Source organism: Paenibacillus ottowii (assembly GCF_006874425.1).
GTDB classification, from domain to species: domain Bacteria; phylum Bacillota; class Bacilli; order Paenibacillales; family Paenibacillaceae; genus Paenibacillus; species Paenibacillus ottowii.
Window position 1 is genome coordinate 1 of the sequence record NZ_VIJZ01000008.1, and the last position, 57671, is coordinate 57671.

The 57671-nt window shown below is 46.6% G+C and carries 51 protein-coding genes, 1 tRNA gene and 1 other annotated feature (1 of these 53 running past the window's edge); of the genes, 3 read left to right on the forward strand and 49 right to left on the reverse strand.

Features of this window, described 5'->3' with window-relative positions; all coding sequences use genetic code 11:
• The coding region (locus tag FKV70_RS18075; protein ID WP_142613735.1) for an IS3 family transposase at positions 1–510 on the forward strand (510 nt) is incomplete at its 5' end.
• Between the two features lie 374 nt (positions 511–884).
• On the opposite strand, the gene FKV70_RS18085 is transcribed toward FKV70_RS18075, so the two are convergent.
• The 12 genes from FKV70_RS18085 to lspA all read right to left on the reverse strand — a co-directional run bounded on the left by FKV70_RS18085 (position 885) and on the right by lspA (position 13837).
• On the reverse strand, positions 885–1832 hold the full coding sequence (locus FKV70_RS18085) for an NAD(P)-dependent oxidoreductase (protein ID WP_142613736.1): 948 nt from the start codon (positions 1830–1832) through the stop codon (positions 885–887).
• 761 nt (positions 1833–2593) lie between these two features.
• Positions 2594–2667: transfer RNA gene (locus tag FKV70_RS18090), tRNA-Ile, on the reverse strand.
• A gap of 118 nt (positions 2668–2785) precedes the next feature.
• Positions 2786–2950 carry a hypothetical protein gene (locus tag FKV70_RS26180; protein WP_167669737.1) on the reverse strand — a complete coding sequence of 55 codons (165 nt, stop codon included), beginning with the start codon at positions 2948–2950 and terminating at the stop codon, positions 2786–2788.
• A gap of 146 nt (positions 2951–3096) precedes the next feature.
• Complete coding sequence (pyrE, locus tag FKV70_RS18095) at positions 3097–3738, reverse strand: orotate phosphoribosyltransferase (RefSeq protein ID WP_064796071.1); 642 nt, start codon at positions 3736–3738, stop codon at positions 3097–3099.
• A complete protein-coding gene (gene pyrF, locus FKV70_RS18100; protein WP_142613737.1) occupies positions 3735–4529 on the reverse strand; it encodes an orotidine-5'-phosphate decarboxylase in 795 nt (264 codons plus the stop codon). Before pyrF ends, pyrE begins: the two co-directional genes overlap by 4 nt.
• 64 nt (positions 4530–4593) lie before the next feature.
• Complete coding sequence (gene carB, locus FKV70_RS18105) at positions 4594–7809, reverse strand: carbamoyl-phosphate synthase large subunit (protein WP_142613738.1); 3216 nt, start codon at positions 7807–7809, stop codon at positions 4594–4596.
• 1 nt (position 7810) lies between these two features.
• A complete protein-coding gene (gene carA, locus FKV70_RS18110; protein WP_063210159.1) occupies positions 7811–8947 on the reverse strand; it encodes a glutamine-hydrolyzing carbamoyl-phosphate synthase small subunit in 1137 nt (378 codons plus the stop codon).
• Between the two features lie 60 nt (positions 8948–9007).
• A complete protein-coding gene (locus FKV70_RS18115; protein WP_142613739.1) occupies positions 9008–10330 on the reverse strand; it encodes a dihydroorotase in 1323 nt (440 codons plus the stop codon).
• A gap of 59 nt (positions 10331–10389) precedes the next feature.
• Positions 10390–11304 (reverse strand): aspartate carbamoyltransferase catalytic subunit, encoded by a 915-nt coding sequence (locus FKV70_RS18120; RefSeq protein WP_063210157.1) that lies wholly within the window; start codon positions 11302–11304, stop codon positions 10390–10392.
• A gap of 2 nt (positions 11305–11306) precedes the next feature.
• Entirely contained in the window at positions 11307–11867 is a 561-nt protein-coding gene (gene pyrR / locus FKV70_RS18125; RefSeq protein WP_142613740.1) for a bifunctional pyr operon transcriptional regulator/uracil phosphoribosyltransferase PyrR, read from the reverse strand.
• Positions 11868–12372: 505 nt separating this feature from the next.
• On the reverse strand, positions 12373–13344 hold the full coding sequence (locus FKV70_RS18130) for an RluA family pseudouridine synthase (RefSeq protein ID WP_142613741.1): 972 nt from the start codon (positions 13342–13344) through the stop codon (positions 12373–12375).
• Position 13345: 1 nt separating this feature from the next.
• On the reverse strand, positions 13346–13837 hold the full coding sequence (lspA, locus tag FKV70_RS18135) for a signal peptidase II (protein ID WP_063210154.1): 492 nt from the start codon (positions 13835–13837) through the stop codon (positions 13346–13348).
• Between the two features lie 235 nt (positions 13838–14072).
• Between lspA and FKV70_RS18140 the strand changes: the two genes are divergently transcribed.
• Complete coding sequence (locus tag FKV70_RS18140) at positions 14073–14807, forward strand: TraR/DksA C4-type zinc finger protein (protein WP_142613742.1); 735 nt, start codon at positions 14073–14075, stop codon at positions 14805–14807.
• A gap of 18 nt (positions 14808–14825) precedes the next feature.
• On the opposite strand, the gene FKV70_RS18145 is transcribed toward FKV70_RS18140, so the two are convergent.
• From FKV70_RS18145 to FKV70_RS18325, 37 genes are all read right to left on the reverse strand, one after another.
• Entirely contained in the window at positions 14826–15218 is a 393-nt protein-coding gene (locus tag FKV70_RS18145) for a DUF5665 domain-containing protein (RefSeq protein WP_244310783.1), read from the reverse strand.
• Positions 15219–15357: 139 nt separating this feature from the next.
• Positions 15358–18447 carry an isoleucine--tRNA ligase gene (gene ileS / locus FKV70_RS18150; RefSeq protein ID WP_142613743.1) on the reverse strand — a complete coding sequence of 1030 codons (3090 nt, stop codon included), beginning with the start codon at positions 18445–18447 and terminating at the stop codon, positions 15358–15360.
• A 78-nt stretch (positions 18448–18525) separates the two neighbouring features.
• Positions 18526–18805, reverse strand: a binding site (T-box leader).
• A 169-nt stretch (positions 18806–18974) separates the two neighbouring features.
• Positions 18975–19484 carry a DivIVA domain-containing protein gene (locus FKV70_RS18155; protein ID WP_013311075.1) on the reverse strand — a complete coding sequence of 170 codons (510 nt, stop codon included), beginning with the start codon at positions 19482–19484 and terminating at the stop codon, positions 18975–18977.
• Between the two features lie 172 nt (positions 19485–19656).
• Positions 19657–20439 (reverse strand): YlmH family RNA-binding protein, encoded by a 783-nt coding sequence (locus FKV70_RS18160; protein ID WP_142613744.1) that lies wholly within the window; start codon positions 20437–20439, stop codon positions 19657–19659.
• 8 nt (positions 20440–20447) lie between these two features.
• Positions 20448–20705, reverse strand: coding sequence for a YggT family protein (locus FKV70_RS18165; protein WP_063210150.1), 258 nt, complete (start codon positions 20703–20705; stop codon positions 20448–20450).
• A 7-nt stretch (positions 20706–20712) separates the two neighbouring features.
• The gene (locus tag FKV70_RS18170) at positions 20713–21165 is read right to left on the reverse strand and encodes a cell division protein SepF (RefSeq protein WP_063210149.1); all 453 of its coding nucleotides are present in this window, start codon (positions 21163–21165) and stop codon (positions 20713–20715) included.
• A complete protein-coding gene (locus FKV70_RS18175) occupies positions 21156–21857 on the reverse strand; it encodes a YggS family pyridoxal phosphate-dependent enzyme (RefSeq protein ID WP_142613745.1) in 702 nt (233 codons plus the stop codon). The genes FKV70_RS18170 and FKV70_RS18175 overlap by 10 nt, the downstream gene beginning before the upstream one ends.
• A gap of 8 nt (positions 21858–21865) precedes the next feature.
• Complete coding sequence (gene pgeF, locus FKV70_RS18180) at positions 21866–22750, reverse strand: peptidoglycan editing factor PgeF (RefSeq protein WP_142613746.1); 885 nt, start codon at positions 22748–22750, stop codon at positions 21866–21868.
• A gap of 82 nt (positions 22751–22832) precedes the next feature.
• A complete protein-coding gene (locus FKV70_RS18185) occupies positions 22833–23171 on the reverse strand; it encodes a YlmC/YmxH family sporulation protein (RefSeq protein WP_142613747.1) in 339 nt (112 codons plus the stop codon).
• A 124-nt stretch (positions 23172–23295) separates the two neighbouring features.
• A complete protein-coding gene (sigG, locus tag FKV70_RS18190; RefSeq protein ID WP_142613748.1) occupies positions 23296–24078 on the reverse strand; it encodes an RNA polymerase sporulation sigma factor SigG in 783 nt (260 codons plus the stop codon).
• 96 nt (positions 24079–24174) lie between these two features.
• Positions 24175–24915 carry an RNA polymerase sporulation sigma factor SigE gene (sigE, locus tag FKV70_RS18195; RefSeq protein ID WP_044785336.1) on the reverse strand — a complete coding sequence of 247 codons (741 nt, stop codon included), beginning with the start codon at positions 24913–24915 and terminating at the stop codon, positions 24175–24177.
• A gap of 110 nt (positions 24916–25025) precedes the next feature.
• A complete protein-coding gene (spoIIGA, locus tag FKV70_RS18200; protein WP_142613749.1) occupies positions 25026–26012 on the reverse strand; it encodes a sigma-E processing peptidase SpoIIGA in 987 nt (328 codons plus the stop codon).
• Between the two features lie 192 nt (positions 26013–26204).
• A complete protein-coding gene (ftsZ, locus tag FKV70_RS18205; RefSeq protein WP_019688024.1) occupies positions 26205–27329 on the reverse strand; it encodes a cell division protein FtsZ in 1125 nt (374 codons plus the stop codon).
• Between the two features lie 67 nt (positions 27330–27396).
• Entirely contained in the window at positions 27397–28668 is a 1272-nt protein-coding gene (ftsA, locus tag FKV70_RS18210) for a cell division protein FtsA (RefSeq protein ID WP_142613750.1), read from the reverse strand.
• A gap of 199 nt (positions 28669–28867) precedes the next feature.
• Positions 28868–29632, reverse strand: coding sequence for a cell division protein FtsQ/DivIB (locus FKV70_RS18215; RefSeq protein ID WP_063210144.1), 765 nt, complete (start codon positions 29630–29632; stop codon positions 28868–28870).
• A gap of 56 nt (positions 29633–29688) precedes the next feature.
• On the reverse strand, positions 29689–30999 hold the full coding sequence (murA, locus tag FKV70_RS18220; protein ID WP_208738423.1) for a UDP-N-acetylglucosamine 1-carboxyvinyltransferase: 1311 nt from the start codon (positions 30997–30999) through the stop codon (positions 29689–29691).
• A complete protein-coding gene (murB, locus tag FKV70_RS18225) occupies positions 30989–31894 on the reverse strand; it encodes a UDP-N-acetylmuramate dehydrogenase (RefSeq protein ID WP_142613752.1) in 906 nt (301 codons plus the stop codon). Before murB ends, murA begins: the two co-directional genes overlap by 11 nt.
• 146 nt (positions 31895–32040) lie before the next feature.
• On the reverse strand, positions 32041–33150 hold the full coding sequence (murG, locus tag FKV70_RS18230; protein ID WP_063210142.1) for an undecaprenyldiphospho-muramoylpentapeptide beta-N-acetylglucosaminyltransferase: 1110 nt from the start codon (positions 33148–33150) through the stop codon (positions 32041–32043).
• Positions 33151–33156: 6 nt separating this feature from the next.
• Positions 33157–34254, reverse strand: a complete 1098-nt coding sequence (gene spoVE, locus FKV70_RS18235) for a stage V sporulation protein E (protein WP_013372090.1) — start codon at positions 34252–34254, stop codon at positions 33157–33159.
• A 49-nt stretch (positions 34255–34303) separates the two neighbouring features.
• Entirely contained in the window at positions 34304–35725 is a 1422-nt protein-coding gene (gene murD / locus FKV70_RS18240) for a UDP-N-acetylmuramoyl-L-alanine--D-glutamate ligase (RefSeq protein WP_142613753.1), read from the reverse strand.
• Positions 35726–35729: 4 nt separating this feature from the next.
• Positions 35730–36698: a phospho-N-acetylmuramoyl-pentapeptide-transferase gene (mraY, locus tag FKV70_RS18245; RefSeq protein ID WP_063210139.1), complete on the reverse strand. Its 969-nt coding sequence runs from the start codon at positions 36696–36698 to the stop codon at positions 35730–35732.
• 22 nt (positions 36699–36720) lie between these two features.
• Positions 36721–38124 carry a UDP-N-acetylmuramoyl-tripeptide--D-alanyl-D-alanine ligase gene (locus FKV70_RS18250; RefSeq protein ID WP_142613923.1) on the reverse strand — a complete coding sequence of 468 codons (1404 nt, stop codon included), beginning with the start codon at positions 38122–38124 and terminating at the stop codon, positions 36721–36723.
• Entirely contained in the window at positions 38124–39611 is a 1488-nt protein-coding gene (locus tag FKV70_RS18255; protein WP_063210137.1) for a UDP-N-acetylmuramoyl-L-alanyl-D-glutamate--2,6-diaminopimelate ligase, read from the reverse strand. The genes FKV70_RS18250 and FKV70_RS18255 overlap by 1 nt, the downstream gene beginning before the upstream one ends.
• 55 nt (positions 39612–39666) lie before the next feature.
• Positions 39667–41583 (reverse strand): stage V sporulation protein D, encoded by a 1917-nt coding sequence (locus tag FKV70_RS18260; protein WP_063210136.1) that lies wholly within the window; start codon positions 41581–41583, stop codon positions 39667–39669.
• Between the two features lie 81 nt (positions 41584–41664).
• Entirely contained in the window at positions 41665–44019 is a 2355-nt protein-coding gene (locus tag FKV70_RS18265) for a penicillin-binding transpeptidase domain-containing protein (RefSeq protein ID WP_142613754.1), read from the reverse strand.
• A 60-nt stretch (positions 44020–44079) separates the two neighbouring features.
• Positions 44080–44460, reverse strand: coding sequence for a hypothetical protein (locus FKV70_RS18270; RefSeq protein WP_142613755.1), 381 nt, complete (start codon positions 44458–44460; stop codon positions 44080–44082).
• Between the two features lie 24 nt (positions 44461–44484).
• A complete protein-coding gene (gene rsmH / locus FKV70_RS18275; RefSeq protein WP_064796053.1) occupies positions 44485–45435 on the reverse strand; it encodes a 16S rRNA (cytosine(1402)-N(4))-methyltransferase RsmH in 951 nt (316 codons plus the stop codon).
• Positions 45436–45452: 17 nt separating this feature from the next.
• Positions 45453–45890: a division/cell wall cluster transcriptional repressor MraZ gene (mraZ, locus tag FKV70_RS18280; protein WP_025677696.1), complete on the reverse strand. Its 438-nt coding sequence runs from the start codon at positions 45888–45890 to the stop codon at positions 45453–45455.
• A 327-nt stretch (positions 45891–46217) separates the two neighbouring features.
• On the reverse strand, positions 46218–47483 hold the full coding sequence (locus tag FKV70_RS18285) for an adenosylhomocysteinase (RefSeq protein ID WP_063210132.1): 1266 nt from the start codon (positions 47481–47483) through the stop codon (positions 46218–46220).
• 43 nt (positions 47484–47526) lie between these two features.
• Entirely contained in the window at positions 47527–49158 is a 1632-nt protein-coding gene (bshC, locus tag FKV70_RS18290; protein ID WP_142613756.1) for a bacillithiol biosynthesis cysteine-adding enzyme BshC, read from the reverse strand.
• 121 nt (positions 49159–49279) lie between these two features.
• A complete protein-coding gene (locus FKV70_RS18295) occupies positions 49280–50218 on the reverse strand; it encodes an ABC transporter ATP-binding protein (RefSeq protein ID WP_208738424.1) in 939 nt (312 codons plus the stop codon).
• Positions 50219–50229: 11 nt separating this feature from the next.
• Positions 50230–51180 (reverse strand): ABC transporter permease, encoded by a 951-nt coding sequence (locus tag FKV70_RS18300; protein WP_063210129.1) that lies wholly within the window; start codon positions 51178–51180, stop codon positions 50230–50232.
• Positions 51181–51184: 4 nt separating this feature from the next.
• On the reverse strand, positions 51185–52117 hold the full coding sequence (locus tag FKV70_RS18305; RefSeq protein ID WP_063210128.1) for an ABC transporter permease: 933 nt from the start codon (positions 52115–52117) through the stop codon (positions 51185–51187).
• Positions 52118–52313: 196 nt separating this feature from the next.
• On the reverse strand, positions 52314–54014 hold the full coding sequence (locus FKV70_RS18310) for a peptide ABC transporter substrate-binding protein (RefSeq protein ID WP_063210127.1): 1701 nt from the start codon (positions 54012–54014) through the stop codon (positions 52314–52316).
• 153 nt (positions 54015–54167) lie between these two features.
• Complete coding sequence (locus FKV70_RS18315; protein ID WP_063210126.1) at positions 54168–54557, reverse strand: DUF3397 domain-containing protein; 390 nt, start codon at positions 54555–54557, stop codon at positions 54168–54170.
• Positions 54558–54561: 4 nt separating this feature from the next.
• Complete coding sequence (locus tag FKV70_RS18320) at positions 54562–55542, reverse strand: ketopantoate reductase family protein (protein ID WP_142613757.1); 981 nt, start codon at positions 55540–55542, stop codon at positions 54562–54564.
• Positions 55543–55644: 102 nt separating this feature from the next.
• Positions 55645–56295, reverse strand: a complete 651-nt coding sequence (locus FKV70_RS18325; RefSeq protein WP_063210124.1) for an RsfA family transcriptional regulator — start codon at positions 56293–56295, stop codon at positions 55645–55647.
• Between the two features lie 295 nt (positions 56296–56590).
• Here FKV70_RS18325 and FKV70_RS18330 point away from each other — a divergent pair, with 295 nt between their 5' ends.
• Positions 56591–57671, forward strand: the 5' portion of a protein-coding gene (locus tag FKV70_RS18330) for a coiled-coil domain-containing protein (RefSeq protein ID WP_142613758.1). 2 nt of this gene lie beyond the right edge of the window; 1081 of the gene's 1083 nt are visible here — the first part of the coding sequence; the start codon lies at positions 56591–56593; only part of the stop codon is in view: it crosses the right edge, with 1 base visible at position 57671.

Consider the following 57671-nt stretch of genomic DNA (forward strand, 5'->3'; position numbering starts at 1 on the left):
CTGAAACGGAATTTCACTGCGGAAAAGCCTAATCAGACATGGGTAACTGACATTACCCAGTATCGTGTTGGAGAGCGCTGGGTATATCTATCGGCAATTAAGGATCTGTTTAATAACGAGATCGTGGCTTACGAAATCGGCGAACGCAACGACAATGAACTCGTGCTCCGCACATTCAGCAAAGCGTTTGCTAAGCAGAAAGACGTGACCGGACTGATCGTTCACAGCGATCAGGGATTCCAGTACACGTCTCACGCTTACCAAGACATGCTACCCATGGTTGGCGCCCAAATCAGCATGTCTCGTCGAGGAAATTGTTATGACAATGCCTCGATGGAGAGTTTCTTCTCGCATCTCAAAACGGAAGGGCTCTACCCTTATCATATCCGAACAGTTACCGAAGCACAAAGCAAAATCGAGAAATATATTCGTTTTTATAACCGAAAACGGCCGCAACGAAAACTAAAAAAACTGACGCCGATAGAGTACCGACGCCAGTTTGCCGCCTAGGGGCTTTTTTCAATGTCTACAAAATGGGGTCTTGACCATCTATTGGGCAGTGCTTTCTTTATTGGACTATAATCCTACTAGGGTGTGTAGGCAAACTGTGAAGCCGTCCTCTGGGTTGCCCGTATCGGTGCTTCATGGCATTATTTACCCAATTATGATGGCCCTTGGTCTTCAGCCTACAGCTTTTTCTGGCGTTCGTGGTTGATGTACTGGGGAATCCGCTCCGCTTTGAGTTGTACTAGGACAGGCAGATGATTCGGTGATGGATTCCGAACAAGCGAGACCGAAGAAAAAAGCGGGCGTATGACTAGGATACGTATAAAGAACGGCCAATTGATCGACTACTTTTTTAATAAAATGAAAAATTATCAGAACTATAACACCTGATTAAGCTTGCTTTCGGGTTCTTCACCGTTTTTTATATGTTTTATATTATTGACAAAAAAATCATATCTTTTTTTATGCAACTTGACGCCATCTGGCATGCCAGCAGTATGGGGAGTAAGTATGACATTACTCAGATTCCTTAGTTCGCTGTCAATTGAAAGCGGTTCAGATTCAAACACATCCAAGCATGCTCCTGAAATTTCTTTATCTTTTAAAGCAGCTATTAAGTCATTTTCATTGACAATCCCACCGCGAGCCGTATTGATAAAAAGTGCGGCATTCTTCATCTTTTTGAATACTGCTTTATCAATCAGTTGTTTGGTTTGCGGATTCAGTGACGTATGTACAGTGACTATATCTGATACCCTTACAAGATTATCGAAATCAGTCATTTTTACAAAGCTGTCAGGTTGTACAACGGCATGTCTAGCATTAACCAGCACATTCATATCAAAAACCCTGCAAAACTCAGCTACTTTTTTACCGACAGCACCAAAGCCGATAATCCCTATCGTTTTACCTTTTAATTCACTTCCTGTATAGTCCAACTGTTTTTCATCTATTCTGGTTTTCATGAATCTATCAAGGTAGGGTATGTTTTTATAATAAGACAACATCAGCGCCATTACATGCTCGGCCACTGCCTGCGCATTCACTCCTGCAGCATTAGCTACCCAAATACCTAGTTGCGTGCAGGCATCAATATCTACATTATCATACCCTGCACCCGTCTGTACCAGTTTCAATTTTTTTGCCATGGAAAGTAAGTCGCGATCCACTTTGATATGTTCAGGTATGATAACCTGGCAGTCTCCAATATGATGCAGCATTTCTTTTCCCGGCGGCACAATTACAATGTCCCAGTCATTAGGAAAATATTTTTTAATATTTGATTTGGAAATTTGTGTAAAATAGCCTACTATAAGAATTTTCATTGTCAAGCCACCTCCAATTTCTTTGTTTTTACAATAATATGTTTATTGATATTTGTAAAATTGAAAGTTTATATAAATTCTACATAGACTTATCCACTTCCATAAACGTCGTTATCCAGGATCATCCACAATATTGAACTAGTTAGATTGATTAGAGCCTATACGCAAACCTATTTGAGCCACATCCTTATCGAAATCAACGCCAAAAAGCCTTGAACACGCTCGCTATCTTGTCATAGCGGCTTGCCAAGCGCTAATACTGTTTCACTTGATTAAAAAAGCCCTTACGATTAAATGCTTCTATTTTTACGTATCCTTGTCGTAAACTCGCTTCTTTCGCCGGTTGCGTTTGCTTGGAATGACGGCGGTTGCGTTTTGTTCCTTTATTAAGGCCATAATCACATCGGTATCATACGCCTGATCCGCCAAAATCTCTCGATTCTGTAAATCCAGCTTCGAAAGATACTGGGGGCAAAAGCATCTGAACGACTTCCCATTCACGGTCTGTTAATTTGTATCTTCGTCCCATATCTCTTATTTTACCAGAATGTTCTCTTGATCTACAGTTTGCGTACACACCCTAGCTATCGCGATGTATTCATGAGATGCCTAAAAATTAGTTACCACACTCTTTAATTTTCCTTTTACTAGGATAAACAATCTACCTCTCCAAAACAACCTCTCCAAAACAAATCCTATCACTAAAGCAGCGAATAATGAACAACAAAAAAACCCTTGCTAAGCAAGGGTTTTTAAGGAAATGGGCCCTGAGGGACTCGAACCCCCGACCAATCGGTTATGAGCCGACCGCTCTAACCAACTGAGCTAAGGGCCCTCAAAAAAATATGTATATTCACGCTACATATTTGTAACAGCAACGTTAATTAATATACAACATTTTCTTGTGTTTCGTCAATAGTTTTTTGAAATTTTCTTTTTTTTTTTTTATGAACCTACAGAATAAATCGGACACCATAGCGACCTTTGCGCGAGCGGTACACCTCCACTGCGCGGGGGTCATTGTAGCCATACATCCAGCCATCATGTTCTAGCCTTTTTGCCAGACATCCTGCTTGGAATTTAGTCGTGTACAGTCTGCCATAGTAAACCCAATACATCCGAACTCCCCTTTTCACATGATAGTAGGTGTTAGTGTATCCGGATCGAATTCGATTTACACAGCTTGATTTATAACAATCTATACTGAATGCAAAGTGACTGTACTGCACGATCTATTAGCTCTGCTATCTCTATATGCTCAGCCTTATTTGCCAAAGGAAGCCGGGTCTTGGCGCCAGGAACGCAGCAGCTCCATTTCTTCCTCCTGAATGGTTCCTTCACGCAAGGCGACCTCCATCAAAGCGGTGTAATTGGACAAGGTTTGCAGCTTCACTCCTGCTTCTTCAAAAGCTTGAGTGGCTTTGTCCAACTGGTAGCTGAAAATAGCCAGTACAGCTAACGGCTGGGCGCCTGCTTGCTCTACAGCCTGGGCTGCTTTAATGGAGCTACCCCCGGTAGAGATGAGGTCCTCGATGACCATAACCTTTTGCCCGGCGCTGATGCGACCCTCGATTTGGTTCTCTTTCCCATGTCCTTTAGCTTTGTCTCTGACATAAGCCATTGGCAGATTTAGCTTTTGGGCCACCCAGGCAGCATGAGGAATCCCTGCTGTGGCTGTGCCGGCAATAACCTCTGTTTCGGGGTATTGTTCACGGATGATAGCCGCAAAAGAGTCTGCGATCAGTTCACGCACCTCCGGGTAGGACATGGTCAGGCGGTTGTCACAGTAGATAGGGGATTTAATGCCTGATGTCCATGTAAAAGGCTGCTGTGGACGCAGTGCCACTGCTTGAATGCGCAACAGATGGGATGCAATTTGCTCTGGTATATTGTTTAATGTAGTCATACTTGTAACATCTCCTCAATAATATGTTTTGCTGCGGCGCGTGGGTCTGGTGCCGCCGTGATCGGCCGTCCAACGACAATATGGCTGCTGCCTTGGACAATGGCTTGTCCGGGTGTGAGCACACGAGATTGATCACCTGTAGCGCTGCCTGCCGGGCGTATGCCCGGGGTTATGGTTTTAAAGTCAGATCCGCATACAGCACGAATCGCAGGCACTTCTAATGGGGATGCTACCACACCGTCCAGTCCAGCTTCACGTGTCAATTGTGCATAACGGACGACTGTATCCTGCACCGTGCCAGGAATGCCCAGCTCCGTATTCATGGTCGTCTGATCTGTGCTGGTCAACTGTGTGACTGCAATAATTAGCGGCATGGCAAGCGAGCTGTCTGCGGAAATCGCTGCTTCGGCTCCGGCTCTGGCTGCAGACATCATACTGCGTCCTCCAGCAGCGTGTACATTAAACATATCCACGCCTAGGCGAGTAATACTCTCTGCTCCTCCCCGTACCGTGTTGGGGATATCATGCATTTTCAAATCCAGAAATACGGAATAACCTCTTGATTTTAATTGTTTTACAAAAGCTGGTCCTGCGCTATAAAACAGCTGCATCCCCACTTTTATATAACAAGGAATTCCCTCAAGCTGCCGAATGAACTGCTCAGCCTGTTGTGCATCCGGGTAATCCAACGCAACCATCAGCCGTCCTGCCATCTGCTGAAATGCTTCGTTCACCGTTCTACATCCCCTTTTCACATCATTTCGGGTATATGTGCCCGTGATAAAGGACATCCGCCAGCAAAAGCTGATGAATGTCCTTCCCATTACTACTTATTTGCCGTCTATTTATAACTCGTTAGTTGCTGAGAACTGGCATCGACTCGGATGTAAAGTTAATCGTCTCCAGCATTTTTAACAAAGCGCGTACTGTATCCAGCGAGGTCATGCAGACAACGCCGTTCTCAACCGCTTCGCGTCGAATGCGGAACCCGTCACGCTCTGGCGTTTTGCCTTTGGTCAGCGTATTGAAGACAAAGTTGGCTTCACCTGTGCGGATCATATCCAGAATATTCGGAGTACCCTCACTTAGCTTGTTAACAGTGTTCACTGGAATGTGGGCCTGTTTCAATGCAGCTGCCGTTCCACCTGTAGCAATAATTTTGTAGCCCAGTCTATAAAAGCCCTGCATCAGCTCAACCGCTTCTTCTTTATCCTTATCTGCTACCGTGATGATGATCGCTCCGGTGGATGGAATTTTCATGCCTGCGCCTACGAGGCCTTTGTATAATGCTTTGGCGTACTGGATATCGCGTCCCATAACTTCACCTGTAGATTTCATTTCAGGCCCCAGTGTCGGCTCTACACGACGCAGCTTGGCAAAGGAGAATACAGGAACCTTAACCGAGACATAATTACTCTCAGGCCAAAGCCCGTCTGTATAGCCTGCATCTTTGAGCTTGCCGCCCAAAATGGCTTGTGTCGCCAGGTTTGCCATCGGAATATTCGTAACTTTGCTAAGGAAAGGAACCGTCCGTGAGGAACGAGGGTTAACCTCGATGACATACACCTCATCCTGATGAATGACGAACTGAATGTTTACCAGACCAATCGTTTTCAATTCCTTGGCAATGCTGATCGTAATGTCGACGACTTTTTGCTTTAGCTCGTCAGACAAGTGTTGCGGCGGATATACCGCGATCGAGTCTCCTGAGTGAACCCCTGCCCGTTCCACATGCTCCATGATCCCTGGTACCAGAACAGTTTCACCGTCACAGATGGCATCGACCTCAACTTCTTTGCCCAGCATATAACGGTCGATGAGCACGGGATGTTCCGGATTGATTTTAACCGCTTCTTCCATGTACCGCAGCAATTCCGTATCTGAGTACACAATTTCCATAGCGCGACCGCCCAGGACATAGGATGGACGTACCAGAACCGGATACCCCAATGCTTGGGCAGTTCCTACCGCTTCATCTACCGAAGTGACCGTGTTTCCTTTAGGCTGTGCGATAGCAAGGCGAGACAGCAGCTGTTCAAACTTTTTCCGATCTTCTGCTTCATCGATACTTTCCAGACTCGTACCCAAAATATTCACGCCCGCCGCACTAAGTGGGGCTGCGAGGTTAATCGCCGTTTGACCGCCGAACTGGACGATGACACCGATCGGTTTTTCCTGCTCGATGACGTTCATTACATCTTCGAAGAAAAGTGGCTCAAAGTAGAGACGGTCCGACGTGTTAAAGTCCGTAGATACGGTCTCCGGGTTGTTATTAATAATTACCGCTTCGTAACCCGCTTTTTGAATAGCCCATACCGCATGTACGGTGGAGTAGTCAAATTCAATCCCTTGACCGATCCGAATAGGTCCAGAGCCGAGTACAATGACTTTCTCTTTGTTAGATGGAATGACTTCGTTTTCCACCTCATAAGAGGAGTAATAGTACGGAGTTGTAGCTTCAAACTCGGCTGCGCACGTATCTACCATTTTGTAGACAGGACGCAGGTTTTGATTTAGACGGAATTCACGAACCTCGGGTTCGGTTGTCATACTCTTGCGTTGACCCATACTGCGAATCTCGGCAATGGAGCGGTCGGTAAATCCTTTTCGTTTGGCCTGATAGAGTGTTTCATAAGTCAACTCAGACTCTTTTGCGATAGTGGATTCAAATTTGACAATTCCCTCTATCTTGTCTAGGAACCACCAATCAATTTTAGTTATATCCTGAATATCTTGTTGCTTCCAGCCGCGACGGAATGCCTCGGCTACCAGGAACAAGCGTTCATCATCTGCTTTACTCAGACGATCCTTAAGCACCTCATCAGATAGTTGATCGGCACCCTTGAGATGCAGGCGATGCACACCAATTTCCAGAGAACGAACCGCTTTATGGATTGACTCTTCAAATGTACGTCCGATGGCCATGACTTCACCGGTTGCTTTCATTTGTGTGCCCAGCTTGCGGTTGGCAGAAATGAACTTGTCAAATGGCCAGCGTGGTATTTTACTCACGATGTAATCCAATGTCGGCTCAAAGCAAGCATACGTTTGTCCCGTTACCGGATTCACAATTTCATCCAGTGTATAGCCTAATGCAATTTTGGCCGCCATTTTGGCAATCGGATATCCTGTCGCCTTGGAAGCCAATGCCGAGGAACGACTCACCCGTGGGTTGACCTCAATCACGTAGTATTGATAGCTGTGCGGATCCAGCGCAAACTGTACATTACAGCCGCCTTCGATATTGAGGGCGCGAATAATTTTCAGAGAAGCGGAGCGCAGCATTTGATACTCACGATCTGACAGCGTCTGGCTCGGCGCTACGACGATACTATCGCCAGTGTGCACGCCGACCGGATCGAAGTTTTCCATGTTGCAGACAACGATGCAGTTGTCATTGCCGTCACGCATAACTTCATATTCGACTTCCTTCATACCCGCAATACTTTTTTCCACCAAGCATTGCCCGATTGGACTGTAACGCAAGCCAGAGCTCACTGTTTCACGCAATTCTTCTTCTGTGGCGCAGATCCCACCGCCTGTTCCCCCAAGTGTATAAGCCGGGCGAACAATAATGGGATAACCAATTTCGTTAGCAAATTCCAGTGACTCTTCCAGTGTTGTTACAATTACGCTTTCCGGTACAGGCTGTTCCAACTCACGCATCAAGTCACGGAACAAGTCCCGATCTTCAGCTTTTTCAATTGAATTCAGTTGAGTGCCCAGCAGCTTCACGTTTTCGCGTTCCAACACCCCAGCGCGAGCCAGTTCTACTGCCATATTCAAACCTGTCTGTCCTCCCAGCGTAGGAAGGAGACCATCCGGACGCTCCTGGCGAATAATCTGTGTTACAAAATCAAGTGTAATCGGCTCGATGTATACTTTATCTGCCATATTGGTGTCTGTCATGATGGTTGCCGGGTTACTGTTGATCAGTACTACCTCGACGCCTTCTTCTTTGAGCGCTTGACAAGCTTGTGTACCAGCGTAATCGAATTCTGCTGCCTGACCGATGACGATAGGACCGGAACCGATCACGAGTATTTTTTTAAGTTCTGTATTTTTCGGCATATTAGCGCTCTCCTCTCACTGCGGCGGCGATAGCAGCCTGACGCGGTTGCTTGGGTTGATTTCTTTTGTGCTCACGGATCATTTCCAGGAAGCGGTCAAACAGGTAGCCATTATCATAAGGACCAGGCGCAGCCTCTGGATGGTATTGCACCGAAAACGCCGGATACTTAGTATGTTTAAGGCCCTCAATCGTTTTATCGTTGTTGTTAATATGCGTCACTTCAAGCTCCGTTCCTTGGATTGATTCCTCATTCACTGTGTAACCATGATTTTGTGAAGTGATGAAGCAACGTCCGCTCTCCAGTTCTTTCACCGGGTGGTTACCACCGCGATGTCCGAATTTCAGTTTTTCCGTATCTGCTCCCGAAGCTAAGGCGAACAGCTGGTGTCCCAAGCAAATTCCGAAAATCGGGTATTCTCCTAGCAGTTCAGCCACTGTACGAACGGCATGTGGTACGTCTTTCGGATCTCCAGGACCGTTGGACAGCTGAATACCGTCCGGATCCAAGCGACGAATTTCCTCAGCGGTGGTATCATGTGGAACGACGACCACATCACAGTCCCGTTTGTTCAGTTCGCGCAGGATACCACTTTTAGCACCATAGTCAATCAATACGATCCGTTCTCCGTTACCAGGGCTGCTGTACGGATGAGGAGTAGAAGTCAAAGGAACCTGATTACGCAGTTCTTCGATGGTCAAGTCGGACATCATTTCTTTTAGTTCTTCCAACGGCTGGGAACCAGTCGTCAAAATGCCCTTCATCGTGCCATGATGGCGAATAATCCGGGTGAGCATGCGGGTGTCGATGTCGCTAATGCCAATGATGCCATATTCCTTCAGCAAATCGCCCACGCTGTATTGAGCACGCCAGTTACTTGGCGCTGGCTCGTAATGTCGAACAGCAAAGCCGTGGACATAAGGCCGTACCGATTCAAAATCATCACGAGTTATTCCGTAATTTCCAATCAGCGGGTAAGTCATGGTTACGATTTGTCCGCAATAAGAGGGATCCGTCAGCACCTCTTGATAGCCTGTAATCCCTGTGTTGAAAACGACCTCGCCTGTTTTTTCACCTTCCGCACCAAATGATGTGCCTGTAAACAGCGTGCCGTCCTGAAGTAACAATCTTGCCTGCATCCCGTCTCACTCCTCTATATTGTTTCCTGCTATTAGGTTCTATTTTTTAGTAGTTGTGTATTATTGCGCTTCGTCGGCAGACCATACCAGTTTGCCGTCTACCCAAGTTTTCACAGGCCAGCCTTTGAGCTTCCAGCCTGTAAAAGGAGTGTTACGTCCTTTGCTGGCAAACGTTTGTGGATCAACTGCCTGCTCCTGCTCCAGGTCAATCATGGTCAGGTCAGCGGGTGCTCCCTCTTTCAGGCGTCCCGTATCAAGTCGGAAGACACGCGCTGGATCAGTCGTCATACGGCGTACTAGAAAGTCCAGCGTCCATTTTCCGGTAGCTACGAATTTGGTGTACAGCAGCGGAAAGGCTGTCTCAAATCCGACGATTCCAAATGGCGCCAGCTCCATCCCTTTTGCTTTCTCTTCCTCGCTGTGTGCTGCATGGTCAGTTACGATGATATCAATCGTACCGTCCTGCAGCCCCTCAATGCATGCCTGAACATCACGGGGGGAGCGAAGCGGTGGATTCATTTTCCAGTTGGCATCCAGTCCAGGAATATCTTCATCGGAGAGTACCAAGTGATGCGGGCATACCTCAGCAGTGACCTTGATGCCAAAGGATTTGGCATGGCGGATCAATCGCACCGATTGCTCTGTACTTACATGGCATACATGATAATGTGCCCCGGTTGCCTCGGATAGCAGGATGTCACGTCCAACATGGATGGCTTCAGATTCGTTGGGTATGCCTTTAAGCCCGTGACGCTTGGCAAATTCACCGTCTGTCACTGCTGCTCCTACAACCAGCGTGTTATCTTCACAGTGCGCAATGACCGGCATATCCAGCGCTTTGGCACGTGACATGGCATCCTTCATCATTTGTGCGCTTTGCACTCCGACTCCGTCATCAGTAAAGCCGATGGCACCTGCTGCCTTGAGCGCTTCAAAATCCGTCAGCTCACGTCCCAGCTCGTTTTTCGTGATGGCCGCGTAAGGAAGCACCTTGGCGAGCCCTGCTTCCTGCCCCTTTTTCAGCACCAGCTGAACTGTGTCCACATTGTCCGTCACCGGACGTGTGTTTGGCATGCAGGCAATCGTGGTAAATCCACCTTTTACCGCGGCGCGGCTGCCTGTTTCAATTGTTTCTTTATATTCAAAGCCAGGTTCTCTCAGATGCACATGCATGTCGATTAGACCGGGGATGACCAGCTTTCCCTGGGCGTCGATTTTTTCGACTTCGAGCTCTTGCCCGGATGCCCCTTCTTCCATAATGAGGCTAATCCCGGCTTCCGCATTTGCGATAGCCACAATTTTTCCGTCAGCGATGAGAATGGATTTTAATTCCGTCTCGCCCTGCTCGTTCAATACGTTTGCATTCATAATTAATTGTTTCATCTGAAATATTCCTCCGCTCAGGTTTTTTGCAACTTTTCCTACGATTCTACTGACAGCTTCTACAGCTTCATTGCCCGTTCCATAACCGCCATACGGATCGGAACCCCGTTGGCCATTTGCGGGAAAATTCGCGATTGCTCGCTTTCCACCACTGCACTGTCGATCTCCACATTCCGATTCACTGGAGCCGGGTGCATGATAATTGTTCCGGACTTAAGGCTCGCTGCTCTTTCTTCTGTCAAACCGTACTGCTCTCGATACTCATCCGCTGAGCGCAACATTCCTTCTGCATGCCTTTCCAGCTGTACCCGCAGCATCATAACTACGTCTGCTTGCAAAGCTTCTTGCATCGGTACATAAGGAGCGTACGTTGCAAGATCAGGTGCTTGCATATTATCCGGTGCACAGAAGCTGACCTTGGCTCCGAATTTTTGCAAAGCCCACAGATTCGAGCGAGCTACACGGCTGTGAAGAATGTCTCCTATGATGGATACTCTCAAGCCTTTCAGCTCACCAAAAGTTTTGCGCATGGTGTAAAGGTCCAGCAGAGCCTGCGTTGGATGCTCATTGTTGCCGTCCCCCGCATTAACCAGCGGAATACTGACCTTCTCAGCAAGCTCTTGCAGCACTCCGGCTGGCTTTAACCGGATGACTCCAGCATCTATGCCCATGGATTCGAGCGTACGCACCGTATCGTAGATGGACTCCCCTTTTTCCACACTGGAAGCCGCAGCGGAAAAGTTCAAAACCTGAGCGCCTAGGCGCTTCTCCGCCATTTCAAAAGAAAAGCGTGTGCGTGTACTATTTTCAAAAAACATGTTGGCCGCGAAGCGTGACTGTAGAACTGGAATCAGTTTTTGCGGCTGTGATTCCCAGTAATGAGCACGATCCAGAATCGACTCAATTTCATTTCGACTAAGTTCTTTTAATCCGAGCAGGCTACGTTCTCTAAGTTGACTGGCTGTTGTGATCATACCTATTCCCCCCGGTTCTGAATGATCGTCACTTCGTCCTTACCGTCCGTCTCCTGAAGTGCTACTACGATTTCCTCAGATTTGGAGGTCGGGATGTTCTTGCCGATGTAATCTGGACGAATCGGAAGCTCACGGTGTCCGCGATCTGCTAGCACAGCCAGCTGAATCATTTGCGGTCGTCCGCAGTCCATCAATGCATCCATTGCCGCGCGAATGGTGCGGCCTGTGTACAGCACATCGTCAAAGAGAATGACTTTCTTATCATGAATCGATACGTCGGCAGGATTCATCAAAAGCTCTTTTCCATTTCCTTTCGCCTCGGCAACGCTGCTTCGGTCATCCCGGTAGGCTGTGACATCCAGCTCTCCCCATGGAATCGGTGCGCCTTCAATCTCAGCAATTTTTTCAGCCAAGCGCTGCGCCAAATGAACTCCGCGTGTGCGAATGCCTACTAGCACACAATCGTCGATACCCTTGTTTTTCTCCAAAATTTCATGTGCAATCCGCGTTAATGCCCGACGAATCGCAATTTCATCCATCAGTACATGTGTTTCATAACTCATGCTTCCAGCCTCCTCAGGTGATGTTCCCTTCAGACCTGGTCCCGTGTTCGGATACAAAAAAAGACTCCTTGCCCAAGTTTGGCAAGGAGTCTCGTATGAACAGTCTTCCACTGTTCTCCGATCTGTCGGACACACTGAAGACATACCGCCGCAGCGGATGCACTGATCAGTGATCCATTCACGTTACCTTGCCAGCCTCACGGGACTGATTTAAAGGTGCTATTCAGGATTTCCTTTGTCCTGCTTCTTATAGTGCGAGATGGCTAACCATCTCTTGGACAAAGTTCATCGCAACTACAAGAAGTATGACAGATTGAAAATCTCGTGTCAACACCCGTTCAACCGGAACCACCGGAAGCACTTTAATAAATATACATCATATCTGTATAATTATCCATAGTTGTTTTTACCCATTCCTTGTCTCACAATAAAAAAACCGCCATTTAGGCGGTCTAAATTAATGATTTATTCAAGTTTTTGAATAGAAAAGCAGTTCATCATTGTTTTAGCGACTACGCAAGGACGTTAATACGTCCTCCATATCAGGAGGGATCGGTCTGCTAAATTCCAAGTATTCTCCCGTGGTTGGATGATTAAAGCCCAGTACCGCTGCATGCAGGGCTTGGCCCTCCATACGAACTCCTTTACTGCGTCCATACATAGGATCGCCAACCAATGGGTGCCCAATGAATTTCATGTGAACACGAATTTGATGTGTGCGCCCTGTCTCCAATTGAAGTTCAAGCAAGGTATAATCCCCCAACCGTTCAATAACGAGAAAATGGGTAACTGCATGCTTACTGTTGCGTTCCGTCACCGTAAACATTTTACGATCACCTGCATCACGACCGATTGGAGCATCTACGGTTCCCTGGTCGTGGCTCAAATGACCGTGGACCAATGCTATATATTTCCGAGTCACACTATGATCCTTAAGCTGTGCTGCAAGTGATGCGTGGGCCTGATCATTTTTAGCAGCCATCAGCAGTCCTGATGTATCCTTATCAATACGGTGAACAATACCGGGGCGTAATTCCCCGTTAATGCCGGAAAGATCTTGACAGTGGTACATCAGTGCGTTAACCAGTGTTCCTGAGGAGTGCCCTGGTGCAGGATGCACGACTAGACCACGTTGCTTGTTAATGACAATAACATCCGAATCTTCGTACACGACATCTAGCGGAATATTTTCCGGCTTAATATCTACACTTTCTGGCTCAGGTACCGATAGTACAATATGATCTCCTTCAGCCAGCTTGTAGTTCGCTTTGACCGCTGCACCGTTTACCAGCACGCGACCATTCCCAATCCACAGCTGGATCTGGGAACGAGACACATCCTTCATTTCTTCGGCGATGTATTTGTCTATCCGTGTTTTGACATCTCCCGAATCTGCCGTCCATTCCAGAGATTCACCCTCCAGTTCGTCCTCATAAGACAGATCGGTGGATTCGCTGTTTTCATTCACTTCGTTCATGCTATGACTTCCCTTCAACGCTATCATTGCCATTCCCTTTTTCCCGACGTGATTCCAGCAATGTATCTAAAATAATCAGTGCAACACCGATGACAATCGCCGAGTCTGCCACATTAAAAATCGGGAATGTGTAGCTTCCAAAATTGAACTGCGCAAAATCAACCACTTCTCCCGAGATAGCCCGATCTAGAAAATTACCGACCGCTCCCCCAAGCACCAAACTTAGCGCCACAGGCAGCAGCTTCTGCCCAGCTTTGACTGTTTTTCTCAGGTACCATACGATACCGATCACGACTACAATTGTAATCACGATAAAAAGCCAGCGTTGTCCTTCCAAAATCCCAAAAGCGGCTCCACGATTACGATGGGAAGTGATTAAAAAGAAATTACCGATGACCGGTATTTGCTCATACAATTCCATCCGCGTAGCTACCAAATATTTGACTCCCTGATCAATCAAAAAAATAATTAACGCAATACCAAAATAAATCACAGTCCTTCGTCACTCCGATCCGCTTATATCCGTTGTCGAACCCATTTATTGTAGCATAAGCCTTCTCAGATCGTCCACGAGTCCCGCCGGCTATCCAGCACAGTCCATACATGGAATGAACTCGATCACATTTGATTAGAATTTCCTATGTAAAAGAGGTCTTCCCGGTGCACACTACAAGGAGCATACCTGACACAACGCAATGCATGTAAATCTTGAACAAGGAGAGGATTCCATGTCCCCATTGACGGAGCAACAGTTGCAGGGCTTGCGTAACGAACTGCTCGAACGCAAAAAGGAAATTGAGCATCGTTTGCAAAACAACGACCATTACGGACTCGGCGATTCTCAACGCGATCAAACTGGTGAGCTTTCTCCCATTGATAACCATCCAGGCGATCTGGCTACCGAAACCTATGAGCGAGCCAAAGATATTTCCTTACTGGAGCATGACGAGTTTCAATTGGAACGGATCAAATCAGCCTTGATGGCTATGGACAAGGGAACCTATGGGATCTGCGCTGCCAGCGGTAAACCCATTCCCTATGAACGCCTGCTGGCTGTTCCCTACACCATTTACTGCAAAGAATACAATCCGGAAACCGAAGTATCCAACAATCGTCCGGTAGAAGAGGAATTTCTCGCTCCTGCGTTCGGTAGAACAAGCCTGGATGAGCGTGAAGAACAAAACGGCTTTGACGGTGAAGATGCTTGGCAGATCGTTGAAAACTGGGGTACCTCTAACTCCCCAGCCATGGCGGAAAGTGGAGAAGTCCACAGCTATGATGATATGGAAATTGAAGCCGGCGATGATAATATGGGCTTCGTAGAGCCATATGAAAGCTTTGTCGCTACTGACATTTATGGCAGAAATGTCTCCATTGTCCGCAGTTCTATTTATCAACGATATTTAGAAGACGGTGAGGGTGAAGGTCTGCTGGAGCCAGATATGCACGAGGACGAATCGTAAGCTTAACAGTGAAACGTCCTAGTAGGTGGTAAGCTCTAATTGTCGCTGTACGATGCGTACAATATCAGCGATATAATCACCGATAATCGGCAAATTCAGGGCTCCGAGCACCTGCAGCACATATATAATGGTAGCGGCAAAAAAGGTAAAACCCAGCGCGATGCCGACTCCCCTGGAAATTCCTGATATTAGATTTAGCCAAAGTAATCGCCAAGGCTTATTCAGCAGCAAAGCGTAATCTGCAATACGTGTACGTTCCATCTGCTCTGACACAGTCCGTACCAGCTTTTCCACACGATTTAATTTCTCTGCCTGGTCACCTGCTATTCCCTTATCTGAGGCTACGACAGCTTTTTCTCTTCTCATCCCTTTGAGATACCTTCCCTGTCTGCGCCTTGACCGTGCTGTCATATGCACAATCCCCCTTTTCCCATGGCTGCCCCGAACGCAGCAAACGAGCCGAAGCACGTAACGGAGGAAACCCGTTTCCGATGCTTAGGCTCGTTTTATATGCTGCCTGTTATTGTATTATGGGACAGGGGGCTTGTAATTATTCCCCAATATGAACGCCGATGGTTTTGCCGTTCACTTCTACATGTTCTGCCGGTTCGGCTTGACCAAACGTCACAGTGGTCACCAATACGTTCTCACGCAACACAGAGTCAAAGCTTTCAATCGCCTGGCGCAGCTCGTTGTCTACATCCAACGTCAATGCCACATACTTTTCAATCGGCAGATCCAGCTTTTTACGGTAGTCTTGTACCGCGCGAACCACTTCACGTACCCAGCCCTCTTGCTCAAGCTCAGGCGTAATGTCTGTGTTCAACGCTACCGTTAAGCCATAGCCAGAAGCAGATGCGAAACCTTCCTTCGCTTTTTTCTCCACCAGCAATTCCTCGGCTGTAACTTGCAGCTCTTCCCCTTCTGGAGAAGTCACATTCAGCACTCCTTTTTCTACAACAGAACGTGTGTCCTCCGCAGACATTCCTTTGAAAAGGTTTTGTAGGAATCCAACATTTTTGCCGTATTTCTTACCTGCTACCTTCAAATTCAGCTTCAGTGTAAAATCTACAAACCCGCTATCGTCCGTCTCCACATGGATATGCTTCACATTGATCTCATCTTTGATGATTTCCTCATAGCCACTCAGGTCAAAATCCTGATCCATAGACAGGATCAACTCAGACAACGGTTGACGCGTTTTCAAACCTGTTTCGTTACGGACATTGCGTGCTAATTCAACGACGCGACGTGCTGTTTCCATATCTCGTTCCAGTTCCAGATCAATTAAGGATTCATTGGCAGACGGATAGTCATCCAGATGAACACTTTCCCCCTTGCTCAGGTTGAGATAAATATCCTCAGCAAGCAGCGGTGTGAACGGTGCAAGCAGCTTCGCCGTCGTTAACAGCACCTCGGTCAGTGTACGATATGCATCCAGCTTATCTTCTGTAAGCCCATTGCCCCAGAAACGATCGCGTGAACGACGGATATACCAGTTACTCAGCTCATCCACAAACGACTCAATCGCTTTGGATGAGTTCAGGAAGTCATTGGAAGATAATGCTTTGTCCACGACCAAAATCAGGCTGTTCAGACGGGACAAAATCCAGCGATCCAACTTGTGTGCCGACGGCTTGAATGGGTGCTGTGCCGGATCATATCCGTCAATATCCGCATACAAGGTCAGAAATGCGTGTGTATTGACAAGCGTATCTACCAGCTTCGATTTGGCTTCGCCTACGATGCCTTTGGAAAAGCGTTTGCTATTCCATGGTGCGCTGTCGGAGAGCAACGCCCAACGGAAAGCGTCTGTACCGTACTCGTCAATCACTTCCCACGGATCGATCACATTTCCCTTCGATTTGGACATTTTCTGCCCCTGCTCATCCAGTACATGGCCTGTTGCCATGACAGCTTTGTAAGGAGCCTTGCCAGTCAGCATCGTCGAAACTGCAAGCAAGCTATAGAACCAGCCACGAGTCTGGTCAATGCCTTCACAGATCATATCTGCTGGAAATTGCTGCTTAAACGTTTCATTATTCTCAAAAGGATAATGATGCTGTGCAAACGGCATAGAGCCGCTATCGAACCATACGTCGATAACTTCCGGTGTGCGAGTCATTTCGTATTTACCGCATTGGCTACGAACCTTGATATCATCTACATATGGTTTGTGTAGCTCGATATCCGCCGGTACGTCCCCAATCGCACGTTCTCTCAATTCAGCAATACTGTGAGGTGCGAACTGTTCTCCAGTTTCCTCACAAACCCAGATGTTGAGCGGTGTACCCCAATAGCGATCACGACTGATGTTCCAGTCCACTAGTTCCTCCAAAAACTTGCCAAAGCGTCCTTCGCGTACATGACCTGGGTACCATTCAACTTGGCTGTTGTTAGCAATCAGTTGATCCTTGATCGCAGTTGTTTTGATAAACCAGCTGTCCATCGCATAGTACAATAATGGAGTATCGCAGCGCCAGCAGAACGGATAACTGTGCTCATATTTTTCCTTGCTGTACAACAAACCTTTTTCGGACAGCATTTTCACAATATCTACATCGCAATCTTTCACAAAACGACCTGCAAAATCAGTGATTTCAGCTACATAGTTACCTTCAAGGTCCACTACGTTGATAAACCCAACGCCATTTTCACGGCATACGCGATAGTCATCCTCACCATGTGCCGGAGCCATATGAACGATACCTGTACCGCTGGAGTCTGTTACGAACTTCGCGCCCAGAATTTGGTTACCCTTTTCCACCTGAAAATAAGTAAATGGCGGGGTATACGTTTGGCCAACCAGTTCTGAGCCGGACAACGTACCAATCACTTCATGATCGCCTTTAATTACGTCCTCAACCAAATTTTTGGCAACGATGTACACACCATCTTCCTGCTTAACACGTGCGTATTCCAGCTCAGGGTTAACCGCGAGCGCCACGTGACTCGGCAAGGTCCAAGGTGTTGTCGTCCAGGCAAGTACATATTCACCACTGCTATGCAGCTTGAATTTGGCCGTGGCACTCAGATCCTTTACATCTTTATAGCCCTGTGCAACTTCATGAGAGCTTAGCGTTGTCTGACAATCCGGGCAATACGGACTCACACGATGACCACGATATAGCAGATCTTTTTCATGAATCGTCGCCAAAATGTTCCATACGCTCTCGATATAGTTATTGTCCAGGGTAATGTATGGATGATCGAGGTCTGTCCAGTATCCGATCGCTTCAGTTAAATCGCGCCACTGCTGCTCGTACTCGAACACGCTCGCCTTACATTTTTTAATAAACTTCTCAACGCCATATTCTTCAATTTCAGGTTTGTGGGAGATCCCCAGTTGCTTTTGCACACCCAATTCTACTGGCAGGCCATGCGTATCCCAACCTGCCTTACGTACGACACGGTATCCCTTCATGGTCTGATAGCGGCCAACAAAGTCCTTAATTACACGACCCAACACATGACCGATGTGCGGTTTGCCGTTAGCAGTTGGTGGACCCTCATAAAACACAAAATTGGGTTTTCCTTCACGATGGGTGATGGATTTACGGAATGTGTCTTCCTGCTTCCATTTGCTCAGGATGCGCAGGTCACGGGACCGTGCTTTTTCTTTGACATCCACTCTGTTCATAACGTCATACTTCCTCTCTGCTCATCATTGATTGTTCTAGCGTACCAAAAAAAGCAACAAAAAAAGCCCCATCCCTGTAAAAGGGACGAGACTGTGCTCGCGTTACCACCCTGATTCCGTAAACAGACCATTCTTAAGAAGACGATCTGGTCACGACTCTCTGAGCCCCACTCAACTTCAGCAGGGCGCCATTATAACGCATGGCAGACGGTGATTGCTTACACACGCCATAAAATCAAGCGCTTCAGCCCACTTCTCCGGGAGGATCTTCAGTCATGTTCTGAACGTTGGCTTGCACCGGAAGGCCAACTCTCTGAGGGACAAATCATGACGTACTCGTTCCCATCAACGAATTAAACATGTTAAATTCATCGAAATATTAAACCAGCAACTTCGTTGCCTTGAATAACAACCATCAGCCGATAGACGGATGATCGTTGAATCCAGTATAGTATTTACAGTTATAGCCTGTTTAAAGATAAAAGTCAACCCTAACAAGACCTAAAAAAGCTTGTCAGAAATCAAAATTAGTAAATTTCTTTCATTTCACGCTCGCGCTCCAGCACTTCGCGTTCCCGGTTTTCAAGTGCTTCCCAACCGTCTTGGCTTAACAAATCGAGCTGTGCTTCCACCAATGTACGAAACCGTGCTCGGTAAATTGAAGCCTGCTTCTTCAGCTCTTCTACCTCCAACGCGATTTTGCGGGATTTGGACAATGCTTCGTTCACAATACGATCCGCATTTTTTTCCGCTTCCTTCACGATCAGTTGAGATTCTTTCTTGGCGTTGTTGCGAACTTCATCAGCTGCTTCCTGCGCGACAATAATTGTCTTGCTCAGCGTATCCTCAATCGTCGCGAAATGATCGAGCTTCTCCTGTACGTTCAACAACTGGGTGCTCAATTCTTTATTTTCTCGAATAACGCCCTCGTAATCCTTGATCACCTGATCCAAAAATTCATTAACCTGATCCTCATCATAACCGCGAAGCCGGCGGGCAAATTCCTTATTATGTATATCCAATGGCGTTAATGGCATGCCGTCCACCTCCTATAAGATTGACAAAAAATTCATTTTCCGCGTCACGACGCTCATTATCATCTATCGGTCATCATAACCCGTTTTGTGAATACTGTACAGAGCAAAATCGTTCCAGTTCTGCGCTATAGCTTATTTCTTTCGACAGAATGCTCATAAATCCTGCCTACAGCTATACAAACTTACCAATTTTGACACGGAATCTACCCCTTTTTGTCATTCCGTCTGTTTCGAGCACCTTGAAACGCCCAAATCCTTGCATGGAAATAACGTCCCCCACTTTAAGTGAAGTAGATGGATTCTCCTTCACCTTCCAGTTTACCCGACATCGTCCTGCTCGAATCGGTGCTAATATTTTACTACGACTCAATTTGTATACATCGCTAGCAATCCCGTCCAAGCGCAAAGAGGCCACTGTCAGATCCATCGCCTCTAATGCAACTTCCTTCGTTCGGAGACTTGCTACTGGCAACAGTTCCGTCCATACATGAACACGATGCACCTGCTGCAAATGCATGGTCAAAAAGTCTCCGATCTCGGATGCTACCAATACATGACAGCCATCATCCAGGACGTGAATGTCCCCTATTTTTCCACGCTTGATTCCAAGCCCCAATATGGCACCTAGATAATCACCATGCTCAAGGGTATTGAGTTTATGATCATCAGAAGTAATGGAAAGGACCTTAATTCCCATTTCTTCATCATCCAAATACGAATAATCGGGCGCAATCAGCGCCCGCTTTCGTTCTGAAGCTGTGTATCCGCCATCTACCCTGATCGTGACCTTGTCTTCCTTCGAAGCAAGCGTCTCCAATATGTACTGTTGTCGCGGATCCAAAAAATCAGTCAGCTTCTGCTCATGATAAGCTCCCGCATGACTGATCCATTCGGAAGCGCGATCCACATAATCCCGTTCATCCGGGTGAAAATGCTCATAAATCTCAGTTCGCATAAACCCTCCTAGACGAAATTGCCAATTAAAGAAATCAAACCATACGATGCAAAACGCAGCGCAATCAGCGCTATAATAGGTGAAATATCAATCATCCCGAAGATGGGCGGTATAAACCTGCGGAAAGGAGACAAATACGGTTCCACAAATTTAGCAAGTAAATCACCGATCACACTCTCTCTGGCATTAGGAAGCCATGACAGCAGAACATATGCAATGATCATGTACGAATAAATCTGAAATAGCCAGTAAATTACCTCGATCAAGAAAAGCTCACCTCATTCTGTTAAGTTCTTGTTCAGTGTCAGCCAGTATTTCTGTAATGGAGCCTTGAATTTCAACCGTATCCGGTGTGCACAGAAAAATATTGTTACCGACCTTGGAAATGCCGCCACTCAGTGCATACACAGTACCACTCAAAAAATCAATGATACGTAGAGCCTGATCCTTGCGAATTCGTTGCAGGTTAACCACGACGGTGCGATGTGAACGGATATGATCGGCGATTTCCTGTGCTTCATCGTAAGAACGCGGCTCATACAGAACAACCTTCACATTTTTCTGTGAATGGATACTCACAACATTCGTGCCCCTCTGGTTCTTACGTTTATCAAAGCTTGGGGTTTCAATTTCTTGATCTTCCGGCGTATTCATAATCTCTCGCTCTATAACTTCCTCTTCTTCCTGAAGCCCCAGAAAGTTCATGAACTTATTCATTACGCCCACTGAAAATCCTCCTCTCCTCCGACCAGTACGGAACCAAGCCGCAACCAGGTCGCTCCTTCTTCAACCGCCACTTCAAAATCATTGGACATCCCCATAGACAAGTGAACGATAGGTTCTCTAGTCAAGGCTTGTCCATTTAACTGATCACGCAATTCGCGCAACCCTCGAAACACAGGTCGAGTATGTTCTGGGTTCTCCTCATGAGGAGCCATCGTCATCAAGCCGATGACGTCCACATGTTTCAACTCGCGAATTTGTTCCAAGAAGGGGGCAACCGCCTCGGGAGATAAGCCATATTTTGAGACTTCTCCGGAAATATTGACCTGCACAAAAGCCTGAACTCGCAGTCCCAGTGCTGCTGCCTTCTTGTCCAATTCCTGAGCGAGCGATAAGCGATCAAGCGAATGTATAAATTTAAATTTTCCAATTACATCTTTAACCTTATTCGTTTGGAGATGACCAATAAAATGCCACGTTCCCCGGTCACCCAACTTGCTCCATTTATCCGCAGCATCCTGCCAGCGATTTTCGCCCACATGCTCCAAGTCGTTATCCAATACCGATGCCATTGCCGCCGCCGAAACATATTTCGTGACAGCGATCACATTTACTTCATCACGCGAACGTCCGCTGCGGGCACATGCCGCTTCAATACGGGCGTTGACTTCTTTAATTCGTTCCTCCAAAGACACGGGAGGACTCACCTCTCTTCCAGACCAATCCAGCTCGCCATTCTTCCTGTAACGCCGCCTTCCTTGCGATACGAAAAAAACAAATCGCTGCGGCTACTTGTACACAAGGTAGTACATTCGATATGGCTCGGCAATATTCCTGCTTTCATCATAATGTGTCGATTGCATTGTTTCAAGTCGAGTAGTGTTTTTCCGCTCATTAAGGGGAAATAAACAGAACCTTCCCATTTATCATTACCCGGGCAATCATGCTCTAAAACCCGAATTTGGTTCATCACATGCTCATCTACCTCATAGGATTCAGGACCAATGGAAGGACCAATAGCTGCTAGTATATCGGACGGTTGAGATCCATATTCGGTTTGCATGGTCTGCACCATTTTCAACGCAATTTCCGCAACCGTTCCCTTCCAGCCTGCATGCGCCAGCCCAATCACACGATGCACGGGATCACAAAAATATAATGGTACACAGTCAGCATAAAAGGACGTCAGCAAAATGCCCTGTATATTCGTCAAAAGTCCATCTGTGCCCTGAAAGGCCGATGCACGATCTAGAAAGCCACGCCCGCGATCAGCAGCCTGGACAATAGCAACATGATTGCCATGAACCTGCTCACCACATGTCCACGCTTCGGCAGCAAAGCCAAGCTGCTCAGCAACCAATCGGCGGTTGCGAATGACTTTCTCAGGGTCATCCCCTACATGAAACGCACAGTTCAAACTGTCGTATGGCGCTTCGCTGACACCGCCATGACGCCCTGTAAAACCCGCTGTTAATCCCTGAACCTGCTGCTTCCAGGATTGAATATATAACAACTCCGGCACGGGACGTCCGCCATCTTGCATGGGCGTAGTCCCTGTAGCCCCAGTATTCACTATAAACGGTTCCATTTCGCTCTCACCTCTACTGCCCAGTGTACCAAAAAGCCGCCGCTGTGTCTTCACAACATACTAAATTAAGAGTACCTGCTGTTCAAAAGCTCCGTCGGTCATTCCGTTCCTGACGTTCGATATACGATTTTTCCTCCCTTTCATCTGGTGGCTCATGCAATCCCTCCAGTCGTACAAGTACAACATCCGAGCCAATTTTCACAATGTTGCGCCACGGAATAACCAATTCGCTTCCCCCTCCAAACCAGCCCATGAATCGGCTGCTCCCCGGAACTACAATCGCTTCAATTTTCCCTTGTCGTACGTCAATCTCCAAATCACTGATTTGTGCCAGACGTCGTCCATCTACAATGTTAATGACATCCTTGGTTTGAAATTCGGAAATCTTCATGGCTCTTACTGACGTTTCCGGTGCACTCACACGCATCACATCCTTTATTTCACTATATGAGTGGAAGAGCCTAAAAAATGTCCTGTAAACGCAAAAACGATCCGCAAGGGATCGTTTTTATCACTGGATCGTTCAAGCAGTTCGCTCATTTCATTTAGGACTTTACATGCTTTTGCATTTGCTGTATAGCCGACTTCTCTAATCTCGAAACCTGGGCTTGAGAGATGCCGATTTCGTCGGCAACCTCCATTTGCGTCTTTCCTTCATAAAAGCGCATAGACAATATCATCTTTTCACGCTGGCCCAGGCGATGCATCGCTTCTCGGAGAGCAATTTCCTCAATCCATGCGACGTCCTTATTTCTGTCATCACTGATCTGATCCATCACATAGATTGGGTCGCCCCCGTCGTGATATATCGGCTCGAACAGCGAAACCGGGTCCTGAATTGCATCCAATGCGAACACCACATCTTCTTTAGGCACATTCAGCGCCTCAGATATTTCAAAAATCGTTGGTTCCCGCGAGTTCAGATTTGTCAGACTGTCCCGCACCTGAAGCGCCTTATATGCAATATCCCGCAAGGAACGGGATACGCGGATCGGATTGTTATCCCGCAAATAACGGCGAATCTCTCCGATGATCATCGGCACCGCATAAGTGGAGAACTTTACGTTTTGCGAAAGGTCAAAATTATCAATCGCCTTCATTAGGCCGATACATCCAACCTGGAACAAATCGTCCACAAACTCCCCCCGATTGTTAAAACGCTGAATTACACTCAGGACGAGCCGGAGATTGCCATTGACCAATTTTTCTCTGGCTGATCGTTCATTATTTTGCTGAAGTGATGTGAACAGCTCACGCATTTCTGCATTGGTTAATACCGGCAGTTTGGCAGTATCCACACCGCAAATTTCCACTTTGTTTCGGGTCATCGTGTCTTACCTCCCAAGGAGCAACATTAATGTACATTATCTCCTGAGGGCATTTTTTTATTCGCCGTTTCCATCGCTTCCGGATATCCCCAAGCATTATACCATTTTATTAAATTCCTTTCGTAAGCGCTTTATAATCCGTTTTTCCAGACGCGAAATATACGATTGCGATATACCCAACAGGTCGGCAACATCCTTCTGTGTCTTCTCTTCTCCGTCTTGTAAGCCGAAGCGCAATTCCATAATCAAACGCTCTCGATCCGTCAGCTTATCCAGTGCCTTATGCAACAATTTACGGTCTACTTGCTCCTCAATATTACGGTAAATGGTATCATTTTCCGTGCCCATCACATCAGAAAGCAACAGCTCATTACCGTCCCAATCAATATTCAGCGGCTCATCAAAAGAAACCTCTGTTCTCGTTTTGCTATTGCGACGCAAATACATTAATATCTCATTCTCAATGCATCTAGATGCATAAGTAGCAAGTTTGATTTTCTTCTCTGGATCAAAAGTGTTCACCGCTTTGATCAGTCCAATAGCACCGATGGATACAAGATCCTCAATATTGATTCCCGTATTCTCAAATTTACGGGCAATATACACGACTAACCGCAAATTCCTCTCGATGAGCATCGACCGTACTGCTGCATCTCCAGAAGAAAGCTTTCCAAGCAAATACTCTTCCTCATCTCTTGTCAATGGAGGGGGGAGCGCCTCACTACCGCCAATGTAATAAATTTCTTCACTTTTCAACCCGAATAAAAATAAAATACGATAATATTGCAGCTGTAATGCTAGTCTAAATTTCATTTTTAAATTCATTTGTTCCCTCATATCATTCTCCCCCTTTTGAAAATAGTGCAAGTCAAGCCTTGCTGAGCTCCGTCCATTCCAGCATTGAATGTTTCTCCTCGTCTGTAAACCTTGTCCTGTGCTCTTCTCCATTATCCTGATTCAGTAAAATGATCCCTAGCATATACTTCTCGTTTCAGGTTTGTATCAGCCTCCCCCTCTTCGTGTGCCGTCACATCTGGATGGATAATGGCACGGTATTTGCCCTCTGCCGATAACTTTCCCCCGTCCAAGCCAATCAGCACTCGATGATGTACAAAATGGACCCCATTCATCACCACCTCTACTCGATCTGGTTTGAGTGCGAGCATAAAGGAATGACTTCGGTTAATCCCACGATAAGGGACGAGACGAACCCGATCCTGCCAGCTGAACGATTCCTCCCCCAGATCCATCACTAGCTGGTCAGCATTACCCTCAGAGCATTTTCGGAGCCAGGAGGCGGGTAGATACGATTCCCACAAAGCCGCCTCCATGACCATCACTGGGGTTCGGGTCAAAGGATCATGCAGTTGGTTGCCTGTATCCAACAAGCCTGTACACTCAATATGGTCCTGCCCAATCCACACCTGTACTTGCCCCAAAAAGCCACTCATCCTTTCGGTGCGCTGCTTGGAGGACTGAACAATACGAAAGAAGAGCATCACTCCGCCAAATGCGCATAAAATAAACCAGAATGCGATTTTCAATTCAAAAGACATTCCACCTGAAGCGGTGTACCAGATGCCATTAAACAATTCACCCGTATTTTGGAGAAAATAATGCATCCCCAAAATGCCACCTGCAGCTACAAAATTGATCATGTAAAAGGCACCCATTGTACGAAGATACTTTTGCATGCTGCCAAAGCCAAAGGCGACTAGCAGCATGATGACCGATAAGGCCAACTTAATTAGAAACGTAAATAAAAATGACAACTCCGGCACAAACATCATGACTACGTACATTGCACCAATTCCAGCTGAGGTCATCAATCGCCACCACACCGGACGGATTTTTCTCATCCAGGCGGTAACCATTAGCAACACAGCATCAATGAGCAAATTGGCCAAAAATATCAAGTCGATATAAACAACCAAGGATTCACCCGCCCAGCATTTTGCAGGATAGGCTTAAGTATAGTAGTCATACAGTTCAAAGTCTGTCTAACGGTGGGGACGGGGTCCGACTAATTTTGTCGGAAAGAGGAGAAGGGACTGACCATGCGGAATGGGGAGAAAACAGAAAGAAGCCCGCATCTCCAAGGAGTATGCGGGCTTTCTGAATTTGAACTAGTTATCGTTATTATTATTGCGTGAACGGTTACGTAAGAATGTCGGAATATCCAATTGGTCACTGCTTTGTGAGTTACCAAATGGACGCAGATTAGGAGAGGACTTTTCCGTTGCTTCGGAAGCCGCTGGGTTAGCAGCTGGTCTACGTCCTGGTGCTGGCTGGCTCGGTTTACCTTCAAAGCCAGTAGCGATCACGGTAACCTTAATCTCTTCTTTCAAGTCTTCATCAATGATCGCACCGAAAATCATGTTCACTTCCGGATCGGAAGCCGATGTAACAATCTCAGCCGCTTCATTGACTTCGTACAAAGACAGGTTGGTGCCGCCAGTGATGTTCATAATGACACCACGCGCACCCTCTATGGACGTCTCTAGCAACGGACTCATGATAGCCTTGCGCGCTGCTTCAGCCGCACGATTTTCACCTGTCGCTTCGCCAATTCCCATCAACGCGGAGCCACGCTCCGTCATGATCGTTTTTACGTCAGCGAAGTCAAGGTTGATCAGACCCGGTACAGCGATCAAATCCGAAATACCTTGTACGGCTTGACGCAAAACATTATCTGCTTCACGAAATGCTTCCAGCATTGGGGTTTTCTTGTCCACAATTTCAAGCAAACGATCATTCGGGATTACAATCAAGGTGTCTACTTTTTCTTTTAATCCCTCAATGCCAAGTTCAGCTTGATTGGAGCGTTTACGCCCTTCAAATGTGAATGGTCGGGTTACCACGCCTACAGTCAGCGCACCGCATTCCTTAGCAATTTCAGCAATGACAGGGGCCGCTCCGGTTCCTGTACCGCCACCCATTCCCGCGGTTACGAATACCATATCCGCGCCTTTGAGCGTATTCATAATGAGCTCACGCGACTCTTCAGCCGCTTTTTTACCCACATCAGGGTTAGCCCCGGCACCGAGACCGCGAGTCAGCTTATCACCAATTTGAAGCTTATGCTCAGACTTCGCTAAGTGAAGTGCCTGGGCATCTGTATTGACGGTAATGAATTCTACACCCTGAACTCCATTTTCGATCATTCGGTTAACTGCATTGCTGCCGCCGCCTCCGACGCCGATCACTTTAATTTGAGCCAAGCTCTCCATCTCAAAATCAAATTCCAACATACTATTCCATCTCCCCCTCAATGTGCATGGATGGCCCGTCCATGATTGGCATAATTAGCAATGAACGTTATATAAATTCACTGAACATATTTTTTAAGCGTTCAATCAACCCCTGCTTTTGCTCGCCTTCCGCAACGGGACTGCTGCTCTTGGTTCGGTTAGTCGGCTTCTTGGTACTACTGCCACTGTTGCTAACACTAGTCGATCTCCCGCGATAGTAACGGATAGCATTATGCAAGATACCAACTCCGCTCGTATATCCCGGATCCCTTACACCGATAAAATCAGGTACAGCGATCCTTACAGAAGCGGCTAGTTCGCTTTGTGCCACCTGAAGTACACCAGGCATGGAGACGGTACCTCCGGTAAGTATATAGCCCCCCGGAAGCTCTGTGTAACCCAAGCGCTTAACTTCCGCCTGAATGAGTTGGAAAATTTCCTGTACTCTCGGCTCGATAATAGCAGCCAAATCCTGTTGGTTGAACTCCTTATCTACATTGCTGCCGATACGGGTAACCTTAAAGACAACATCGGCTGCTGCATCATCATACCAAGCGCAGCCGTATTTGAGTTTAACTTTTTCGGCTTGATCGGTAAGGGTTCTCAGTCCGTAGGCAATATCATTGGTTACAAATTCTCCGCCGATGGGGAGTGTTGATGTGGCTACAATCGTTCCTTCCTGGAAAATGGCCACATTCGTAGAACCTGCACCAATATCCACTAGCACGGAACCCATCACCTTTTCATCCTTCGAAAGAGACAACTGTCCAGCTCCAAGGGGCAGTAAGACGAGATCTTTAATCCTTAAGCCGGCTTTCTCAACGCAGCGCAACAGATTATGTATTGGGGTCTTGCCTCCAGTAACAATCGTAGCCTCTACTTCGAGACGAACACCGATCATACCACGAGGGTCCTGAATTCCTTCAAGACCATCCACGACATACTGCTTGGCTACCACGTCAATAATTTCCCTCTCCGGTGGTACGGCGATTACTTCCGCTGCCTTCAGTACACGCTCAATGTCCTCTTCACCGATTTCGCGGTCCTCGTTGGATACGGCTACTACGCCATGACTATTTTGCAGACCAATATGATTGCCTGAAATCCCCACATACACTTCTGTTATTTGAATACCAACCATGCGTTCTGCGTGATCCACGGCGTTACGGATTGATTGCACGGTTTGATCAATGTCTACAATTGCACCTTTGCGAATCCCTTCCGAGTCGGCAGATCCAACTCCAATAATATTAAAGGTTCCATTATTCATTTCCCCAATAATAGCCCGAACTTTGGATGTACCGATGTCCAAACTAACAATGATGTCATTGTTGCTCAAGTCTGTGGCACCTCCTGACTCCAAAATGAATTTCGTTCTTTAAACACACTCTGTACATATTCAACATACTCCATGCTTTCCCTCTTTTTTCTACAAATTTTTTAGAAGCCAATTTATGGTTGCAGTCACATAAAAATTTGAAGAAAAAAGAAGGAGGCAAGTCTATTACCCATAAAATCAATTCTAGCATTTTTTCACATCACTGAGTAGTATCTTTTTCTTGGCTCTCTTCGCTCGTATCTGGTTTGAAGGGAACGTAGGAATCCGCCTCCAGCATTGTGATCACACCAGGATCTTCTGTTTCTAGTACCTGGTTCAAATAGCTAATTTTAGAGTTCAACAGCGAAACGGTTGTAATAACTTCAAACTGGGAACGCGTGTACATTTTTATACGGTCTGGAAAAGACGGAATTGGTGCAGGTATGATTTCCGAGATATCAGCTGTCCATTCTCCCGGAATGCGTGATAATGCATCACACAGCTTCGCTTTGTAGGGATCATCTGATTTCCATTTAGTCAAAATAGGCTTCTCGACCGCGATCCCACTGCTTCCCACACCCACGCTTGTCCCATTCGCTAGAATAGCACGCAGGCTCCCGTCACTTTGCAATTCGTAAGCTACCGTAGCAAACTCTTTAATGTGAATCGTAATGATACCTGGAAACTGCTTGTCCACTGTGACTTGCTGAATCGACTGAATTTCCCGCAGCTTCTCAGAGACGTCGGATGCACTGACTCCGAAATATTGATCTCCGACAGCCAGACCACTTCGATTGAGAAGTTGCTCCCGGGTCGAAAATACATTACCATCAAAACGAATTTCAGAAACCTTACTCAACGAAGAACGGAAAAAGAGAACAGCGAGCAGGACAATAAACAACAAAATGAGAAGAATAGCAATCTTCCGGCTTGTTCTTTTTTTCGTTCTGTTCTTTTTAAGAACAGGTATTTGAGCATTTGGCATAGCTTCTCTCCACAAAAGCCCTTTGTCCCCCCGTTAACGGAGGGACACTGTAGGCATTAATTTACGAAATCCAGTTGCTCGGGCACCGGAGACTGACGACTCATTTGCGCACCCAATCCCTGGAAAAGACGTTCGATCCGGTCATACCCTCTGTCAATGTGGTGAACCTGCTCAACAATGGTACGTCCTTGAGCGGCTAGACCGGCTATAACCAGTGCAGCCCCTGCCCGCAGATCGGTAGCTTCTACTGTAGCCCCGTACAGACGAGAAACCCCTCTTATAAAAGCAGCATTCGCATCGACCGTAATATCAGCACCCATTACATTCAGTTCATCCACATGCTTAAATCGGCTTTCGAAGACTGTCTCTTTCATCACACTAAAGCCATCCGCCAAAGAAAGCAGGACCATGACCTGAGACTGCAAATCCGTCGGAAATGACGGGTAAGGAGAGGTGACGATCCTCTCTACCGCTTTGGGACGGCTCATACAACTTACGGTCATTATATCATTCAGGATGCCGATTTGAACACCAGCCCGCCTGAGGACGTGAATCAGAGCAGACAAGTGGGAGGGGTTGCAGTGTGTCAACGACACACTACCTCGTGTAGCAGCGGCTGCGATCATAACCGTTCCAGCTACTATGCGGTCAGGAATGACCTCATACGTACATGGATTGAGTTGACTGACCCCCGTGATTGTAATGGTGTCTGTTCCGGCACCGATAATGCGGGCTCCCATGGCATTCAGAAAGTTTTGAAGATCCTGAATCTCCGGCTCCCTCGCTGCATTGGTAATTGTTGTTCGTCCTTCGGCCAGCGCCGCAGCCATCATAATATTTTCCGTTGCTCCTACGCTCGGAAAATCCATGTGGATGTCTGAGCCGATCAGCTTGCGTGCTCGAAACATAATTTGCTCGTCTTTCTCCTCAATCTCTGCCCCAAGGGCTTTTAAGCCCTCCAGGTGTAGATCAATTTTGCGCTCGCCGATCGCGCAGCCTCCGGGCTGGTAAATGGAAACTTCTCCATATCTGGCGAGCAACGGTCCCATAAGAAAGATAGATGACCGCATTTGCTTCATCAAATCCTCAGGAATTTGGAACGTTCGGACGGACGATGTATCCACATATACCGTTTCCTCTTCATGTCGGCATGTGCAACCAAGTCTTTCTAGAATACGCAGCATGACCTTAATGTCTAAAAGATGGGGGACATTCCGAATTTCCACCTTGCCTTGGGCAAGTAAACTTGCTGCAAGAATAGGTAGTGCCGCATTTTTTGCCCCATGGATACGTATGGTGCCTGACAGGGGACGGCCTCCCTCAATCACCAATTTGTCCAATGTATCACCTCCGAGTTTACCGCTCACCCACTACGAAAACCTCCGGAACTAGCTTGATGCCGGTTTGAGATGATATTGTACTTTGAATATGCTTCATTAGGGTAAGCACGTCCTCTGCTGTCGCTTGACCGGTATTTACAATGAAATTAGCATGCTGTACAGATACCTCAGCGCCTCCTGCCTTCAAGCCTTTGAGACCTGCGCTTTCAATAAGCCGGGCAGCATAGTCTCCAGGTGGATTACGGAACACGCTTCCTGCACAAGCTAACTGTAGCGGCTGGGTCAGCCTACGGCGGTCTTTAAAAGCCGCAAGTGCTGCTGAGATTTCCTCTCGGTCCCCCCGCTTCATCTGGAACACTGCCTCTGTCACCATTCCACGTTGCTCATGCAGCACGGAGTGACGATAGCTAAATTGCATATCCTCGGCATTGTACACAGCCAATTCCCCTGTATCCAGCACAATCTCAGCGGACTGGAATATTTGTGACACATCAGACCCGTGGGCACCGGCGTTCATGTAAACAGCCCCACCGACCGATCCTGGGATACCACCAGCAAATTCAAGGCCCGACAGCCCCTGCTTGCTAGCCATAACACACAGTTTGACCAGTGAAACGCCTCCACCAGCAACGATCTGTTCATCTTCGAAACGAACATAATCAAATCCTGGTCCCAGCTTGATCACCAGTCCCCGAATCCCTTTGTCAGAGACGAGCATGTTAGAACCCCGCCCCAACTGCATCCAGGGAATTGCGTGCTCGCTAGCCAGCTTCAAAAGCCTTGCCAACTGCTCTTTGGTATCCGGGATCACAAGCGCATCCGCAGGGCCTCCAATCTTCCACGTCGTATATTTGGACAGCGGCTCATGCTCCAGCACTTTTCCGATATCATGCTCCGCTAATAATGGCATCCATTGCTGCATTGTACTGAAACCTCCTTGTTGCTTGCCCCGCACAGTTATAAGGCTCTCACCTGACAACCGGCAGCCTGGGTGATGGTCACAATCTATAGGGTATCCTATGTAAATACCGTCCGGTGTGTGACAACCGCCCAAATCTGCGCTGCGGACTACCTTTTATGGGCAAGACGCTCCATTTCTTTTACTAAAATATTTGCTGAGTCAGGTTTGCCAAGCGCAGATGCCAACTCCGCCATTCGGCTCCGTCTTGCCTCATCCTTCATAATTTCCGCTATAGATTGAAACAAAGCCGGGCCACTTAATTCCTTTTCTGTGATCATGACCGAAGCCCCTGCCTTTTCAAGTGTACGAGCATTAGCTTCCTGATGGTTATTCGTCACATTGGGTGATGGAATCAAAATGGACGGAATGCCCAATGAGGTAATCTCTGCCAAGAAGGACGCCCCAGCGCGATTAACGATTAAAGAGGTACAAGCCAGCACCTCGGGCATATTGTGAATATAGGGAAGCACATGTAAATGATTGGGCAATGAGCCGATCTGATTTCGGATGCTTTCCAGCGTTTGCTCATAATAAGATTCGCCAGTTACATATACAAAATGGACGTCTTTCAGTTGCGAAAGTTGCGGCACCATTGCAATCATGGCATCATTAATGGCCTTCGCCCCTCTGCTGCCGCCAACTACCAGGACAACCGAGCTATTCATCGGAACCCCTATAGTAGCAAATCCCCGATCCCGGTTAGCCAAACGAACTGTTGTAGCACGCGGATTCCCAGTGTATAGTACATTTTTAGCTTTGGGAAAAGCCCCTTCCGAGCCTTCAAAGCTAACAGCCACTGTATCCACATAGCGACTCAGAAATGCATTGGTCAGCCCAGGAATCGCATTTTGTTCATGAATTATGCTAGGTATTCCCAACTTGGAAGCTGCATAGACGACAGGGCCGCATACATATCCCCCTGTCCCAATAACGATATCTGGCTTAAATTTCTTTAATAATGCTTTGGACCTGCGAACTCCTTTGAAAAAGCGCATGATCGTTTTTATATTTTCCACAGACAAGCTGCGACGAAATCCTGTGATATCAATAGCTTCAAACGGGATTTTTTCCTGAGGAACCAATTTACTTTCAAGTCCTCGTTGACCGCCAATGTATAAAAATTCAGCGTCTGGATCTATTTCTTCGCACTGTCTGGCTACGGCCAATGCTGGATAAATATGCCCTCCAGTACCGCCGCCGCTCAACACGACGCGCATAAACGTTCACCTCGCATAACGTGATAAATTCAATAAAATGCCCAAAGCAGTTAGCATTAAGGTCAATGAAGAACCTCCATAGCTGATTAAGGGCAGTGTTATTCCTGTTACCGGCATTAGTCCGATAACAACACCAATATTAATAACGACCTGTACCGCAACCATCCCGACAATTCCCACCGCAAGCAAACTGCCATAGGTATCCGGAATGGTTATAGCGACACGCATCCCTCTCCAAACAAGGACCAAAAAAAGCCCCAGCACGGTCATTCCGCCGATAAAACCAAGCTCCTCCGCCAATATGGAAAAAATAAAATCCGTCTGTGGTTCAGGAACGTAGCTGTATTTTTGCCGGCTCATACCGAGCCCCAGGCCGGCCAATCCACCAGGACCAATAGCATATAGCGACTGAATTATTTGATAACCCGCACCAAGCGGATCTGACCAAGGGTCCAAAAACGCAGTAATACGCTGGAGCCGATAAGGGGCAGCTGCAATCAGTGCAGCAAACCCCGCTGCCCCCGACAAGGCCAGTAGACCAAGATGCTTCATACGTGCGCCTGCGGTAAATACGATCAGCATGGATGCTCCCATCATTACCGTGCCTGTGCCCAAGTCAGGCTGGAGCATAATAAGCCCAAAAGCCAGCCCCATCAGCCCAAGCGGGGGCAACAGGCCACGCGTAAAAGAGCTAATATCATAGTCAGGACGACTGAGCCATTGAGATAGAAATAGAATCATGCCTAGCTTCATAAACTCGGAAGGCTGAATGCCAAAAGAGCTAATACCGAGCCAGCTTCGTGCCCCGCCTCTTACTACACCAATGCCTGGAATTAAAACGGCGACCAGTAGCGCCAAACAGATCAACAATACGACCTTGGCATATTTCTGCCAAATCCGATAGTCCGTTCTGGCAGTAAAGTACATGGCTACAAGGCCAAGCCCCGCAAACAGCAATTGCCGTTTAACAAAATAGTAGGAGTCCCCGTACTCGTGAAAAGCGAGGACGGCGCCCGCGCTGTATACCATAACCATGCCGATGGCTAACAAGCTTACAATACAGACGAAAAGCCATATATCTGGCGCCGGACGAGATTGTTTCATCAGGAGGCCACCCCTTGCATAAAAGTAGGGGCTTATCCAACCCCCCTACTTACAATTTATGCGCCGCCTCTTTAAAAATACGTCCACGCTCTTCATAGGATTGGAACATATCCCAACTTGCACAGGCAGGTGAGAGTAATACCACGTCTCCCGTCTCAGCAAGTTCAGCTGCCTTGTATACAGCCTCCACGAGCGTAGCGGCGGCATCCTCCCCATTATCGACGACCTTGACATGCTCTATTCCAGCCTGGCGGGCCCGATCTGCCAGCTTATGCCGTGTCTCACCCAAGAGCACAACGGCTTTCACACCTTCCTGCAAGGACGGTACAAGCTCCGCATAATCAGAGCCACGATCCAATCCTCCGGCAATGAGTACAATGGGCTCCTTAAAGGAAGATAAGGCCATCATGGTCGCTTTGGAATTGGTTGCTTTGGAATTGTTGTAATAAGCCACTCCAGCGTGTTCTAAAACATATTCAAGCCGATGTTCTACGCCGCGAAAAGCACTTAGAGGTTCCGCTAGTTTTGCTGGTTCTGCGCCTGCGGCAATGGCGATTGCACAAGCAGCCAGAGCATTTTCTACGTTAAAACGACCCGGTAAACCAATATCGCTGACGCCTATAATGGGATGCAGTACCCCATTGCCATCACGATAAACGATATTTCTTTCAATATCATCCGTCACATCCGGTATGTATGGCGGGTCAGCGAACAACCCTTCCTGCAAACGTTCCGTCATGGAGAAAGGAAGTAGCTTTGCTTGAATATAGGGCACAAGCTCTCGACAGACGGGATCATCCCAGTTCACCACAGCAGTATCTGCCGCTGTTTGATTGGCGAAAAGACGTGCCTTGGAGGCAATGTAGTCCTCCATGCCTCCGTGGTAGTCCAAATGGGTCTCAGCTACATTGAGCAAGCAGGCTACAGCGGGTTTGAAGTCCTTTGTTCCTTTTAACTGAAAGCTGCTCAGCTCCACAACCATCCACTCGTCCGACTTGGCGTCCACAGCCGCCTCACATAATGGCGTACCGATATTACCAGCCACAATCGGATTCATACCGGATGCCTCCAACAACTTGCCCACCCAAGTAGTCGTAGTCGTCTTTCCGTTGGAGCCCGTAATTCCGATGATCGGAGCTTTACATAGATGGTAGGCGACTTCAACTTCGGTCACAACCTCAATGCCGAGCTCGACAGCTTTCTGTACGGGAGGAGCTGTGTAAGGAATTCCTGGATTTTTGACAACCAGCTTCACTCCAGGATGAATCAGCCCTTCCGGGTGCCCCCCGCATAAAACGGAAATTCCCAAAGCCTCTAATTCAGAAGCTTCGGGACATTGTTCCCTATCTTTTTTATCATTAACTATGAGCTTGGCACCGGCCTGGTGCAGCACCTTGGCAACTTGTACGCCGCTTTTGGCCAGACCGATAATGACAACTTCCTGATCTCGGTATGCGTCTGGATGATTCATTTGTCTACAACCCCTTGTTGAGATAAAGTCCAAGTCCTGCCAACAGCAGTCCTACAGCCCAGAATGTAATAACTACGCGCCATTCGGACCAGCCGGACAGCTCGAAATGATGATGAATCGGGCTCATTTTGAAAATACGTTTGCCACGTGTTTTAAAGGAGGCTACCTGCAAGACCACGGACAACATTTCGATTACAAATACACCACCGATAATGATGAACAAAATTTCGCTTTTTGTAACGATGGCAATGGCACCTATGGCGCCGCCGATTCCCAGCGAGCCGGTGTCACCCATAAATACTTTGGCAGGATGAGCGTTATATACGAGAAAACCAAGTACAGCGCCAATCATGGCCGCTGCGCAAACGGCAGCCGGAAGCGAGGTTGCTTGAATTGCCACAACAGCATAAGCAGCAAATGCAATCGCACTTGTACCGGACAGCAGCCCGTCCAGCCCATCTGTAAAATTGACTGCGTTGCTAATCGCCAGCATCATGATAATAATGAACGGATAATAAAACCAACCGCCCCAATCAAATGACCATGATGTGCCCGGGATGCCGATTGCTGTGCTGTGATCATTGCTAATCAGAAGCCAGCTCATAATCGCTCCAAACAATAACTGCCCGAACAGCTTTTGACGCGCCGTTAGACCAAGCGAGCGTTTAAATACGATTTTGATATAGTCGTCCAGAAAGCCGATTAGTCCAAAACCGAGTGTAGCAACCAGCAGAACGTAAAAGTCCGTATTTTTGATAGCTGAGAACTTAAGAAAGGTCAGCGTAAAAGCCAGCAGAATTACGATACCACCCATTGTAGGCGTACCTATTTTTTTAAGATGGCTTTGCGGCCCGTCATCCCGGACCTGCTGGCCGAATTTCATTCGCCGCAGCAGCGGAATGAGCAATGGAGCGGCAATGACCGCCAGTATAAACGATACGACGATCGTCAGCAGTAATAATTGAATATCCATGGGAGTCTCCCTCTCGTCAACATCAGTTCTGTAGCGGACCGTTTTTCAGCGCATCCACAATTTCTTCTAATCGCATCCCTCTGGATGCCTTAACCAGCACAATATCATCGGCATGGAGATAAGTCTGCAAATGCTGGGTCAGCTTTTGCTTATCTGCATAAGCATGTACGTTACCAGTTGGCATCGTCTCACGCGCACCCTGCGCAATTGAAGCGCCCAACTCACCGTAGGTAAACACTGTCTCTAGGTTATGCTCTGCAGCAAACCGCCCAATTTCCTCATGGAATTGCTTTTCTTCAGTTCCAAGTTCCAGCATATCACCAAGCACGGCAATTTTACGTCCAGCCGTTTTATATGCAGACAACGTCTGAATTGCTGCCTTCATGGAAGCTGGACTGGCATTGTAAGCGTCGTTCAGCACGGTAAGTCCATCCGCACACTTCACGACTTCAATGCGCATGCCCGTCAGCTTTAAAGACGACAATCCCTTACGTATATGGTCTACATCCACATTGAAATGACGTGCTACTGCCAGCGCCGCCAATGCATTTACAACATTGTGCTGTCCAAGTAGGGGAAGCCGGAAAGCCTCTTGGCCGGATTGGGCTGTTATGAATAAGCTGCCTTCTCCATCCGAAGTAATTTCAGTTGGATAATCATCATTGTCCGTAGCTAACCCGAACGTGAATAATTTTAATCCTTCAGGCTTGACCGTTTCAGGCTCTGCCAACACTTGTGGAAGTAGTGGTTCATCCCCATTATAGATAAGCAATCCACCGGGTTTAATCCCACTTGCGATTTCCAGCTTTGCACGAGCAATTTCAGTGCGAGAACCAAGCTGAAGTAAATGCGATTCGCCAATGTTGGTTATGACAGCTACATCTGGTTGAGCAATATTAGCCAGCAGACGGATCTCTCCGCGCCCACTCATACCCATCTCCAGAATCACTATATCTGTATCCTGCGGCATGGACAGTACCGTTAACGGCAACCCGATATGATTGTTATAATTTCCTTCGGTTTTGTGTACTTTAAAAGTCGTGCCGAGCAGAGCATTTACAATATCCTTCGTTGTCGTCTTGCCGTTACTTCCCGTGATTCCGACGACAGAAACGCCAGTTTCTCGCAAGTATGCGGCTGCTAGATGCTGAAGGGCTTCTAACGTATCCTCAACCTCAATAGCATTCACGGTCGGGGGTGCTCCATGATCCTTTTGCCATAAATACGCGGTAGCCCCTCCATCGCTTATGATCTGCTGAACATAATGATGTCCATCAAATCGTTCACCTGCGAGTGGAACGAACAACCCCAGGCTCTGTGGCCTGCGTGAATCTGTAAAAACGCCCTCAACCATCCGTTCGGCATCTGCCTCTGCGTGAAGTGTCCCTCCACACATGGATGCAATCTGACCGATTGTTCTTTTCATCACTTGGATAAACCCCTTATCGCTTCTTTGGCTACGATGCGATCGTCAAATTCATGCACCGTGTTTCCGATCAACTGGTAAGTCTCATGACCTTTTCCCGCAATCAATACTACATCGTCAGGGCTTGCCATTTCAACAGCTTTATGAATTGCAGTTCTGCGATCCACGATCAGTTCATAACGTTCGGCAGGTACGCCTTCATCAATCAACCCTTGTTCGATATCTTGCAAAATCGCCAGCGGATCTTCTGTTCGCGGATTGTCGGAAGTAATAAAGGAATGATCGCTGTATCGTGCAGCAATTTTCCCCATTAACGGACGTTTTGTACGATCCCGATCTCCACCGCATCCAAATACACACCATACTTTGCCAACCGCAAATTCCTTTACGGTGCGCAGAACATTTTCCAATCCATCCGGCGTATGGGCATAATCAACAATTACAGCAAAGGACTGACCCGCATCAACAGGCTCTACCCGTCCATCCACGCCTGCGATTGATTCCAGACTCCGCTTGATATCCAAGAGCGAGATTCCTTCCAGCAAAGCAGCTGAAATGGCTGCCAGTGCGTTGTACACATTAAACTTGCCTACCATTCGAAGCTCAATGTCAGCATCTCCTTTAAAAGTGGATACATGGAAGGAGGTTCCTTTGGCACTTATAGTGATACGAGAAGCTTGCACATCCGAGTCCTTTTCCACGCCGTATGTAATCACTTGGGCCGCAGTTTGAGCCTGCAAATAGGAAGAGGCTGGATCGTCTGCATTCAGAACAGCATATTTACTATTGGATGTATCGCTAGAGAAGGTGTTCCCCAATCTGGAAAACAAAAGCCCTTTTGCAGCACGGTACTCCCCCATCGTGTTGTGATAGTCCAGATGATCCTGAGTCAGGTTTGTAAATATAGCGGTACGAAAATCTGTTCCTTTGACGCGACCCTGCTCCAACGCATGTGAAGATACTTCCATGACACAGCACTGAACCCCCTGCTCTGCCATATTCCCAAGATAACGTTGCAGTTCTACCGCTTCAGGCGTAGTACCGGACATAGGATAAGACTGACCGTTATAACGCATTTGAATCGTACCTATCAGCCCAGTGTTTACCCCAGCGTCATTCATAATTTTTTCGATCAGATATGTTATCGTTGTTTTCCCGTTCGTTCCAGTTATGCCGATCATGCGCATGCGGCGGCTTGGTGAATCAAACATATAATCCGCCAAAACCGCCATCGCATGTCGCGCATCCTTAACAACAAGCTGCGGAACAGGTACATCCAGTTCTCTCTCTACGACCAAAGCAGATGCCCCGGACGCAACGGCCTGCCCAGCATAGTCATGTCCGTCTACTGTAAAACCGGGCAAGCACAGAAATAAGTCTCCTGGCTGCACGCGACGTGAATCCGCCCCGATTCCTCGGCAATCCACTGTACCGTCACCCACCACACGGGAGACGGCCAGCAGTGAAGCCAATTGTTGAAGCTGCATCTTTCATTCCTCCATTGCTCTCTCATTATTCATAGTATGGTATAAAAAGAACCTATCAATCCCCCATATATATACGGATCGTTGATCCCCGCTCTAATCTGGCGCCCGGCTTCGGCGCCTGACTCACAACCGTCTGGCCTGACCCGGATTTCACGAGCATAAAGTTCATATTCATATCTTCATATAAATCAGCTGCAGTGGCACCTACCAGATCGGGCACCGTTTCAATCGGATTTTCGCCATACTTGTACTCTTTGGCAATTTGATTGGTGCGAGGTGGTATTTTCAAGGCAATCAGCGCATCCTTTAAAATATTTTGTACGATTGGCGCAGCAACCACCCCGCCGAATTGAATCCCCTTCGGGTTATCGACAGCAGTATAGACGACGATTTGCGGATCATCCGCCGGAGCAAAACCAATAAAGGATACAATATGCTCCGAGGAAGAATACCGTCCATTAATTACCTTTTGTGCTGTACCCGTTTTACCGCCGACCCGGTAACCTTCAATAAAGGCAGGACGACCTGTACCTTTAGCGACGACACTTTCCAGCGTTTCTCTTACCTGTCGGGAAGTCTCCTCTGAAACCACCCTACGCACCAATTGTGGCTCCACTTTTTCTAGAATCTTTCCCGTTCCAGGCTGAATCCAGCCTTTGGTAATGTGAGGCTTGTAAAGATTACCGCCATTGATTGCTGCCGATACGGCCGTTACCTGCTGAATCGGAGTGACAGATACCCCTTGACCAAAAGCCGTAGTAGCCAGCTCTACAGGTCCCACCTGAGGTAGCTTGAACAAAATGCCATTGCCCTCACCAATCATGTCAATTCCTGTTTTGCTGCCGAAGCCGAAATTGCGAATGTATTTGAACAATGTTTCTTTGCCCAGGCGTTGTCCCAACGTTACAAAGCCGGGGTTGCAAGAGTTTTCCACTACCTGAAGAAAGGTCTGGCTGCCATGCCCGCCTTTTTTCCAACAACGCAGGCGTGCTCCACCGACTTCAATATATCCCGGATCAAAAAAACGGTCATTTTTGAGATTGACCTTCTTTTCTTCCAAGGCAGCGGCCAGTGTAATAATTTTAAAAGTAGACCCAGGTTCATATGTCATCCAAATTGGCAGATTTCGATTGTAAATTTCAGGCGCATATTGCTTGTATAGCGCTGGCTCATAGCTGGGTCGTCCAGCCATGCCTAATATTTCCCCCGTCTTGGGGTCCATCGCAATAGACAGCGCGGACTTCGCCTGAAATTTGACCATGGCTTGGTCAAGCTCACGTTCCATGATGGACTGCACTGACTTATCAATGGTTAATTGCAGATTTAGTCCATCCTTCGGTTCAATGTACTTTTCAGATGAGCCAGGCATCAAGCGGCCACCTGCGTCTGATAAATACGCGATGCTCCCGTCGATTCCCCGAAGCTTGCTGTTTTGCTGCTTCTCTACCCCTGTCAGCCCTTGATTATCAATTCCTGTAAACCCAAGAATATGAGCCGCCAGATCACCATAAGGATAATAGCGTTTGTTGTCTTCAGCAACAACGATACCCGGCAGCTTCAAATCACGAATTTTTTGGGCTTTCTCCATCGTAATTTTTCGTCCGCCGGGCTGAAGTTTTTGGCTTGCTGTTCGTTTGGTAATCAGCTTGAGCACTTTATCCTCACTCATATCCAGCAAGGGTGCCAGCCTGCGTGCCGTTTCTTCCGGCTCCTTGATTTGTACTGGTATCGCCATGACCGTCGGCGAGCTGACATTATAAGTCAGCGCAGTCCCCTGCCGATCCAAAATTTCGCCACGCTTGGCGGCAAAAGGAATATTGCGGCGCCACGAATCTTCAGCCTTGGCTGAAAGCTCGCTTCCTTTACCCAATTGAACATAGGCGAGCCGGATCGACAAGGCCGCAAACAGTACAAACAACCCCAGTAGCCCCCATACCAGCCTGCGCCGCATGGTCACGTTAGATTTTTTCAAACGCGCCCCCTCCGTTCCTCAAATACTCATGACATGTCTTACCTCATGAATATTCAAAAGAACGAACATTAGAACAAGCTATCAGTTATCTTCGCCTTTAATTGCGGCAGCGCTTTTCTCATCTGCTATTGCAGATATTCCTCCTTTAGGAGCCACCGTGTTTGTTCCAGCATTCGCCGTAGCACCGGTTTTGGTTTTAGAATCGGTCGCTGTTCCCGTTGAGTTGCCTGACTGGTTAGTTGCAACTCCAGTGGTCGAGTCCTGTGCTTCCTCTAGCTTCACGCCGGTCACTGTTTCTTTGGCTGGCATAAGCGTCACACTGACGATCCGCTTGCCACTTACCATTTGTGTCTTTTGAGAAGCAACATACCCTTCACCGGTTACCTGAACGCCAACCTTCATCAGTGTTAAGACTTGAAGTGTGTCACGCAAAGACACACCCGTAAAGTCAGGAATTGTCATGTTGGCACTATCCTCAGTCAGCAAATAAATACGCTGCCCTGGTTTCATTTTGACGCCTGCTTCAGGATATTGACGGACAATTTTGGAGCCTTTACCTACCGTTTCGTAAGCAATTCCCTGTTTGAGCAATGTATTTTGCGCGTCCTTCTTCACTTGGCCTGTTAATTGTGGTACCGTTGGTAAATTCACCGTTTTTACTGCAGCCCCATCTGATTTATTCGTTTTGGTTCCCGTTTTAGGAACTCCCATATATTGCAGCGATTGGGACACAATTTTTTTAAACACAGGCGCTGCTGCTGTACCGCCGCCTACCGATTTGTTAGGTTCATCCATGACGACCAAGACGGCTATTTTCGGATCATTGACAGGTGCAAAACCAATAAAGGACACGACATCCTTGGAATGGTCATATACTTTACCGACAACTTTCGTCGCCGTCCCTGTTTTACCAGCAACACGATATCCATCAATATAGGCAAGACGCCCCGTACCAATTTCCTGGTCAGACACGACCTGTTCCAGGTAGCTACTTGTCTGAGTTGCAGATTCCTGAGTAATTACTTGGCGGACTTCCTTCGGTTGAATCGTCTGCACTTCGCCTGTATCTGGGTTCATAATTTCCTTCACCAGATGAGGCTGCATCAACTTCCCACCGTTAGCTATTGCCGAGATCGCTGCTACCTGCTGAATTGGCGTTACCTGAACACGTCCGTGTCCAAAGGAAGCCGTGGCGACTTCGGATTTGTATTGGGTATGGAAGGTAATAGCACCCGTAGACTCACTTGGGAGATCGATGCCTGTTTTCACACCAAAGCCAAAGTTATTGATATACCTCTTCAGCCTCTCGCCCCCCAACTTATCGAGCCCCAGATGAACGAAGCCGACGTTACTTGAACGTTTGACCCCTTGCAGGTAGGTTAATGTTCCCCAGTTACGGCTTACGTCACGAATATCCCAGCCTCCGACGCGAATCATACCAGATTGGTAGGTATCATTCGGATTAAATAACTTTTCCTGAACTGCTGCAGCCAAAGTTACTATCTTGAACGTGGAGCCCGGTTCATAGATCGACTGGGTAGCATTATTACGGAAATTTTCCAAAGGTGTACTCCCATATGTATTGGGATTAAAATTCGGATAAGTCGCCATACCGAGAACATCCATTGTTTTGGGATCAGCCGCTACAACCGTCATCGTTTTCGGATTATATGTTGCTATCGCCTGCTGCATGGCATCCTCTATATAATACTGAATCGTATCATCAATCGTCAGCTTTAAATTTTTCCCATTTTGAGCCGGCTCATAGATATTTTCCGATCCCTGAAGAGGAACTCCCTTTCGGTCCCGCTGATAAAGCAGCTTGCCAGCTGTACCGGAAAGCTCTTTATTATAATAGGCTTCCAACCCCATACCTGCTGTACCATCTTTTCGTAGATAGCCAAGGACATGAGAAGCCAGCTTATTTTCCGGATAATAGCGTTTGGATTCCTGAACAGTGTCCACAGCTCCAATTACCCCATACTTATCCTTCAAATACTGTTTGAACGTATCCACCTGTGCTTTCACCTCAGGGTCTACCTTCCAGCCCCCGTTACGAATCTCACGGTTTTTTAAGTATTCCCCCTCTTTATCCTTTGCAGATAAATGTCTTCTCAGCTCATCCTCGGGCGTTTTGAGTAGCTGATGCAGCTTGGCTACAACCTCATTCTCCAAGTCATATTCCTGAATGATGCTAGGATTGACAACCACCGTATAAGCCGGTGCATCCGCAGCTAGTACATTCCCCTTACGATCCATGATGGTTCCCCGCTTGGGTTGAATCACCTGATCTTTTTCTACCTGTGTAACTACTAGATTATGCCAATGTTCCCCACTCACGACTTGAATCCAAAATACCTTAAGTAGCAGAACAAGAAAAAAGAGGGTAATACATCCCCCTATTAGCAGTGTGCGAAGCTTTATTCTTTTGACCATAGCTCAAACCTCTCTGCAAAAAAATGTACGTCAGAGCATAGCTTGATGCTATGCTCTGAACTATTTGGCAGCCTGCTTTTCCACACGAATGGGCTCTCTTGTTGGTTCGATATACCCTTGTTCCTTTGCCGTTGGCACAATCTGATTCTCCAAACGCTCCTTTTGAATCTTCAGTTGGGCGATATTGGTCTGTAATTTGGAAATGTCCTTGCTGGCTGTACTAATTGCATAATTAATTTGATAAATGTGAGCATACCTGCCAATCAACGTCCCAGCAATGACAATGCATGCTACAAGTGTCAATAGATACAGCAGCTTTTCTCGAATCGGCAGCTCTCTGCGGCGTGTAACGACTTTAGTGGTTTCACGATACCGTTGTTGCTGAACCTGTTCCTGATGGGCTCTTTCTTTCACAGCCAAATTACCGCGTGTATAAGCCATGTCGCCTCTCCTTCTCCATTAAATTTACAATTTTTCGGCAACTCTCAGCTTGGCTGACCGGGATCGTGGATTAAGCTCCAATTCCTGTTCTGATGCCACAATCGGCTTACGATTCACCAGCTTCAGATCGCCTACCATTTTGTCATTCAGAATCGGCAAATCAGACGGATAGATGCTTTTCGCCAAATACTCTTTGAAAATATGCTTGCATATCCGATCCTCCAAGGAATGGAACGTAATAACCGAAATTCTGCCCCCTGGAGCCAGACATCTTACTGCCTGATGCAAAGTATCTTCCAGTGCACCCAGCTCGTCATTCACAGCAATCCGCAAAGCCTGAAAACTGCGTTTAGCCGGATGTCCCCCGGTTCTGCGTGCCGCAGCCGGAATTCCTTCTTTGATAATATCGACAAGTTCCCCCGTTGTGTGAATAGGCTTGTTCATTCTACGTTCAACCATGATCTTCGCGATCCGCCTGGAGAACTTCTCTTCTCCATATTGAAACAGGATACGGGCAATCTCCGCTTCCGGCCATTCATTAACAATTTCGTATGCTGTAAGCGAACTGCTCTGATCCATCCGCATATCAAGCGGCGCGTCATGATTGTAACTGAATCCCCGTTCCCCTTCATCGAACTGGGGCGAGGATACACCCAGGTCGAACAAAATACCCTGGACCTGCGGAACGCCGTCTTTTTCAGGCAATCCCAGTTCGGCCAGCTTGTCCTGCAAGTGGCGGAAGTTGGATTTCACTAATGAAACCTTTCCTTCATAGGCTGACAGCTTCTCGCGTGCATTGTTCAATGCCCAGTCGTCCTGATCAAAGGCAATGAGCCTTCCCTCAGGGCCAAGCTGTGATGCAATGACGGAACTGTGTCCTGCCCCTCCCAACGTGCAGTCCACATAAATCCCGTCCTGCCTGATGTTTAGTGCCTGTGTTGCTTCTTCCTTGAGTACGGTAATGTGGTGAAACAAACGGCTGACCTCCTAAATTACAATTCAAAGTTGAAATCAACCAATTTCTCAGCAATGTCGTTAAATGCTTCTTCTGATTGGTTGAAATATTGCTCCCAAGTGTGCTTGCTCCAAATCTCTACCCGGGTGGACACTCCCAATACGACGCACTCTTTTGTAAGCTTGGCGTATTCGCACAAATTCCCCGGTAAATTTACCCTGCCCTGTTTGTCCAATTCGCATTCAGTCGCCCCCGAGAAAAAAAACCGGGTAAACGCCCGCGCATCAGCTTTCATTAGAGGCAGTGCTTTAAGTTTTTTCTCCATAACAGCCCACTCATCCATGGGATACACGAAGAGGCATTGATCCAGCCCGCGGGTAACCACGAACGAGGCACCGAGAAGTTCACGAAACTTGGCTGGGACAGTAAGCCGCCCCTTATCATCAATGCTATGTTGGAACTCCCCCATAAACATTGGTTTCGTCACCCCTTACCCCATTCTCCCACTTTGGCCCACTTTCCACCACCTAAGCATAATAGATTCGCTTTAAAAAATCAAAGACCTCTTTTTCATGACGAAAAAGTGATAATTCTAGATTCATGGCATGCTGTCTGTTATTGTAGCCGTGCGTCATAAGATGCCAAAAAGCCCCTTATCCCATGAAAACGAACCCCGACAATATGCATCAGGTTTCGAAACAACATGGAATAAAGGGCTTATACTCGATCCATATGTCAACCTATACAAGCACTTGCATTAAAAATGCAACACTTCTGCAGCGGACATCATTACTGAAAATAATTACGCGTTCCAGCTATCCAGATAGACCTTTTGGTCTTCTGTTAATGTATCAATCTTGATCCCCAAGCTATCAAGCTTGAAACGAGCTACCTGCTCATCAATTTCATAAGGTACATTAATCACGGCTTTGCCTAGCTCGTTGTAACGATCATTCACATATTTCAAGCCAAGTGCCTGAAGCGCAAATGTCGTATCCATAATCTCCGCAGGATGACCGTCAGCGGCAGCTAGATTTACGAGGCGCCCTTCTGCGAGCAAATACATCTTACGTCCATCCTTAAAGCGGTATTCCTCGATATTTCGACGCACTGTGCGAATGGATTCGGAGCGTTTAGCAAGCTCAGGCTTACTAACCTCCACATCAAAATGGCCTGCGTTACACAGCACAGCTCCATCCTTCATCACATCAAAGTGTTCGCCTGTAATCACAGCTTTATTTCCAGTTACTGTAATGAAGAAATCGCCCACTTTGGCAGCTTCCACCATTGGCATCACATGAAACCCATCCATATGGGCTTCTACGGCCTTGATTGGATCAACTTCGGTTACCACCACATTGGCTCCCAGCCCTTTTGCACGCATAGCAACCCCTTTGCCACACCAGCCGTAACCTACTACCACTACTGTACTTCCTGCCACTACCAAATTAGTCGTACGAATAATGCCGTCGAAAGCTGACTGGCCTGTACCATAACGGTTGTCGAACAAATATTTGCAGTAAGCATCATTTACAGCGACCATCGGAAAGTGAAGCTGCCCTTCTTTTTCCAAAGCCTTCAAACGAATAATCCCTGTAGTGGTCTCCTCTGCTCCTCCACGGATCGTAGAAATCAGATCAGGACGTTCAGATTGCAACAAAGTAACCAAGTCGCCACCGTCATCGATAATGAGATCTGGCTTAGTTTCCAGCGCCTTGATTTGCAAATTCTTGAATTCCTCAGGATCTGGATTGTATTTAGCTAATACCGTTACACCATCTTCAACTAATGCGGCGCAAACATCATCTTGTGTTGACAATGGATTACTTCCTGTAATGGTTACCTGTGCTCCACCTGCTTGTACCACTTTAGCCAGATAAGCCGTTTTGGCCTCCAAATGCAAACAAATCGTTACCTTCAGACCGGCAAAAGGCTGCTCTTGCTCAAATTGTTGACGTATACGGTTCAATACTGGCATATGGGCTTCTACCCAATCAATTTTCAAATGACCTTCTGGGGCCAATTTAAGATCGTGAATAATGCTATTTTGCAGAGAATGGGAAGTCATACGTTGTTTCCTCCTATATATTAGTTAAATGGGTTTATGATCCTTATACATAAATCACACGATGCGTTCCCGACAGATCCAATGGCACGTCCATAATCATATCCATCAGGTCGAGACCGTAACGGTTCAGAAAATGATAGACTGTATACGCACGCTCCTGCGGTTGTCCAAATGGGAAAAGCGACCATTCGATATAATCCCAGTGGCGAAGTGCTGTTCCATTTTGCCGAAGCAGTGCTTCCTGCACCTTTGCCTCCAGATAGGCGATTTGCCCTAGAATTTTCTCACAGTTGGTTTCTCCGAGCTGTAGCAAACCCTTTTCTATCATCCCTGCCTGCTGTATCAGCGGTTTATACATACGAACAAAGGCATCCTTAGCCGTGGAAAACTGATCCTGCATTCCAAGCTGATCTTGAGTAGCAATCCATTGCTTTTTCCGTTCCACAAGCCCGTCTCTAACTTGAGCAAAAGTTAGTTCGTACTTAAGCATATGCTTTTCCACACCTGGCTCCATCAATGTAAAAGACATTCGGGGCAGCAGGATTGGCATCTGCATCCCTAGCACCCCGAAAGCGTCCCGTGTAATCGCCCAGTAGGCAATTTCTCCTAGTCCCAGCACAGATGCCAGCACCGGGAAGAGTGAATCCTGCATGAGAGGACGGGTTAGTACATTGTTACTAAAACGTTCGGGGTGTCTATCTATCTCTTCAAGCAGTTCATCCGCAGTAAACGCGACCAAACCACGCCGGTCTGTAAATAATCCAGCTTTTTTGAAAAGCAGCAGGCGTTCCTCTTCATAAATGTAAAAAAGGTTCGCCCCCCCTTCATGCACATCCGCTTGTAAATGATAACCATAATCCATAATTCGCGCAGCGGTAGTCTGATAAGTTGTCTCCAACTCATCATTGTGCTGAACCAACTGTCTAAAAATGGATGTCTCCAGCTTGCGCAGTGAAGGATCTGCAGAGTCCATAAGCACCAATCCATAGGTGCCAAACAAACGTCCCATCAGTCTGGCAAAGGAATCACTTAGTCCGTATGAATCTGTCAAACCGTGCTCAATCATACGCATAATATCGGTCTTATGTTCTGAATCTGGCAAGTTTTGCTCTATATCCGCCATCGCTTGCTTCCACTCAGCCGTATCGACTTTAATAGCACTTACCGAAGAACGACGTTCAGGCTGCTTATTCAGCTTGATTTTAACTGCTTGCCGGTCTTGTGCCATTACGTATGTATGATTGACCTCGTCCCAGTCATGATCTTCACCAGCAATCCAGAAAACCGGAATAACCGGACGCCCAAGCCGCTCTTCAGCTTCTCTAGCTGCCTTAATAATCGTAGCGGCTTTGTAAATGACCAGCATCGGACCTGTGAACAGTCCACTTTGCTGCCCGCCAACAACTACTAAAGCATCTGGACTTTCCAAACGGTCCAATGAAGTACGAACCGCCTCATGCGAATTGTGTTGCTCATTGTATATACGAAGACATGCTACGACATCCTTACGGTTTAATCGCAGATGCTCCGTCTTATCCAGCCACTTCGCCCGTTGGGCATAAGCATCGGCGTGCAGAATATCATATTCATACAAATCGCTTGCGCGTCCTGTACCCTGAATGTAGTCTTCTGCCAAAGCCGACCCTCCGCGAAGCATTTCCGGAATTATTTTCATGGGTCTGCCTCCTGTCTCCACCAAAACCTTACTGCTTGATTGTACCGAAAGCCCATGTCCACGTCAAAGCTTCCTACAAAAAAACCGCCGAATAATTCGGCGGTTGGTATCTTTAACAAGATCAGGCGTAGGGTTCAGCTACAAAATGTCCTTTAGATACTTCAATCAGCGTGGCATTTTCTAGGTTATAAGCCCCTGCTTTATTGTCGGACGTGTTATGAATCGGTCCACCTTGATCGTCAGGTATAATGATTCGCTTTTTGTTGGCTTCGATTTCCGGGTCAGGAAGTGGAATCGCCGACAAAAGCATTTTCGTATATGGATGGATCGGATTGGCATATAATTCAGAACTTTCAGCAAGCTCAACCATTCTGCCTCTATACATTACAGCTACCCTATCACTGATGTGCTTGACCATCGACAGATCATGCGCAATGAACAGGTAGGTCAGGCCGAGACGTTCTTGGAGCTCTTTTAACAGATTGACAACTTGAGCCTGAATAGATACGTCAAGCGCTGAAATCGGCTCATCACAAATGATGAACTTAGGATTAACAGCCAGTGCACGGGCAATACCGATCCGTTGACGTTGGCCACCAGAGAACTCATGCGGATAGCGTGTTGCGTGGTCTGGGTTCAAACCAACCAGATCGAGCAACTCTTCAATCCGTCTCTTACGTTCTGCACGGCTACCCGCCATATTGTGAATATCCAGTGCCTCACCAATAATATCAGACACGGTAAAACGCGGATTTAATGATGCATATGGATCTTGAAAGATCATCTGCATATCACGACGCATTGCTTTCATTTTACTCGGTGATAATTTGTAAATATCAGTGCCGTTAAAACGCACGCTACCTGCTGTAGGTTCATATAAGCGCAAAATAGTACGACCCGCTGTAGATTTACCACAACCGGATTCGCCAACCATCCCTAGCGTTTCACCCTCACGAATATAGAAATTCAGGTTGTCCACCGCTTTGAGCACACGGTTTTTGCCAACATTAAAATACTTTTTAAGACCTTCAACTTCAATTAAATTGTTGCTACTCACCATGATCTCACCTCCTATTTCTTCAACTTCGGATCAAGCGCATCACGCAAGCCGTCGCCAAAAAGGTTGAACGCAAGCATAATCAAACTGATCAAACCTGCTGGGAAAAGCATCCGCCATGGATAATACATCCACCCGGTCAGAGCTGATTCAATCATTGAACCCAGCGACGCTTGAGGAGCCTGTACTCCTAATCCAAGGAAGCTCAGGAATGCCTCGGAGAAAATCGCGTTTGGAACTGTCAAGGTCAGTGTGACAATGATGGGTCCTACCGCGTTAGGCAACAAGTGACGGAACAACAAGCGACCTGCACCAGCACCCATTGAACGGGAAGCAAGTACGAATTCTCGATTTTTAAGTTGTAACATCTCACCACGTACAATCCACGACATGTTAATCCACCCGGTTACACAAAGTGCAATAATAATTGTGGTAACACTTGGCTCCATTACAACCAGCAACAGGATTGTAACAAGCAAGTAAGGAATGGAATACACAATTTCAGAAAATTTATTCATGATTTCATCAACGCGGCCACCAAAGTAACCCATAATTCCACCATAGATTACTCCAATCAACAAGTCAATCATTGCAGCAGCCAAACCAATAATCAAGGAAATTCGAGCGCCCATCCAAGTACGTACAAACATATCACGCCCCAGATCATCTGTTCCGAACCAATGTTCCGCCGACGGAGGAAGATTGGTGCTCAACAAATCATTTGTGCGATCATCGTATGGCGACAGCATCGGACCAACAATTGAAGCAAGCACAATGAGAACCAAAACGCTTAAGCTCGTCATAGCCAGTTTATTTTTACGAAGTCGCTCCCAAGCATCTCGCCAAGCGGATAAGCTTTCACGCTGAATAACTTCAGCCTGCTTTTCATCCGCTCCGACTCTCTGGAAATCTTCTGGTTTCACTTGAAGCTTATCCAAATTCACAGCATTATCTTTGACAGACATAAAGTTATCCCTCCTTCCCGCCAGTAAGCTTAATCCGCGGATCAATAAATCCGTATGCAATATCTGTAATAAAACGCGCCACCATCAACAAAATACCATAAAAAATAGTTACTCCCATAATCATCGTATAATCACGGGTTGTAATACTATCCACGAACACCTTACCGATACCGCCAATCCCGAAGATTCGTTCAATAACGACCGAACCGGTAATAATATTAGCCGCCATTGGTCCTACATAGGTAACAACTGGCAGAATTGCATTACGTATAACGTGTTTGAACATAATTGTAATGGATTTCAAGCCTTTAGCCTTGGCAGTCTTAATATAATCCGCATGAAGCACTTCCAGCATGCTGGAACGCGTTAGTCGAGCGATAAACGCAATCGGCGAAGCAGATAGAGCTGCAACTGGGAGAACGTAATCCATCGGACCTTCAAAGCCCATAACATTAAACCAGCCTAACTGTTGAGCAAAGAAAAATTGAATTAACGATGCCAGAACGAAGCTGGGAACCGCGATCCCCAAGATAGCTAATACCATAGCGACGTTATCTATGAGCCTACGATGATACAAAGCTGCTAGCATCCCTAGCAAGATACCGACAATTATCGACACGATTATGGCAACAAATCCGAGTTTAAGGGAAACCGTAAAGGTTTGTCCGATAATGTCAGTTACACTTTGATTCAGTTTTTTCATAGAAATACCAAAATCACCTGAAGCAATATCACCTAAGTATTTAAAATATTGGACATACACAGGCTTATCCAGCCCATATTGCTCCATTAACCGGGCTTGAATCTCAGGAGAAGTCGCTTTTTCACTCATGAAGGGGTTACCCGGAATAGCTTTCATGAGAAAAAACGTCGCAGAGATCAGAATGAACAAAGACAGCAACATATAAAAGAATTTACTGATCAAATAACGCGTCATTGCCCGTTTACACCCCCCATAAATTTTTTCGACACCATTCGATTTTATCGAAATAGAATTGGACTATCCAATCTACTTATTTGCATGGTTACATGATGATGGAAAAGACTAGGACACACAAAAAAAACGGGATATATATGGTTCAAACCACATATATATCCCGAAGTAACTATCAAACTTCAGAATTGAGCTTTAGTTACTGTGTAATATACGCTCTTGTGAAATCAATTGCTCCACTAAAGTCAAGCCCGATATCTTTTACATTCGGTTTCGTTAAGGAAACATTTGAATAATAGTAGATCGGAAGCATTACCATATCATCTTGAACCAGAATTTTCTCAGCTTTTGCGAAATCTTCCATACGTTTAGCTGGATCCGTTTCTGTTTTGGCTGCTTGAATCAAAGAGTCATATGCAGGGTTAGCATAACCCGCGTTGTTGTTACCATTGCCTGTTGTCCACATATCTAAGAATGTCATCGGATCATTATAGTCAGCAGACCAGCCACCACGAGCGATTTGGAAATTCAGCTTGTTACGTGTTTGGATAAATACGCCCCACTCTTGGTTTTGAGTTTTAACGTCTACACCAAGATTTTTCTTCCACATATCAGCTACTGCCAAAGCAATCTTTTGGTGACTTTCGCTGGAGTTATACAGCATAGTAATAGTAGGAAGCGTGGTCATGCCTTCTTCTTTCATACCTTCTTGAAGCAATTTTTTAGCTTCAGTGAAGTCTTCTTTGAAGTAATCATCTTTATGCTCACTACGGAATTCTTGAGAAACCCCTTTGATACCTGGAGGTACAAAACCATAAGCAGGAATTTGACCGCCCATTGTTACACGTTCAACGATCGGTTGACGTTGAATAGCCATCGCAAACGCTTTACGGATTTTTGCATTGTTAAATGGTTTTTCCGTTACATTAAACAGATAGTAGTACGTACTTGCAATTCCTTTAGCCTTAAATTCGTTAGGCAATTCGTTTTTCACAGCCGTAATTTGATCAGTAGGAATTTCGCCTGTTGGCATACCTGCATAATCAAGTTGTCCACTTCTGTACGAAGCCAGCTCAGTTGCACCGCTGTTTACAAGGGACATCGTAATTTTGTTCAACTTGATTTCGTCTTTACCCCAATAGTTTTCGTTCTTGGTTACTTCGATCTTTTGACCGCTATCCCAAGTCGTCAATTTGAAAGGTCCGTTAGTAATCATGCTGTCTTTCTGAACTGCCCACTTGTCATTACCTTTAATAGAAGGGTTTACAGGGTAGAAAGTGTAGAAAGAAGTCAACCCCAAGAAGTAAGGAGTTGGGTGTTCCAGCTCTACTTGCAATGTATGGTCGTCAACAGCTTTGACACCTACATCTTTAAAGTCTGTAATTTTAGTACCTTTATAAGATTTGGAAGTGCTCAGGTTGTAGCCCTCAGCATTTTTGATATAGTACAATTGGTAAGCATATGGAGGTGCAGGGGCTGTCGAAGGGTCCAGTACCCGTTGCCAAGCGAATACGAAGTCACTTGCTTTGACTGGGTCGCCATTACTCCATTTTGCAGTATCACGAAGCTTGAACGTGTAGGTTTTGCCGTCATCGGAAATTTTCCAAGATTCAGCAACGCCAGGGATTTCTTTGCCGTCAGAACCCATACGTACGAGACCTTCATACAAAGTTTTCAGAACCGCGTTCGTTTGACTATCCTGAGCTTGTGCCGGATCGAAGGTTGGCGGCTCGGAAGAAAGGTTAACGCGCAAAATTTGCTTGTCGGCCGCAGCCGGCGTAGTCGAGGTGTTTTCTTGTGCGCCCTTACCATTGGTATCATTCTTGCCGCCGCAACCTGCGAGCAGTGCGCCAACTGCAAGAACGAGTGTCAAAAGGACTAAAAAGCTTTTCCTTTTCATCTAGCGTTTTCCCCCTAGTTCTAAAGTGGTATATGTTTATAGATTATACAACCAGCGGTCAAAAAAATCTACATTACATTTCTTCAAATTGAGCTTTTTTTTCAAAAAAACATGTTTAATTCATATTTTTTCACCATTTCATGTCACATTATATCACATAGAGTTGAATATATTTTTAAATATACCAACTACAGTCAACAAAGTATACGCCAATGTCATCGCCATAAAAGTTAATCTCCAGACCGCTCTACATAATCTTTTACCATCAACCTTTCCTTTTATTCGGTTTTGAGCTCCCCCAATTAAACCCAATGCCAGTAACAGGAGCAGTAGAATCAAATAAAAACCGAATCGCGATGTAAACAGGACATTAAAAAGTGCTGCAACGGAAAATATCAGAAAAAAAGTGGTGATATCCATAGAAGTAAGCAATGATTTCTTTTTTTCCATTTTAAGAATGTAGCGACAAACCACAAACACAATTAAAAACGGAAAAAAGGGAAGAATACTGAAAGTGATAATAGTACCTTGTAAAAGACTCAACTGATCACCCCTCTTTTAGCCGCATTCCTTCAATTAATTGCCACAATACCTCATGAGTTGGCGCACTCATTCCAGCTCGCTTTGCCATCTGCACCAGCTGCCCGTTAATGGAAGCAACTTCGGTCATGGACTGTGCAAGTACATCAGCCAGCATGGACGAGTGATTCTCTGCCGTTGATCGGCAAACATCCATAATTTGATCCCACCATGCGCTTTCCCAGCGAATACCATGAGCTTCATACACTTGAATGCCTTCATCGTACAGCTTGCGCATCATATGTATTCGTACTGGCTCTGATAGCAGCTCGCCATTTCGAACTCGCCATACGGCCGTCAGTGGATTGATCACAGCGTTAATCAACAACTTGCGATAGATCCCTTTCTCGATTTCTTTCGACAAGCAAACGTCAAATCCTGCTACAAGCAACCGATTTAGCACACATTGCTTGAAATCATTGTGATGTTCTTCCTCTCTATCCTCTAAACATCCAATTTCAGTCAAGCCCGCTCCTGCATGTACAATTGTCGCTGCGCCTTGTCTCTTGGCTCCTTCAGTTGTCACAGCAGAATATACTACAGCTTTAGGCCACGCCTGTCTGATGCGTTCTATATGACCGATTCCATTTTGCAAACAAATAATCCCTGTATCTCTTTCCGTTTGAGCTACAGGTTGGATCTGTCCCAATACTTCTCCTATCGCCCCCTGTTTGGTTAAAAACATAATCCACCGTGCCGGAGTCTGTGAATTTAACCGTTGCCAATCTGCCAATGGCGCTACCTTTAGCTTGTCCCCCGACACATGAAGAGCCACCTGTCCCTCCTTATCAAGCACAGTAATCCCCTCACGAGCAATGACGCGTGCCTGTTCAAGTGTTCGTGTCCATAGTCTTACTGCAGCACCTGAGGCCGACAATCTCCCGGCAAACAGCAATCCCAGCGAACCCGCTCCAATAATATCAATCACTTTGTATCGTCTCGCTTCCATCTTTTTTTCTACTATATCATATGCACTCCAATGAAATAACAAAAACGCCAACTATGGCCAAGCGATAGTTGACGTTTTATTTAAAAAGCCTTTGTAATCTTGCTACTCAATGCGCTCCAGATTCCCATTCGCGTCCATTTTGAACCTGGATTTAAGTTCTTCCTCATCTTCAGTGATTAAAGCCAAACGCCGGGCGCGGTCCATAATCTGAATCAGAGCTTTATAATCATCATTTACAACACGATAGTCCGTCTGCACTTCATTTACTTCTTTGGAGAGCCGGTCATTAATGGAGCGAAGTTGATTTAATTCTTCTTCCTTTTCCCGCAAATCTTTCTCCAGCATCTTAATCTGCCGATTCGTTTCCTGCATAGACCCCTTCCATTGACGCAAGAAGCGGATTACTGCATCAATAGATAACGTATCTTCACTCGTGCCATCTGTTCTGTATCCCCCTTCGACTGTATCGAGTGTGGCAAAGGTCGCCACCTGCGATACACCTACCGGGCTCTGCTTGCGAATATAACTGCGCTTCTGGCGCTGCGCTTTGGCAATGCTAATCGCTTCATCGTAACGTTTGCGCACACAGCTATTCCAACGAAAGCCGCATGCTGCAGAGGTTCTACCGATTTTTTGTCCTACCTCCTCAAACGCAGCCAGCTGTGTTCCGCCTTCCCGGATATGCCGCAATGTCACCTCCGCCAATATCAAATCATCTTCCGCACTCCATGCATCTTGTCTTATTGCAGTCATGCCTCTAGCCCTCCTAACAACATCCTGAAATAACCGTCTTCATGAACCGATCTTGCCGGTATTTGAATAGGGTATAAAAGCTGTTTATTCATTCCTATGCCTCTCGTAGAGTTCATAGAATCTATTTGATACTAAATTGTATTTCCATTTCTGCCAGAACTCATACGTGAAGTAAACAGTTTCGGGTTCCAAGCATGCTCTGACTGCTGTACAATAAAATGAATGGTTAAAGAGCAAAAAAGGATCATATACATTACCATTAGTCTTTTTTGGAATACATAAAAGGGGAAAATAAATGAATACACGAATAAAAATCGCAATCTGCACCCTGCTGACCCTCATGGTGATGCTGACTTCCATATATGTTCCTACTTTCGCCGCTCCCTCTCCTGAAGAAAATCAGATTTTACAAGATAGCCTGTCTATCGTAGAGATTGACCATGAAATCGAGCGAATCAGTCAGGAGCAGCAGACTCTTTTACAGCGTCAGCAGGAACTGCGTAGTAGTCTAGCTGACCAACAGGAGCAAATGAACCTACAACGCAAGCGGGCAGGTGTCGTGCTACGATCTTACTATATGGGGGAAAGGGACAAGTTGCTGAGTGTAGTGCTAGGGGCTAAAAGTATAAAGCAACTTCTCTCTTTGTATGATTATTATTTATTATTGATTAGTCACGATCAGGATGTGCTTCAAGAATACGAATCCAATTATCAATTTATGCGAAAAACAGAGCAACAAGTCGCCCAAGCCACGGTGGAATTAGAGACGGTTAAAACAAACTTGCTGGCACAACGTCAACGGATTCTCCTCCTCCAGTCGCGTGTAAATGACGGCGTTAATGCCAGTGAAAACCCTGAAACTCTACGCAAGCTCATTGGCGAGATGACAGCTTATTGGGAAAATGTAGGTGTATACGAGGTAAATAAGCACTTTAAAGCATTAGCTCAAGCAATGCAGGATTTGCCCCAATTCATTCAACAACAGCAAGGGGCAATGGTTACCAATGGAAAAATGATTACGATAAGCATTCGTGAAGAAGAATTTAACCGTTTTTTAAAGTCAGAGAGTGAATTATTTAATCACTTCAATTTCTCCTTTGTGCAGGATCGGATTGTGGTAGAAGGTCAGCAAGGAACGATGAAATTAAGGGTAGAAGGTCACTATACGGTAGAGAATGAACCAAAAAATTCAATTTTATTCCACGTAGATCGACTGGTATTTAATGGACTGGAACTTCCAGACACGACTCGCAACAAGCTGGAAAAAGATTTTGATCTCGGCTTCTACCCGCAGCAGCTTATTTCATATGTTAAAGCCACAGAAGTGCATGCTTTAAAAGGTATTCTTGAAGTTAAGCTGGAGTTAAGCTTTAAGT

What these genes read in the sequence shown, in the direction of transcription:
- FKV70_RS18145 (WP_244310783.1), bottom strand. Translation starts at nt 15,218, where the DNA reads ATGACAGCACGGTCAAGGCGCAGACAGGGAAGGTATCTCAAAGGGATG.
- FKV70_RS18120 (WP_063210157.1), bottom strand. Translation starts at nt 11,304, where the DNA reads ATGATCACAACAGCCAGTCAACTTAGAGAACGTAGCCTGCTCGGATTA.
- carB (WP_142613738.1), bottom strand. Translation starts at nt 7,809, where the DNA reads ATGCCGAAAAATACAGAACTTAAAAAAATACTCGTGATCGGTTCCGGT.
- murD (WP_142613753.1), bottom strand. Translation starts at nt 35,725, where the DNA reads ATGAATCATCCAGACGCATACCGAGATCAGGAAGTTGTCATTATCGGT.
- FKV70_RS26180 (WP_167669737.1), bottom strand. Translation starts at nt 2,950, where the DNA reads ATGTATTGGGTTTACTATGGCAGACTGTACACGACTAAATTCCAAGCA.
- FKV70_RS18160 (WP_142613744.1), bottom strand. Translation starts at nt 20,439, where the DNA reads ATGCGAACTGAGATTTATGAGCATTTTCACCCGGATGAACGGGATTAT.
- FKV70_RS18250 (WP_142613923.1), bottom strand. Translation starts at nt 38,124, where the DNA reads ATGAAAAGAACAATCGGTCAGATTGCATCCATGTGTGGAGGGACACTT.
- carA (WP_063210159.1), bottom strand. Translation starts at nt 8,947, where the DNA reads ATGCAGGCAAGATTGTTACTTCAGGACGGCACGCTGTTTACAGGCACA.
- murG (WP_063210142.1), bottom strand. Translation starts at nt 33,150, where the DNA reads ATGCGCGTCGTGTTGAGCGGCGGCGGTACTGGAGGGCATATTTATCCA.
- pyrE (WP_064796071.1), bottom strand. Translation starts at nt 3,738, where the DNA reads ATGACTACATTAAACAATATACCAGAGCAAATTGCATCCCATCTGTTG.
- FKV70_RS18300 (WP_063210129.1), bottom strand. Translation starts at nt 51,180, where the DNA reads ATGTCTGTCAAAGATAATGCTGTGAATTTGGATAAGCTTCAAGTGAAA.
- ftsZ (WP_019688024.1), bottom strand. Translation starts at nt 27,329, where the DNA reads ATGTTGGAATTTGATTTTGAGATGGAGAGCTTGGCTCAAATTAAAGTG.
- FKV70_RS18270 (WP_142613755.1), bottom strand. Translation starts at nt 44,460, where the DNA reads ATGGCTTATACACGCGGTAATTTGGCTGTGAAAGAAAGAGCCCATCAG.
- ileS (WP_142613743.1), bottom strand. Translation starts at nt 18,447, where the DNA reads ATGAACAGAGTGGATGTCAAAGAAAAAGCACGGTCCCGTGACCTGCGC.
- FKV70_RS18130 (WP_142613741.1), bottom strand. Translation starts at nt 13,344, where the DNA reads ATGAACGAAGTGAATGAAAACAGCGAATCCACCGATCTGTCTTATGAG.
- FKV70_RS18305 (WP_063210128.1), bottom strand. Translation starts at nt 52,117, where the DNA reads ATGACGCGTTATTTGATCAGTAAATTCTTTTATATGTTGCTGTCTTTG.
- bshC (WP_142613756.1), bottom strand. Translation starts at nt 49,158, where the DNA reads ATGAAAATAATTCCGGAAATGCTTCGCGGAGGGTCGGCTTTGGCAGAA.
- pyrF (WP_142613737.1), bottom strand. Translation starts at nt 4,529, where the DNA reads ATGTCCTTTATCACGGGCACATATACCCGAAATGATGTGAAAAGGGGA.
- FKV70_RS18285 (WP_063210132.1), bottom strand. Translation starts at nt 47,483, where the DNA reads ATGACTTCCCATTCTCTGCAAAATAGCATTATTCACGATCTTAAATTG.
- pgeF (WP_142613746.1), bottom strand. Translation starts at nt 22,750, where the DNA reads ATGGAACCGTTTATAGTGAATACTGGGGCTACAGGGACTACGCCCATG.
- spoVE (WP_013372090.1), bottom strand. Translation starts at nt 34,254, where the DNA reads ATGAAACAATCTCGTCCGGCGCCAGATATATGGCTTTTCGTCTGTATT.
- FKV70_RS18310 (WP_063210127.1), bottom strand. Translation starts at nt 54,014, where the DNA reads ATGAAAAGGAAAAGCTTTTTAGTCCTTTTGACACTCGTTCTTGCAGTT.
- FKV70_RS18265 (WP_142613754.1), bottom strand. Translation starts at nt 44,019, where the DNA reads ATGGTCAAAAGAATAAAGCTTCGCACACTGCTAATAGGGGGATGTATT.
- mraZ (WP_025677696.1), bottom strand. Translation starts at nt 45,890, where the DNA reads ATGTTTATGGGGGAGTTCCAACATAGCATTGATGATAAGGGGCGGCTT.
- FKV70_RS18115 (WP_142613739.1), bottom strand. Translation starts at nt 10,330, where the DNA reads ATGAAACAATTAATTATGAATGCAAACGTATTGAACGAGCAGGGCGAG.
- FKV70_RS18320 (WP_142613757.1), bottom strand. Translation starts at nt 55,542, where the DNA reads ATGGAAGCGAGACGATACAAAGTGATTGATATTATTGGAGCGGGTTCG.
- mraY (WP_063210139.1), bottom strand. Translation starts at nt 36,698, where the DNA reads ATGGATATTCAATTATTACTGCTGACGATCGTCGTATCGTTTATACTG.
- FKV70_RS18155 (WP_013311075.1), bottom strand. Translation starts at nt 19,484, where the DNA reads ATGCCATTAACGCCATTGGATATACATAATAAGGAATTTGCCCGCCGG.
- FKV70_RS18255 (WP_063210137.1), bottom strand. Translation starts at nt 39,611, where the DNA reads ATGCAGCTTCAACAATTGGCTTCACTGCTGGCCGTCTCCCGTGTGGTG.
- sigE (WP_044785336.1), bottom strand. Translation starts at nt 24,915, where the DNA reads ATGAGGGAACAAATGAATTTAAAAATGAAATTTAGACTAGCATTACAG.
- FKV70_RS18295 (WP_208738424.1), bottom strand. Translation starts at nt 50,218, where the DNA reads ATGGTGAGTAGCAACAATTTAATTGAAGTTGAAGGTCTTAAAAAGTAT.
- sigG (WP_142613748.1), bottom strand. Translation starts at nt 24,078, where the DNA reads ATGACCCGAAACAAAGTGGAAATTTGCGGTGTGGATACTGCCAAACTG.
- FKV70_RS18215 (WP_063210144.1), bottom strand. Translation starts at nt 29,632, where the DNA reads ATGCCAAATGCTCAAATACCTGTTCTTAAAAAGAACAGAACGAAAAAA.
- FKV70_RS18085 (WP_142613736.1), bottom strand. Translation starts at nt 1,832, where the DNA reads ATGAAAATTCTTATAGTAGGCTATTTTACACAAATTTCCAAATCAAAT.
- FKV70_RS18325 (WP_063210124.1), bottom strand. Translation starts at nt 56,295, where the DNA reads ATGACTGCAATAAGACAAGATGCATGGAGTGCGGAAGATGATTTGATA.
- FKV70_RS18140 (WP_142613742.1), top strand. Translation starts at nt 14,073, where the DNA reads ATGTCCCCATTGACGGAGCAACAGTTGCAGGGCTTGCGTAACGAACTG.
- murB (WP_142613752.1), bottom strand. Translation starts at nt 31,894, where the DNA reads ATGCAGCAATGGATGCCATTATTAGCGGAGCATGATATCGGAAAAGTG.
- pyrR (WP_142613740.1), bottom strand. Translation starts at nt 11,867, where the DNA reads ATGAGTTATGAAACACATGTACTGATGGATGAAATTGCGATTCGTCGG.